Source organism: Methanocalculus natronophilus, from assembly GCF_038751955.1.
GTDB lineage: Archaea > Halobacteriota > Methanomicrobia > Methanomicrobiales > Methanocorpusculaceae > Methanocalculus > Methanocalculus natronophilus.
The window spans coordinates 75,971-131,433 of sequence record NZ_JBCEXH010000001.1 but is presented as its reverse complement, the minus strand read 5'-3'; the positions used below and the strand labels follow the sequence as shown (position 1 = coordinate 131,433).

Here is a 55,463-nt window from a genome sequence, read left to right as displayed (position 1 = left end):
CCGCGTACGACTGCTTTGAGAACAGCGCTGCTCGTCGGCCCGAAATACTCGGGATGCAGGAGATAGATCTCTACCAGGCGGTGAAGAAAATCAGCTGCCTCGAAACCGCGGCATGTGGCAAGTGTCCTGGCAAGCGCGATCATCTGGTGCGTATCGTCTGTGTACTCGCCTTTTCGGGTCGAGAAAGGGCCCCCAGAAGCCATTCTTTCAGGTATTTGTGCGACAAAATCGCTTCCTTCAAAGGGCGCACCCATTGCGTCCCCAATTGCCGAGCCAATGATTGTACCGGGTATGCGCGTGAATTGGAATATAAAGATCGCCAATAAATTATATCATGATACTCATTAGAGAGTCTTCTGTCAAAGGTGATAGGGTGCAGAAAGAAGAACTTATACATCTCCATATGCTTATGGTCACCGTAAAAAAATATTACGAGACCGTAACCGGTGACGCTGTTTCAACAAACAAATACGACTCTCTCCTCATCTCTCCCGTTCATATCCACAAAAACAAAAACTCCCACAAAGAGGCTCTTCTTACATTGGCTGATGAGATTGTTGAGAGACTTCATTCACACTCCGGACAATTATCCCCGGAATACCAGGGAAAAACCTCTTTTCCCATCGCGGTAAAACCCTGACCCTTACATGGACGAATACACTGCTTACCGGGAAATAATTTCCCGGCTCTCTTCTACTGATTCTCCCGAAGATATCCAGAAGATCAAGCAGGCTGTCTGTCGCCGCTACAGGCTTGCGGTCTTTCCGAAAAACTCTGCTATTCTGGCATGTGCAGAACCCCATGAGCGTGAGCAGCTTCGCAATATCCTTGTCGTCAAGCCAACCCGAACGCTCTCCGGGGTGGCACCCGTTGCGGTGATGACCTCTCCGCACCCCTGCCCGCATGGCATCTGCCTGCCCTGCCCGGGAGGCCCGGATCATCCGTTTGCCTCCCCGCAGAGCTATACGGGTGAAGAGCCTGCGGCACTCCGGGGGCGGGAGCATGGGTATGATCCCTATGCCCAGGTACAGGCACGCCTCTTTCAGTTTTATGAACTGGGCCATCATGTCGATAAGGCCGAGCTGATCGTGATGGGTGGAACGATCACTGCCCGTGATCCTGCATACCAGGAGTGGGTTGTTACCTCCTCTCTCTGTGCCATGAACGACTTTCCGGATCAGGGAAAAAAAGATTGCAGCTTCCTGGAAGCTGCAGCGGCAAACGAGTCCTCCCGTGTCCGCTGTATCGGGATAACATTTGAGACACGCCCGGACTGGTGCAGGAGAGAACATATCGAACGGATGCTCTCCCTTGGCGTCACAAAGGTTGAGCTTGGGATCCAGCATCTAAACGATAGTATACTCGACTATAACCGGCGTGGCCATTCTGTTGCCGATACCATAGCGGCAAACTGCCTTGCACGGGACGCCGGCCTCAAAATCGGGTTCCACATGATGCCAAACCTTCCGGGAAGCGATAGAAAGACCGATGAAGAGGTATTTCGGACGCTCTTCTCGGATCCGTCCTTTCAACCTGATTTTCTGAAGATCTATCCAACGCTTGTCACCCCGGGTTCAGAGATCGAAGATCTCTACAACCGTGGGGAGTACAGGCCATATACTGAGGAGGAGCTGATCTCCCAGGTTGCCTATGCAAAAGCGCAGCTCCCGGAATATACCCGGCTTCAGCGTGTCCAGCGTGAATTTCCGGCACGGCTGATTGTTGCCGGGTCACGGCATGGAAACTTCCGGCAGCTGGCGCAGGCGCACCTGGAGAGCCTTGGAAGGCGATGCCGGTGCATCAGGTGCAGGGAGATTGGGCGGAGTCCGGATCCCGGTGAGGGTGAGATACGGGTTGTATCCTATGATGCCTGCGGGGGCACTGAGTTCTTTATCCAGGCAGAAGCGGGGGACTCCCTGATCGGGTTTGTCCGTCTCCGGTTCCCGGGGTCGGTCTTCTCACCGGAACTGGATGGTGCTGCTCTCATCCGTGAGCTGCATGTCTATGGCCAGATTGTGCCGCTTGAGCAGGAACCTCATGGAGCCGAGATGCAGCACCGCTCCTATGGGAGGATGCTTCTCAGGAGAGCAGAGGAGATCGCGTCTGAAGCCGGGTATGACAGGATTGCGGTGATGAGCGGCATCGGTGTCCGCCCCTATTACCGTAAGCAGGGATATCTGCGAGCAGGTCCATATATGGTGAAACAACTCTCATGAAGCCCGCAACAATAGAGTTTCTCAGGAACCGGTTCTCTGATTACTATTCCGGGAGAATCAGGATGACAGCACCTCTCCGCGTACCGGAGGCGCTCGACTCACGGGAGTGGGGTTTCATGTTCTTTGGAACAAAAAGCACACCTGGTATGCGGCGCCATCTTTCTTTTCCAGGCCCGGAGGATCTCTACTCGTACCTCCGGTCGATGACACCCGCCCATGTCTTCTATTCGACTGCCTATTATGAACACCCGGCTGCACCGACAATGGAGGAGAAGGGATGGAGCGGTGCGGATCTCATCTTCGATCTTGATGCCGATCATATCATGCGCGGACCCTATGACCAGATGCTTGCACGTGTCAAGACAGAACTTCTGAAACTCATCTCCATGCTCAGCAATGAATGCGGAATCGATGCAAACCGTGAACTGTCGGTGGTCTTCTCAGGAGGAAGGGGGTATCATATTCATCTCCATTCGCTTGCGATGCGGTCATGGAAGAGTGCTGAGCGGCGGGAACTGGCAGATTATGTCTGTGGGACAGGCCTCTTTCTGCCGGCTGTCCTTGCAGATGCAAAACGGCCTGATCGCGGCTGGAGGCTCAGGGCAAAAAATGCGCTCCGTGCAACACTGACCCACCTCCAGTCCCTTCCCCGTGATGACCAGGCACGTCTCATCTCCTCTGTTGCGGGGGTCTCAAAGGATGGTGCGGAAAAATTCATAAAACGGCTTCCCGGTCTTATCCAGTCGCTTGAGTACGGTGAGTTTGGATCCTGCATTCATGATCCGGTCATTCTCTCAATGGCTTCTGACCAGGACAGCCTCCTTTCCCAGGAGATTGCAGACCGCGCAGCGCTTGCGGATGAGCCGGTGACAACCGATATCAAACGGCTTATCCGCCACCCGTCATCTCTCCACGGGGGAAGCGGGCTCCGGGTGACGCCGCTTGCAGTCCGTGAGATCGATGAGTTTGATCCCCTCATCGATGCCGTTGTCTTCTCTGATCGTCCCGTCCGTATCGAATCATCTTTTGAGACATCAATGCCAATGCTTGGGAGTAGTTATACGATATCAAAAGGTACAAACACTGTTCCCGAGGCACTTGCGGTCTTTCTCTGCGGCCGCGGGATAGCAGAGCTGGTGGGGGATGGAAATTGAGTATAACCTTTGATCGGATCCGATCCATTCTCTTTGAGGAGAGGGCAAGCGGGACGCTGACTGAGATCCCACCGGATCTCTACCGGAAGGTGCATGATGAGATTGAACGGATGTACCGTGAACTCTATGATTCCGGTGATCCCCTCTCGGACCGGTCACAGGATATGATCCGGCAGATAGAGAGTTTCAAATCATATATTCAGGAGATCTTTGTAATCAGAACCGGCAGGATCATTGAGCTTGCAATGGCAAAGGGCAATGGCGACACAATCGATCGCGAGGTGAAGCGGATGATGGTTCCCGAGGAGCAGGCTCTCTTTGATGCCGTCTCCGGTGCCGTCTCGACAGCAAGAGGAAGCCTGATCGATCAGCGGACACGAACAGAAAAACTGGTCTTCGAAACCCCATCTGAAGACCGGGTGGAGGCTGCAGACGATGATTCGTCGCATGGCCTGATGGCTATCCGGCTCATGGAAGCAGTCGAGCCGTTCATGGGATATGATGGCAGGACATATATGCTTGAGAACGAGGATGTCGTCTTTATCCCATCCCCCAATGCGAAGGTCCTCTGTGACCGCAACATAGCCTTAAATATAAGGATTCGCAAATAAATATGGTATTCGGGTTCCGGAAAAAGAGGAATTTTTCATGAAAAGACCAGGCAAATTTAATACATATTGTCCGTTCTGCAGGACACACACAGAACATGAGATCGAGAAAGTGAAGAAGGGTAAAACCACGGGTCTTCACTGGATCGACCGGCAGAAGGCACGCAGGTCAACTGTTGGGAATATGGGCAAGTTCAACAAGGTTCCTGGTGGCGACAAGCCAACCAAGAAGATCAATGTCAGGTACCGTTGCGGCACATGCAAGAAAGCCCACCTCCGAAAGGGGTACCGCATCGCCAAGTTCGAACTGACGGAGTGAGTGATAGAATGGTTCAGTTAAACCGTGAAACCCGGAGCAGGTTTGTCAGGGTAAAATGCCCTGACTGCGAGAATGAACAGGTAGTCTTTGAGAAAGCAAGCACTGCTGTTGACTGTATCGTCTGCGGGCATGTCCTGGCAGAAACAACCGGCGGCAAAGCACTGATAAAGGCTGAGATCGTAACTGCATTTGAGTGAGTATCTGATGAGTGAGAGGAACTGGCCCGAGGATGGAGAACTGGTCGTCTGCACAGTTGTTGATGTCAAGGACTTTGCAGCGTTTGTGACCCTGGACGAATATGGTGCACGTCCGGGTCTCATCCCGATCTCCGAGATTGCGCGTGGATGGATAAAATATATCCGTGACTATATCCGTGAAGGACAGAAAGTTGTCTGTAAGGTCCTTCACGTCGATACTTCCCGTGGGCATATCGACCTCTCATTAAAGGATGTAAACGATCACCAGCGTCGCGAGAAGATCCAGGAGTGGAAGAACGAGCAGAAGGCCCAGAAATGGATAGGGTTTGCGAGTGAGGCTTCCGGTGTCGATCCCGCACGGATCACCGAGATACTTCACTCTGAATATGCCATGCTCTATCCGTTCTTTGAGGATCTTGTCGTGATGGGCGATGAGATAACAAGCCGCTTCGATCTGCCCGAATCTGCTGTAAAGGCGCTGGTTGAGGTTGCACATGATAATGTCAAGGTCCAGAAGGTGATGATCTCAGGCATCATCGATATGATGTCAGACAAGCCCGATGGGGTCAACGTCATCAGGCGCGCACTCAGGAGTGCTGAGACAAAACTGCCTGGTGTTGAGGTTGAAATCACCTACCTTGGTGCTCCACGGTACCAGATCAAGGTCACCGCTCCTGATTACAAGGTGGCCGAGAAGGCGATCGAGAAGGTTGCTGCAAATACCATTGGTGTTGTCGAGCGGGCAGGCGGAACCGGAAAGCTGATCCGGAAACAGAAATAATCCGGTATTTATGAAAGGCCGGATACGGGAGTGCCCGGTGGATGGCACTATCACTCTTTCAGATCAATGCAGCGTCTGCGGAGGCTCAACACGGAGTGTCCATCCCCCACGTTTCTCACCACAGGATCGGTACGGCCGATACAGGAGGATGATGAAGGAATGGATCCGGTAATGGTAACACTTACAGTAGATGATCCTGAGAAGTATGCAGCCCCGATCCTGATCGAAGGGCTGCCGGGAGTTGGTCATGTTGGCAAGCTTGTCGCTGATCATATTGTTGATGAGCTTGAAGGCGAGTACCTGGGCGAGATCGTCTCGTATCACTTCCCTCCACAGGTCTTTGTGGATAATGAGGGTGTTGCCAGGCTCCCAAAGAACGAACTCTACCATGTGGCAACAGATCCTCCGGTTCTTCTGCTGACAGGAGACTGCCAGAGCACCTCTCCTGAAGGCCACTATATCCTCACTGAGACGTACCTCGATCTTGCAGAACGGTTTGGGGTGAAGCGGATCTATACTCTCGGGGGCTATGGTGTCGGGAGGCTTGTTGAGGAGCCACGGGTGCTCTGTGCCGCAGGTTCACCCGGCCTTCTGGAAGAGGCCGAGAATGCAGGCGCGGTCTTCATCCGTGATGAACCTCCAGGCGGGATCATCGGTGCTGCCGGTCTCCTTCTTGGCCTTGGTTCACGCCGGGGCATGGAAGGAATCGCTCTTCTTGGCGAGACCTCCGGATACCTTGTTGATCCAATCAGTGCAGGCTCTGTTCTCACCGTGCTCTCGCAGCTCCTCGGGCTGGAGATTGATCCCTCACGGCTCCAGGAGACGGCTGAAGAGCTTGAGGGCGCGCTTGAGAAGCTGAAAGAGTCCGAAGAGGTCCGTGAGCAGGAAGATCTCTCCTATATCGGATAGGTATGATCAAAACTGCTGCGGATCTCCATATTCATTCCTGTTTTTCGATGGCAACCTCAAAGGATATGGTTCCTGACCGTATCCTCTCCGGCTGCCTGACCAAGGGTATCGGCGTTATCGGGAGTGGTGATGCGCTGCACCCGAAATGGCGGAGTATGTGGGAGGATACAGCTGCTGATATCGTTGTTGTCCCGACAGCAGAAGTTGAGGATCTGAATCGTGTCCATCATCTCATCATGGCAGAGACATTTGATTCTTTCCAGGTGATGCAGGAGCTGCTCACGCCGTACTGCTCCCACCTTGAGACTGCAGGCAGGCCGCATGTCAGGCTGCATGGTGAGGAGATTGCAAAAATCGTCCATGAGGCTGGCGGGGTGATCGGCCCTGCACACGCCTTCACACCCTGGCGTTCTGTCTATTCTGCCTGGTCTTCGCTTGCTGACTGTTATGGTGACGAAGAGGTCTTTTTTCTTGAACTGGGGCTCTCAGCAGACAGCCGTGATGGTGCCGGGATCAGCGAGCTTACCGGCATCCCGTTTCTGACAAACTCCGATGCCCACAGCCCGGTGCCGGAGAAGCTTGGACGCGAATGTACGGTGCTTGATCTTGGAGATCGAACAGTCGCTTCGGTCTTTTCCGCTGTCAGGAATATGCAGATACTGATGAATATCGGCTTTTTCCCCGAAGAAGGGAAGTACAACCGGACTGCCTGCACCCGGTGCTATTCACAGTTTACGCTTGAGGAGGCAGCTCGCCTGAAATGGAAATGTCCGCATGATCGGGGGCGGATCAAGAAAGGCGTCTCGGACCGCGCCCGCGAACTCTCAGGCAGCGAGGTGACAGAGAGGCCGCCGTATATCCATATCATCCCGCTTGCCGAGATCATCGCAAACCGGCTCGGCACCAGCTCTCCACGGACGAAGAGATGCCGCGCTCTCTATGATGAGCTGATTGAAACGTTTGGCAATGAACTCTCAATCCTGCTTGATCTGCCTGTTGCAGAGATCCGGGATGTGCATCCGGGTGTTGGAGATGCAGTCGCCGCCTTCCGTGAGGGAACGGTAGTCCTGCATCCGGGCGGCGGCGGAAAGTACGGAACCTTCTCATTCTGATCTGTTTGTTCCGGCAAACCGAAGAAGCGCATCTGCAAACTGTTGTGTGAAATAGACGTGGGTGTATCCGGCGATTGTGTTCCCCTCTATGATACCGTCTTTTCCATCCATAATACCTTTGCCTCGTCTGAGGGAGAAGGCATACCGGCAGTCGGTATCCGGGGTGATGGCAGAGTAGTGGAACTCATGGCCACGGAAGTTGAGGCTTCCGGGGAGACGTGATGCGTCGCCGGTGACGGTTCCGTCGACATATCCGAGTGCCTGGAACCGGCTCTTCATCAGAGCATCAGCAGAAATGGCACCGACACCAGCCGACGTTCTCTCATGTGTCTGAAGCGAACGGGAGAGGTAGATGAGCCCTCCGCACTCCCCAAATATTGGAAGTCCATTATCAGCGGCCCTTCTGATCTGGTGCCTGCACGGACTCTTCTCAAGTGCTTCCGCATACAGTTCGGGGTAGCCGCCGCCGAGGTAGAGTGCATCGACATCCGGAAGCGGATCAGTCATGGGTGAGAAGAAGGTGAGATCTGCTCCCGCTCTCCTCAGTTTTGTGAGGTTCTCTGCATAATAAAAACAGAATGCTGCATCCATTGCAACACCGATCCGAACCCTCGTGTTCGCATTGCTCACATCGTCAACCTGCTGCAGGAGCGGGGGAGCTGCGGATGCTGCCCGGATGATCTCCTCCAGATCACAGCACTCTTCCACCACAGTCCTGCTGGCACGCATACCCTCGCCTTCACCAGCCATTGTGAGGCCGAGGTGGCGGCTCTTCACCTGCAGGTCATCCCGCCGGGGAATCCAGCCAAGTGTCTGCAGGTCCTGATCAGTGCCAATCATCCTGCGGTGGCGATCAGATCCGCCCCGGTTGTAGATGACGCCTGCAAAGGGGACATCCGGATCATAGGCCGTGTACCCAAGGATCAATGCGTGGACGCTCCGGCTCATCCCTTTCACATCACAGGCAAGGATAACCGGGGAGGAGAGGATTTTTGCGACATCGGCAGTGCTTGATTCTGCTGTCCCGTCGACCCCGTCAAAGAGCCCCATCACCCCTTCGATGACGGCGATATCTGCTCCCTCAGATGCCGAGACGAAGGTGCGGAGAACCTCATCCCTCCCCATCATGAAAGGGTCAAGGTTCCGTGAACCCCGGCCGCAGATCTCGGTATGGTGGGTCGGGTCAATGAAGTCGGGCCCGACCTTGAAGGGCTGGACAGTCAGCCCACGGGCGGCAAGCGCTCCCATCAGCCCGGTTGCAATCGTTGTCTTGCCGCATCCGCTGTGGGTGCCTGCGATTATGATTCGTGGGATTCGTATCTCTCTCTTTGGCATGCAATATCTCCTTTATGTGACCAGAATGGCATTTTGAACCTGATCGTCTGCCTGATGCAGATTTATAACACCTAATGGTATGTGTATCTCCAACTCACATTACTCTTTTTTGATCCTGTTCACTTTTGATCCCGCGCACATATAATTCAGTATTCAAAGTTTGCCAGCAGGTTCAGAAGCTCCTCTTCGGTTCGCTGATGCCTCTTCAATGTAATTGCCCCCCCGTTTGCCATAAGTGATGTATCAAAGGCGCCGGGAGCATCATGTGCCGCAAGCGGAGGATGATCAGAGCAGCAATACCCGTAACACTCCATGATCCTGAAGAGCTTGTAGACTTCCGGTGCTTCGAGGTTGTTCTTCTTCAAAAGATCCCCGTCAGAGAAGATGCTGTTTGGCTTGCCATCTGCAACGATTGTGGTATTCAAAACCACCACCCGGTCAGCCATCTGCGAGACGGCATTCACATCATGCATGGCAACGATGGTGGTGATACCCTTCTCCTGGTTCAGCCGGTTAATCAGCTGGATCAGGAGTGCACGGTTTTTTGGGTCTAGGTTTGCAGTCGGTTCATCCAGAATCAGTATCCTCGGCTCCATTGAGAGGACAGCGGCAAGGGCAGCACGCTTCTTCTCGCCATAGCTCATATGGTGGGGGACACGGTCTTCAAACCCGGTGAGCCCGACTGTCTCAAGGGCTTCACGAACCCGCCTGTCCACGTCCTCACGTGAGAGTCCCATGTTGGTTGGGCCAAATGCCACATCATCGTAGAGCGTGGGCATGAAGAGCTGGTCGTCGGGATCCTGGAAGACGACGCCGACCTTCTGTATCCGCTCCTCAATCTTCATGTGGCGGACATTCTGCCCGAAGATATGCACATTATCTTCCATGCTCTTGATAGAGCCGTTTAAGTGGAGGAAGAGGGTGGTCTTCCCGGCACCGTTCTGCCCGATGATGGCAAGCCGCTCTCCCTCATGGACAGTGAGTGAGATCTCCTTCAGGGAGACGGTGCCGTCCGGGTAGTGATGGTGTAAGTTCTCTATTGTCACGGCTTCCTTCATGTGATCACCAGTGGATAAATCAGGAGTCCTCCTGCAATGGATATGAGGATCAGACACATAAAACAATCAGATCTCCTGATTGCAAACGGTGCGAAACTCATTGGCCTGCCCTGGTAGCCTTTTGCCTGCATCCCAAGGAAGACTCGCTCAGCCCGCTCGTAGCTCTTCACAAGGAGCATACCGACGAGATTGCCGATGATTGACAGCCCGTACCGATTCAGCCTGAATGAATAGCCTTTTGCCCGCATTGCACTCCAGATGCTGAGGAACTCATCCATCATGACATAGATGTAGCGGTACGTGAAGAAGAGCATCTGGATGAGTATCCCCGGCACCTTCAGGAGGGAGAGTGCTTTGAGGGTGGTATCAAACCGCTGTGTGCCAAGGAGCGTCAGGACAAGAGTGATTGCAGCAACTGATCTGAGCGTGATCAGGAGCGCAAAGAAGAAACCCTCTTCTGAGAAGATGACCGGGCCTGCCTGCCAGAGGGGAGTGCCGGGCACGGTGAGGGGCATCAGGATCAGGATGGGAAGGATAAATACCAGGATGACTTTTGAGCGCCTGACGACGAAGGCGAGCGGGAGCCGGGAGATGATCAGGATTGTGATTGCGATGAGCAGGGCCAGAAGCGCAAGGTGGAGCGTCTCGACAAAGACTGCAGAGAAGATAAGGATGGTGAAGGAGATCACCTTGCACCGTGGCTCAAGCCGGTGAATCGCAGAATTCAGATTGGCATATTTGTCGATATCAGGGTAATCCATATATCTCCTGTATTCTGCCTGCCCGGCACCTCACTCCTGTTTTTCTCTCTGCAACTTCCGTGCCGAATAGATCATGGCAAGGCCCGCAAGCCCGGTCAGGTAGCCAAACCCGGCTATGATTCGTGCTGCAAGCGGGAGTTCCGGGTCTGTTCCGGTTGTCATGCCTGTTTCGAGATCCAGGGTCATTGTTGCCCGGTGACCGGTATCCTGGGCGATGATTGTGTACTCTGTCACTCTCCATTTGGGTTCAAAAGCAAAAAAGCCATTCTCATCAGCGGTCTCCTGCAGGTAGATCGCTTCTTCACCATCAGTTATTGCATAGATGGTGATCTCTGCACCTGCCATGGGTGTACCCCCTTCATACCATGCCCTGACCAGCACTTCATCATACTGATCACCGGTCATAAACGCACCAACATATGCCCTGTGGGCTGTTACCGGTGCGATGAGTGCAGATACAAGCAGGATGGCTATCAGGCCAGTCAGTACTATACGGGTAGTTCTCTTCATTTCTTCTCTCCTCTCAGTTGAAAAGGCAATAATTCAGGTTTGACACGTGCGAGATATCCAATCACCGCACCGGTGACAATCGCTTCTATGATGATGATCGGGATATGTGCAACAGCAAGGACGCCAGCGACGGCACGAAACTCTGAACCGGAGATGACGAGGATCAAAACCAGGATACACATCGTCAGGAATACACCAAGTCCGCCGGATATCCCTCCGATAAGGGGGAGGGAAACCTGCCGCCCTGCGGCAGTGAGGAATGCCAGGTAGCAGAGAAGAGCAGGAATTCCGATCATCATGGCATTGATGCCGAGGACGGTTATACCGCCGTGCTGGAAGAGCAGTGCCTGCAGCGTCAGGCCGATGAAGAGCGCGATGTAGCTGAGTGGCCCAAGTACAATTCCCACAAGGCCATTTAAGATAAGATGGGCGCTTGATGGGGGGATGTCGATGTGAATGAGCGAGGCGACAAAGAATGCTCCGGTCATCACCGAGAGCTTTGGTATCTCAGCTGCGATATCGCCATGTCGTGATGCCCACTTAAGTGTGGCGGCAAGCAGGATGATGGTGATGATCCAGCCTGCTACAACCACCGGCATGGGAAGAACCCCGTCAGATATGTGCATGGTCTCTGGCTCCCTTGATGTTGCTATGGAATGAATATGAGTCTCTCTTATCTGGATTCCATCTCTAAAATGGATTGTGAGGTGATCTCCCGGGTGGAGATCTGCTTACTGCCTCCGTATGGCATACACAACAGCCATGATCCCCGCAAGTGCGGCAAGTGCAGAGAACCCGGGGCTCTCAGCAGGCGCAGATGGTGCCTGTGGTGACGCAGCATCGTCAAGTGCTGCTTCAAGCGCATCTATATGCCTCAGCAGATGCCGTGCATCGCGTTCAGCCTTATGTGCAGCATCATGGATTGCGTCTGCATGCTGGATATGCGATTCTAAAACATTATACTCGAGTTCATGGATGTTGTCATGCTGGGAATCGAGTAATTCGGTGTATTCAGCAATCTCCTCTCTCATATCTGCGAGAATTAAGTTGATTGCGGCCCGGTTTGCAATGGGTTCTGCACCAAGGATTTCAAGCTCTGCTGCATCCTCCTGCAGGTGTTCTGCGATATGCTCAAGCTCGTGGGCTGCCATGTGAACCAGGTGAGCGAGATCCCGGATCTCTTCAGAGACTGTCTCATCTCTATAGATCGCCTGTGATTCATCATGGATGACTTCTGCAAGATCAAAGAGATCATCTGCATGTTCGATGATCTCGGCAATCTCGTCTTCGACAGCATCCTGGTGTGCCGATGCCGGCATAAAAAGGAATGCAAGGATACATACGACTGAAATACAGGCAATACTGATTTGTTTCATTGTGTTCATGATAATACCTCAATTGATCGCAGGCGATCCAGTAAAAATATATTGTGTAAATGTAAAAGAATTTTCGTTTTGATCCGGCATATGTCCCTATGCTGGTTCCATCAGGTCGCCTGAGTATCACCTGGCAGACGGGAGGGAAAAAGAGCAGCATATGAAAAAGATGGGGGTATGTCTCTCTGCAAATACCAGGAATCGATGCCCCATACTACTCCCGACACCACACCGGGGGCATATCTCTTCTGGATCGCTATTCTCCGGGTCTTGTCTCACTCCCGGTGTTCTTTCTGCATCTTCTGTGCCGAATAGATCATGGCAATCCCCGCAAGCCCGGCCAGGTAGCCAAACCCTGCAATAATACGTGCCGCAACCGGGAGTTCTGTGCCTGGTCCGGCAGTTATGCCGGATGCGAGATCAAGGGTCATTGTTGCCCGGTGACCGGTATGTTCAGCGATGATTGTGTACTCTGTCACTCTCCACTCGGGATCAAACGCATAGAACCCCTGCTCATCAGCGGTATCCTGGATGTAGATCTCTTCAGTGCCATCCCTGATGGCATAAATGGTGATCTCAGCACCTGCCATGGGCGAGCCTCCTTCATACCATGCCCTGACCAGAACCTCATCATACTGATCACCGGTCAGAAATGCACCGACATATGCCCTGTGCGCTGTTACCGGTGCGATGAGTGCAGATGCAAGGAGCAGAACCATCAGGCCTGCCAGGAGTAATCGGGTGTTTCTCTTCATTTTTTCTCTCCCTTCAGGTGTATGGGTAGTAATTCAGGTTTCACGCGTACCAGGTATCCAACTATCACTCCTGTTATGATCGCTTCGGTGATGATAATCGGGATATGCGCAATCGCGAGGAGACCTGCAACTGCCCGAAATTCGCTCCCTGAGATGACAAGGGTTGCAACCAGGAGGCAGACACTTGCAGAAACGGCAAACCCGCCACAGATCCCGCCAATGAGCGTGAGCGGCAGTCCGCGTCCAGAAGCGATCAGGAAGCTGAGATAGCAGATGAGGGCGGGGACACCCAGTATCAGGGCATTGACACCGATGACGGTGATACCTCCATGCTGGAAGAGCAGCGCCTGGAGCGTGAGGCCGATGAAGATGCCAATATAGGAGAGCGGACCAAGCACAATACCGACAAGCCCGTTTAGGATAAGGTGGGCGCTGGACGGTGGTATGTCGATATGGATGAGCGAGGCAACAAAGAACGCACCCACCATCACAGACAGTTTTGGGATCTGTTGCGTCAGATCATCCTGCCTGCCCGCCCAGCGATAGGTTATTGCAAGCAGGAGAATGGTGATAATCCATCCGGCTGCAACCACCGGCATGGGAAGAATGCCATCAGATATATGAACCATATCAGTCACCCCCTCATAAGCCAGTCAATACCATTGTAGAGCCGTATCCTGCTTCAAAACGATCAGAATAAAAGATGGGAGAATCAATCTCCCGGTGTTCTCATTCACCTGCGTGCCGCATAGATCACGACCATCAGCCCGCCCAGGGCTGCAAGGACCCCGAATCCCGGACTCTCTGCAGGAGCTGCAGGAGCTGCTGCCATATCAGGGTCTTCAACCATCACATTGATCTCAGCAGACTCCCAGACAACATCGTCGTCCCGCTGCAGCATGAAGACAAGGGCCGTTCTCCCATCCTGTTGTCCACGGACATGGACATGATCGCCATGGCTGAGGAGTTCGACGATACCGGTTGGTGCACCATCTGCCAGTCGCACATTGAAGATATATGCTCCCGTGAATACTCCCCTGTCGGGATCATAAAAGATATCTTCTTCCATCAGCGGGACCGTCTCTCCATCTGCGGCTGTAAATTCTGCTCCAAGTGAGATGTGCTTGCCCTTCGTAACAACAGGGAGCCTGCCGTGCCAGTGATCAAAATGATGATCAGCTGTCACTTCCCTGACACTCCTGTCGATGATCTTCAGATCAGCGATCTGTATCGTCCCATCTCCAACAATCTCGGTTGGCGTATCATCCTTCCGTACATTGACTCCGATTGAGGGGGACTCCCAGACTACCTCATCACCCTCCTGGAGCAGGAACACGATCTCTGTCTCTCCTGCCTGCTGGCCACGGACATGGACATGATCGCCATGGCTGAGGAGCTCGACGATGCCTGTTGGTGCACCATCGGCGAGGCGGACATTGAAGATATAATCACCGGTAAAGGTGCCCCTGCCGGTATCATAGAATGTATCCTCGTCCATGAGTGGGATGCTCTCTCCATCTGCTCCGGTGAATACTGCCCCAAGCGAGATGTGCTTACCCTGGATAACGACCGGGAGCCTGCCGTGCCAGTGATCAATATGATAATCAGCTGTCACTTCCCCGACACTCCTGTCAATGATATCAAGGCTCTCAACATCCACCTGGTCTGCAGCTGCCGGCATACAGAATAGTGTCACAACCAGGATGGCCGTGATACAGGTTAAGAAAAACTGTCTATACGTAATCATTAGTACAATCTCCTATGAATATAGTTATACTATCCCGGTAAGATGGACTGATATAAATATATTGTCTTATGAGTTCAGAACAATCCGTTCTATGGTAGTAAAAAAAGACTATCTCACTCTGCCCGCCCGGGCAGAACGATACAGCAGAAGAGTTTTGAATCGGGAACAGGGGGTTTCTCCGGCGTTCCCGTGATGATCCGCTCATCCGGTTCCCCAAGGTCCTGGCAGATAGAGATCACACACTCCATCCCCCGGAGTGCCTCTGCAAGTGCGTGCACCGGGAATTTCGGATCAGCGATGATGAAGACGGGCCGGTTCCTTCTGCAATCAATGACAACATCACCGATTGCCTTGTTGTGATCTCTTCCATGGGCGTCCACCACCGAGACGGTGCTCCAGGGAACTCCAATCCGTGCAAAGGCGACCTGGAGGCTTGATATCCCGCAGATGATCTCAGCGCCGGGGTGTCCGAGTCCCGCAAGGAGGGGATCGCCTGTGGAGAGGATCACTGCATCATCGGGGAGGTCTGCAATGGCTGTATAATCTTTGATCGTCCTGACGGTGCAGTCAGGGCTGATATGCTGCCGTACCCGCTCTATTGCCCTTCTGGATCCATAGATCAGCTTCGCTCTCCGGATTGCTACGATCCCCTCTTCGGTCAGCATCCCGCTCCCGCATCCGACACCAACCACCTTCATCCTGAATCACCCATGATCTCCCCGTCCCGGTTCACGATCACAACCCTCACACCCTGAGGAACACTCTCTCCCAGTACCTTCTTCATCGTTGTGATCCCCTGCGGTATCGCAAGATACTCCTCCACGGTCTGGTACCCGGTGCCATCGAGGATATCGGGCCTGAGGTATTTCAGCACAAGTCCGGGCAGCCCGCAGAGGATCACCACTCCGTCTGCTGCCTGGAGTGCCTGCCGGATCTTTGATCCGGCCAGTACCACTTCATACTCAGGGAAGAGGAGGCGGGAGATCCGAAGACCAATTCTGCCGGTTGTGATCACCACCCGATCAGCCGCACGCACCCGCTCCTCCATTGAGGATTCGAGATGATCATCCCATGGCTCGACAAAACCGGTTGTGCCGAGGAGCGATATCCCGCCAAAAACCCCGATCTTCGGGTTTAAGGTATCAGCCCCCGCCTCCTCCCCTCCGGCGACGGTGAGGGTGACGTGAGCACCCGCAAGCCCTGTATCCCGGACCGCCTCGGTGATTGCATGCAGGATACAGTCGCGTGCCGGGGGGGAGATCGCCGGCTCACCCTCCAGGTACCGGGGTGTGTCACGGGTAAACCTCCCGATCCCCTCTCCTGCATGCAGTACAATCTCCGGGGAGGGGGCAGCTGCTGCCTTGAAGAGGAGCCCGGCTGTCCGGTCATCGGGGTAGTCGCCCGGGTCCTTGACCAGAGACCCTTCTCCATTCTCACCAGCAGCATCCACCAGTACGCGGATCCCGCAGGGGAGGAGGAGATCCACCCCGGATACCGGCTGCCTGAGCGAAAGAACAGCTGCTTTTGCCGCTGCTGCTGCCGTTGCCCCTGTCGTGATGCCCCGCCTGAGTATCCCGCCGGATGCGGTCAGAACCGCTCTTCCCTCTTGAACAGCGGTGATATCGCCCTGCTCACCGGCACGCCTGACCCATTCCTCTGGATAGGAGAACCCTGTCACCGGATCGATCATAGGCTACTCTTGCGACATCGTGATGATCTCATTCATGCTTGCAACAGCAATCGGAGTACCGCCACGGGTGCCGAGATTGGAGACCGACGGAACCGGTTTTGTCCTGAGCAGCTCCTTTGATTCGGCAGCATTCACAAACCCGACCGGGGTTCCGATCACAAGGGCAGGCACGATCCCCTCATCGATATACCGGCAGATGGCCAGCAGGGCAGACGGCGCATTCCCGATGACCACAATCGATCCGGCGAGCTGCTCTTTGAGCGCCAGAAACCCGGCAGACGTCCGGGTGATCCCCTCAGCTGCTGCAATATCCGCACCATAATCGAGTGCGCATTCGACACTGCATGAGTGGCCTTTCTTCAGGATGCCGACCTGCACCATCCTGATGTCCGTGTAGATGGTGGCACCCCCTTTGATCGCAGCGATACCTGCTGCTATCGGGTCATGCGTAAAACGCATCAGATCCGCCATTGCAAAATCCCCGACTGCAACCGAACACCGCTGGCGGATCCCATCCTCCGGTGTTGCATCACCTATCGTCTCCCTGGCAAGCTTTCTGCTTGTCTCTGCAATGGCATACCCTTCGCGGGTATCCGCACCGAGATCAATATACATATTTTCTATGGTATCCCCGCGGGGTGATAATTCCTCTGACATCGTCTCCCACCTTCCAGATCCGGGTCTCTTCTCCTCCGATGATCACAATCGAATGCATATCCACGAGGCTGCAGTCTGCCTTCAGCTCCTCAAGCGTCATGATATGCCGCTCTTCATTGGGACGGTATGCGTTCTTCACAACCCCGACAGGTGTTGTCCCTATCCTGTGTTTTGATGCTATGAGCAGTGCTGCATCCAGGTTATGCGGCCGTCCCCTGCTGCGGGGATTATAGATTGCGACAGGGACGCCCATTGCAAAAGCATGGTCGAGCCGGCTCTCGATCACCTCCCATGGGGTGAGGAGGTTCGAGAGCGAAATGGTCACATAATCTCCTGAAAGCGGTGATCCCAGCCGGGATGCAGCAGCAGTTGCTGCAGTAACCCCTGGGATCACCTCGACTGGAACTGGTGATCCTGTTCTGTCAGCAACTTCAATGACGATACTCGCCATCCCGTAGACGCCCGCGTCCCCGCCAGATACCATCGCCACATGCTTGTCTAGGGCAAGCTCAAGTGCCAGCTGCGCCCGGTTGACCTCCTCGCCCATCCTGCTTTTTATCACCTCTTTTCCGGCGATGAGATGCTGGATCAGCTCGATATAGGTATCATTGCCGATGATACAGTCTGCTTTTGCTATCGCTTTCAGTGCTGCAGGTGTCAGCTGCCGGGTGTTGCCCGGTCCGGTGCTGACGATGCAGAGGCGTCCTTGTTGATTATCTTCCGATTGCAATGGTCACCCTTCCGTAGGTTGTTTTCTTCATGACAAGTCTCCCGATCTCTGCCATGGCAAGTGCACAGGGCTCTGCCACCCCGGACAGCCCGATGAGGTCTGCCCGTGATGGTGATGGCCCGGCGATGCTGTTTATGGTATGGTCTTCCAGGTACATGAGGACACCCCCAAGCATTGAGATCCCCTGTGCGAGCCCGGAGTCTCTCCTCTTCTGTGCCGTGGTCACATATGCACCCACCTCGCCCAAACGGATGCCTGCATCATCAAGTGCAGCTTCGACTGCCTCTTTCACCTCTTCCGGGCGTATGCCAAGCCTGCATCCGATTCCAACCATATAGGGTTTCTCCTGGATCAGCACCGATACACCGGGACCGGCAACAACAATACCGGGCTCTGGTATCTCATAGACCGGGACATCACCATCAAGGAACGCGGCATTCACCCTCCGGGTTGAGATACGGTTGGCGATGCGGTGCGCACCAGATGACGCGATTCCCTCGACCGAGGGGCGGCCATGAGCCTCGGTTGCGGTTGAGATGACCGGGGCGATCCCGATCTCGCCGAGGCGGAATGCGAGATCATTTGCACCATGATGGCCTCCGAGGATCGGGACTGCATATGCAAGCCCGGGTGTTACGACGACCACTGCCGGATCATGCCACTTGTCGGTGAGGAGGGGTGCAGCTGATCTGATGGCAATTCCTGCTGACATCAGGGCAATGATTCCCTCATACTCCTTAAAAGCCCTCTGGAATATGCCGTCCTGATACTCCAGGGTATCTGCTCCAATCGCCCCTGCTATCGTCTCTGCATCGGGCATGAATCTTGGGAGGGTGATGACACAGCATTTCATGAGTAGAGGTGCGAATGGGTAAAGCCACTCTCTATCCCAAGAACCGCCTTCCCTATGATGATCAGGGCTGTTTTTGTGATCCCGGCAGCTTCTGCCTTATCAGCGATATCGGCAACTGTCCCTTTGACCACGATCTCATCATCCCATGTCGCGTGGTAGACGACTGCTGCCGGAGTCTCTGGCAAACACTCGACCGAATCCATGATCTCCCTGAGTTTTTCTGTACCAAGGAAGATGACCAGGGTCTCACCAGTGCGGGAAAACTGAGCGATCTTATCTTTATCCAGGGTTGCTCCGGCGGGACGGGTGATGATGACACTCTCAGATACCCCGCGTAGCGTCAGCTGTGTCTTCAGGGCGGCTGCTGCCCCGAAGAGCGAGGAGACGCCGGGTACAATCTCAGCAGAAATACCATCCTTTGCAAGAACCGCCATCTGCTCAACGATTGCACCATAGAGGGCAGGATCCCCTGAATGCAGGCGGACAACCAGTTTGTCTTCCTGCAGGCCATCCCGGATTGCAGAGCAGATCTCAGGTAGATTCATCTTTATGGAATCAAGCTTCACGGCTGCGCCCGAGGCGTGTACAAGCTCGGGATTTACAAGCGATCCTGCGTAGATGAGAATATCGGCTTTCTTCAGAAGTTCCATTCCCCTGACTGTGATCAGGCCTGGATCTCCGCACCCGGCACCAACAATATAAAATGTTTTCATCTTACCTCCTCGCATACATTATGCTGAAATAACTGCTCGTCGGGGGAAGGGAATCCCCGGAAAAGACTGCCATCCCTTCCATATACATCCGCTCAACAAGCATAAATTCGGAGTATCCCTCTCGTTTCAGGTGTTCTGCCTCCTCTTGTGGTTTCCGGACCTTCAGCCTGATCAGGACATCTGGTTCAGATCCATCAGAAACCGCGAAACTCTTCTGGATGGGGATGCCAGCGATGGAAGGAAACGCCGTGATGGAGCTGATCCCGGGAACCGAATCGATCTGAATGTCGGGATAGTCCCTCTTCAGGATCGCTGTGACGCGGGAGAAGGTGGAGAAGAAGTTCGGATCCCCGATGATCCCAAAGACTGCCCTTCCATGAAGTGCAGACGGTGCAATTGCACCTGCATTTGCCTCCATGCATTCCTCGATATATGCCTCATCATGCGTCATGGGGAAGTCGAGCGTCACCGCATCGGTTCTGTAGGGGGAGACGAGCGTATATGCCATCTCACCAGGAACGAAGACGGTGTCAGCCTCGCGGAGGAGACGGACGGCTTTCAATGTGAGCAGCTCCGGATCCCCGGGTCCAAGGCCGACTGCAGTCAGCATCAGCGGCACCTTCCTGTAATGATATAAATTGGGTTTATGGGCTTGAAGATCGTCTTTCCATTGAGATCATGGGCCCGTGAAACCTGGAGATGAACGGCTTCTGAGAATATGCCAAGCCTCTTCATCGTGGAGATTGCAAGCACTGCGGTTTCAAGGAGCACGGCATTGACAACTATTGAGCGGACTCTCCGTTCAACCAGGGCCAAAAGCACGGTTTCAAGATCCTGTGTGCCGCCGATAAATGCAACATCGATTATCTCATCCTCATCGAGATCCTCGAGAAATTCCGTTGCATTTCCCAATACCAAAGTGATATTGCTGCATCCGCCCGTCAGAATGGCATTTTGTGCAACCCTGATCGCCTCTTCGCGGATGTCAATTGCGTATACATGCTCTGCCCGCTCTGCAAGCGCAATACTCACGGTACCGGTTCCACAACCGATATCAACTGCGATATCGCTCTTCTGCACACCCAGCTTATCCACTGCGACCGCACAGATTTCCGGCTGTGTCGGGCCGCCTTTCAGCTCACTTGTCGTCATGGTACATCATCAGGCCGGTCTGGTTCTCCCTGCTGTTCAAAAATATTAGCTGGATTTCTTAATAGTTCTTGGGTATCTCTCCCAAAGCCGGCAAATCTCCAGGAATGAAATGAGCACTGCTGCATCTGCTGCCGATCCGGGTTACAAAACAATATCATTAAACCTTTATCTGATCCAATATTCTGGCAATGCTGACAATACGACGGGATATCTGCGGATATTGCGGAGCATGTGTATCCGTATGTCCGGAAGGTGCCCTTGAGCTGATCGACGCCTATCTTGAGGTTGATTCTGCCTGCATTGAATGTGGCATCTGTGAGAGGGTATGTCCGCTTGGTGCTCTGGAGGTTGCAGAGGAATGAAGCGGAAGTACGATATGCTGGTTGTCGGCGGGGGTCCGGGGGGTGCATTAGCCGCAGAGACTGCTGCTAAACAAGGCCTTTCGGTCTGCCTCGTCGAGAAGAGACCCGCCATCGGTGTTCCTGTCCGTTGCGCTGAGGGTATCGGAAAAGAACTCCTGAATGATTTTCTTCCCCCTGATCCGAAATGGATCTCCTCGGATATCGAAAAGGCAAAGCTTGTTGCTCCGGATGGGTTCTCGATGCTCCTTGAGCCGAGCATGTCCGGGAATGAAGTCGGCTATGTCCTTGACCGGAAAGTCTTTGATCGCGAACTTATCTGGAAAGCTGCCGAGGCGGGTGCGGAAATATACATGAAGGCACGGGCATCTGCTCCGATCATGAAAGATGGTGCGGTTGGCGGCGCGGTTGTTGAGCAGCATGGCAAAATATATGATGTCGAAGCCGATGTTGTTGTTGCAGCAGACGGGGTCGAATCAAAGTTTGCAAAATGGGCAGGGATTGATACAACTGTTCCCCTCAACGAGATTGAGACCTGTGCACAGTACCTGATGACAGGTATTGATATCGACGCTGCCACGACATCGTTTTATCTTGGAAATGAGGTTGCTCCTGCCGGGTATGCCTGGATCTTTCCAAAAGGTGACGGGACAGCAAATGTCGGTCTTGGTATTGGTGGCGGAAAGAGCGGGGATGGCCACCGTGCAAAGGACTATCTCGACCGCTTTGTCTCCAAAAACTTCCCGGATGGGAAAACAATCGAACTGGTCATCGGTGGTGTCTCGGTCTGCAGGCCGCTTGCCAGCACGGTTGCAGATAATATGCTCATCGTCGGCGATGCGGCCAGGGTGTCAGATCCAATCACCGGTGGCGGCATCTACAATGCGATGTATACCGGACGGCTTGCTGCAGAAACTGCGTTATCAGCGCTTGAAAATGGCGATACGAGCAAAGCTGCACTCATGCCGTATGATACGGAGTGGCGGGAATCAAAGATGGGGAAAACACTTGAGCGCAATTATGCGGTCAAGGAGGTCTTTGTCAAACTCAGTGATGAGAAGCTGAATGCGATTGTTCATTCGGTGGCAAAAATCCATCTCGCTGAATTCAGCACGCTATCCCTTATCAAAGAGCTTATCAAAGCCAACCCCTCTCTTATCTTTGATCTCAGGCATCTCAAGGCATTTCTCTGAACGAAAGGGATGGGATGAAGATCCCTCACGTTCATCCTTTTCTGAACTGGTTGTTTAAGTAGCGGAGAATCTTCATCTCGGCATCCTTCTTTGAGAAGACTGTGATGGTATCCTCAGGAAGTATCACCGTGTCGCCCCGTGGGATGATGAGCTCCCCGCCACGGTGAATCGCAATAAAAATGTAGTCTTTTACTTCAAATTCGTGGATCGGCCGGTCAGCACCAGAAGAGCCTGCATCCACTGTAATCTCAAAGATGCCGCCGCCGGGGATTGAGGCGAGAGCCTGGGTATTTGGGTTCTCGGCCCAGGTATAGAGCGATCGTGCCACGATCTCGTCGGGGTTTTCGCTTATCCGGACACCAACCTCCTTGAAGAGTTCGGAATGCTCTGTCTGGTTGACGATAGAGACGACATTTGAAACAGCATACCGTTTTGCAAGCCAGCATGTCATCAGGTTAGCTGCATCATCGCTTGTGGTGGCGACAAGCGCGTCGGCACGATCAATCCCGGCATCCTCGAGAATTGTTTTATCAGTGGCATTCCCGGTGATGGCGAGGAGATCGTACTCTTCAAGAATATCTGCACAACGCTCTTCATTTTTATCTATAACCACAACGCTGTCACCGTTATCCCCGGCAGTCGCCGCCAGGCTTCTCCCGATCCCGCCAAGTCCCACCACGATGATGTACATATACGGATTTACCAATGCAGGTATTGAAATACCTTGCGGAGTGATCTCTTATTTGCATGTTCTATGGTGTGGATGAGGCAGGAAAAGGTGCAGTCCTTGGGCCGATGGTGACAGCAGCAGTCGGGATTTTGGATCTCTCCCTCCTTCTGGATACTGGTGTGCGGGACTCAAAAACCCTTTCACGAGAGAGACGTGAAGAGATGTTTCTCCTTCTCGAGGATGTCTGCTGCTATCATGCGGTTGTTCTACAACCCCATGAGATCGACTCCCTTCTTGCACGCGAATCAATGAACATGGTTGTTGCCCGGGCACATGCAGCCTCTCTTGACGGACTCCCCCACCCTGAGAACCCGACCTCCTCATCTGCATACCTTGATGCATGCGATGTCAATGCAGAGAGATTTGGCAGGACGGTGTCGCAGCTGCTGAAAACGCCCTGTGCTGTGATATCTGAACACCGGGCAGATAGCGCTCACAGGATTGTTGCTGCTGCGAGCATCATCGCAAAAGTGCTTCGTGACCGTGCAATAGACGAACTATCAGAGGAATATGGCGATATCGGGAGCGGGTACCCTTCAGATACGTTGACAATACACTTTTTGAAGGAATATATCCGTGAACACGGCGTTGCCCCGCCCTGTTCACGATCACGCTGGAAGACGGTATCTGCTCTCCTCTCGAACCGGAATCAGTCGAACCTTTTCGACTTTTGAACCGGTACCTGAACCAACATTGTCAGCATTTGCCGGGAAACCCTCCCGGATCAGGCAGGAAGGTACCCGGGCATCACTGTTATGAAGTGATACAACAAATACTATATGAATGGAATGGTACTATCCGGTTCTTCTTGCCATCGGAATCTATGCTTTAGCTGCGGCTGTAATCAGGAGAAACGGGTTATTCCCAGAGAACGTTTCGTTCTTTGGTCCAATCATGGCTATCAGGACCGAGAATGTCCGTTTTTTTGACCACTTCAAATCATTGAGCGGGTTTTTCAGGGTATATGGGACAATCGGCGTCCTGATGGTCGTCTTCATCTCGGGACTGATGACCTATCTTCTGATCAGAACAACAGAGATCACCCTGCTCACCCAGCCTGAACCAACAGACTTTCAGAAGCCGCAGAATATCCTGCTTATCCCCGGCGTGAATGAATTTATACCATCAAGCTTTGCTGTCTGGACAGCACTTGTCCTGACGATTGCAATCCATGAGTTTGGTCATGGTATCCTCTGCAGAATAGAGGGGATTGCAGTGAAAAGCACCGGATTATTGCTTGCCGTCATTCCGATTGGAGCATTTGTCGAGCCAGATGAAGAGGATCTCGACAGGACGCATGGAATGGCGAAGATGCGTATGTTTGGTGCAGGCATAGCAAACAATCTCACAATTGGTCTTGCCTGTTTCATTGCCCTCGTACTGCTTCTTGGGATGGTTGCGCCTTCACCGGTGCCGGTCGTGACCGGCGTCTATCAGGACTACCCTGCATGGGAAGCAGACCTTCCCTATCCATCCATCATCACGATGGTGGATGGCACACCTGTTGCTTCACGGGATGAGGTGACGGCTTTACTTGCAGGGACTGCTCCCGGCGACTCGATCACGCTTGTGGTTGAGAAAGACAATACATTGATTGAACGAACCCTGACCCTCTCCGAGTGGCCTGATGAGCTTGCCACGGGAGATGAGATCAGTTCAGGGTTCATGGGTGTCTCCTACTATGACAGTGAACGGGTCGTCATGGTCTTTGAGAACCTGGCCTCGCCGGAAGGGATGCTCTACCTGCTTATTGCACCGCTCAATATTGTTCCCGGAGCTGAATTCCTCAGGGTGATACCCTATGAGACTGTCGAGAGTACGTATCTTCAGGTTCCCTTTGACGGGTTCTGGCCGGTTATCCATCTCCTCTTCTGGCTTGGATGGATCAATATCATGGTTGGTATCTTCAATGCCCTCCCGATGCTCCCCCTGGATGGCGGCCATATTCTCAGGGAAGGATTAACCCGCTTCCTGGATAAGCTTGGGCTTGTGAAGTATGTTGACAGGATTGTCGTCTCTGTATCGTGGGCAGTCCTCTTTATGCTCCTCTCCCCGCTCATCCTCCCCTATCTCTTCCATCTCTGAATGGAGCTGATACCCTTCTCTATTTTTTTACGCCCGGCCTGACCATCGGTATGGCGTTGCAGCCTTCCATCTCTCCAAAACAGAAGATGAAACGGTCACGTATCGTCTCAGGCATCTTTCTCTCTTCTATCCTTTGAAAACCAAGGGACGTATAGAATGTGATTAGGGGAAGCGTCGAGTGGATGTATATCGTCTCCGCACCGCAGGCGTCAAGAAGAGCCTGGACAGCCATACGGGCATATCCTTTTCCCCGGTGCTTCTCCGGGGTAAAGACACAGTCCATCTCAAGACCCGCCGGATGGCGGGTGCAGCGTGCCGTTGCTTGGAGTTCTGTATCATTGAATATACCAAAAATCCGCTCGTTCTTTGGATCTGCCTTCTGGCCACGATATTCCAGCCAGAGGGTTTCAGCAAGGTGGAAATCCTCTGGTTTCAGTTCACGAATCGTCGCTGTCATTGATGAAAGTACCCCCTCTCGTATGTGGAACTGAAGGGTTCTATTGGAGAAAGAGATTGTGGTCGTCTGTAGAAAAAACGCTCATGATGCCAATACGGGCAACAGGTATGCAGGATGGACTTGATCGGGTGTAAAAAGGAAAATAGGAAAAAAAGTGTATGAATCACTCCAGCTTATCTTTTGACATTATCTTCATGTCTGCTGTGTCAACTGTGGATTCGATATCTTTGACGATCTCTTTTGCCGTACTGACAACCTCGCCACCACTTGGCATTTCACCGAGTATATCCTCAGAGAGTTCCATCAGGTCTTTTGTATCAACATCCGAGAAGTCCTCTGTTGCACCAAGGAACTGTGCACTCTGCTTGATGAGGCTTGATATTTCAAATGGCAGGACAATCTTGGTTGCCTCGCCTTCACTCATCTTCTTGAGTGTTTCAAGCGAGAGGACGGTGATTGCACGCTTGTCAAGCGGCCGGGATCCAAGAGCCAGTATCCGAAGGCCCTGGGCTTCTCCCTGGGACATCAGGATCTTCCCCTGCCTCTCTCCTTCTGCCCTGAGAATCTTACTCTGCCGCTCTCCCTCAGCCTCAAGGATCATACTCTGGCGGACACCTTCTGCCTGAAGGATTGCAGCGCGCTTCTCTCCGTCAGCCCTGAGGATTGCGGCACGCCGCTCACGCTCGGCTGACGTCTGCTCGGTCATCGCCTGCTTGACTGCACCGATTGGATCGACCTCCTTAATCTCGACACGCTCAACCTTGACGCCCCACTGGTCGGTTTCGCGGTCAAGCATGTCACGGAGTTTTGTGTTGATCAGGTCACGGTTATACAGAACCTCATCAAGCTCCATATCGCCGATGATACCACGAAGACTCGTCTGTGCGAGTGCCACAGTTGCAGACTTGTATGCAGAGACCTCAAAATATGCCTTCTCCGGGTCCATTACCCTGACATAGATGATGGCATCAACATTTGTTGGCGAGTTGTCTTTGGTGATCACTTCCTGTGACGGGACATCGATCACCTGTGTCCGGAGATCCATCTTGATCACTTCGGTGATGAATGGGACAATCCACCTGAAGCCGGGATTCATCCGTCCTGTATATGTTCCAAGACGGATGGTAAGCCCCTGCTGGTATGGCTGAACAATGACAACACCACGGGCAAAAATGAAAACGATAACCAGAATAAGGGTAAAGGTAACCAGATTGTCTACAAGAACCATAGAATTTATACCTCCTCTACAATGATATGCACTCCCGCAGCATCCACGATTGTGACGGTGGTGCCCGGAGCGATGGTGCCGTCTGCTGATTTTGCACTCCACTCAACACCTGAGACAGAAACCTTCCCTGTCAGATCGTCAGATCTGACTTCCCGAACAACTCTGCCGGTTTTTCCAATTAAAGAATCCCTGCTCATTGTTGTTGGAAGCTGTTCAGGGGAGAGGCGACGGTACAGCAATACTGAGAGGCTTGCAGCAATCAGGGCCGAAGCAACACCTATTACCATCCCCCAGACACTGCCGAAGACATCAATGCCCATCATAAACATGATTCCAAGAACAATCATCGTTGTTCCCGGGACCGCAGCAAAAAAGCCCGGATTAATGGCTTCATACAGGATCAGCAGTGCGCCAATGACAATCAGGGCATAGTACAGGTTTGTCTCAAGCACCATATACTTAGATAGAATTGAGTGGGGATAATCCTTACCCACCAGGTTTCATCTGAGGAGCTTTGCGATCTTTACACCTTTTGGAACATCAAGATCGCGGGCAATCGGATCACACTTCACCATCATCAGGCAGGCAACCGGGGGAAGGCCGGTATAGTGTGACAGCGACTCGTAATTTGCAAGTCCCTTTGAGATGACCAGGGTCGCAGACTTCAGGGCCTCTGCGAGATCGGGTGGTATCAGATCGAGATTGACGCCGAGCTCTGCTCCCCCGCCGGTTGTCGTCAGGTGGTCTGCAACCTCCTCGATTCCGGCATCACGGGCCTCTTTGAGCGTTGCGTCATTTAACATCGGGCTCTCCTTCACGGCAACCGTCACATATGCCCCGAGGTTCTTCAGCTCCTCGATCAGGATTCTGTCAAAGAGTATCTCCCCGGTGTTATCGGTGAAGTAGACGACACGGCGGGCGAGGCTCTCTATCCCTGCTGTATCATCATGATAGAGTCCTGTCTCGAATTCATCCCTGAAATACCCGACAAAATCTTCTGCTACCGAATGTCCTGCTACCCCGTAATCTATTGCGTTGCCGATTGTGGCGGCGATAACAGCCGAATGAAAATCATTGATCAACGGCATAACCTTTGTCTGGACATCACGTGCAGTCAGGGTGTCGTTGTATTTGAGTGACCGGTATGGATCATCTGATCCGACTATCCTGTAACAGCACCGGTGAACGGCACTTGCGATAACAGGTGCCGGGACATCGTCATCAAAGAGATCTGTCAGGAGCTGCCTGGCTGCTTCAATGGCTTCATCAATAAGCCTCTGATCCCCGGTTACGAGCTCCGCTTCAAACCGGACACGGGAAAGGAGACAATCCTGACATTCATTGGTGATTCTCATATGATCTACCTTTTCACAAAGAAAGAGTTGAATGGGGCCACTGCGATTTGAACGCAGGTCAGAAGACCCCCAGTCTCCTAGGATGGCCAGGCTACCCTATGGCCCCAGCCTTAGTTTATTCGATAGTATTCCTTATCTAGTTTGCTTTTTGCTGGTGATGGCGTCATGGAGCCTGCGCTGGATGCTCCTGAAACAAACGGGGCTGCCACATTCCCAGGGAGAAATGGGAAAATGTATTTATACAGACAATCAATCAACAACTGATCAACTCTGAAATTTCACTCCTGTCAATTCAACTCTGTCATGGTACTCCACCATCCGGGGATTAACTGGAAGAAGATTCAGATCAAAACTGCCAGGAAACGACTAGTAACAGATGCCTGAAAAGGTCTGGAGAATATGGGATATGACAGCATCAGGTTCGCTTAAAGAGAAAGTGCGTCAGTTTATCGATGAAATCAGGGCAGTTCCCGGTGTCGGTGAGTGCGCACTTGTCTCAAATGATGGAATACTTATTGGAAAAACATTTGAAGACTCATTAGCTGCCCAGTCGTTTGGGGCAATGTGTGCCACGCTGTATGCCTCATCAGAAGCCGCCTCATCTGTTGTGAATATTGAATCTCCGGCATATGTGATGGTCAGGGGGAGCCGCCAGTCCATACTTGTTGTTGGAGCAGGACCGAGACTTCTGATTGCAGGAATCGTTGATGAAGAAGCCGATATGACTGATATTTCTTCCAGACTTCAGGAGATTGGAGAGCGTATCGGAGGAGCTCTCTGATGACAGCAACAGTTCTTGTGGTAGATGACAATCCGGGGATAGTCGAAGTCTTTGTAACCATGTTAAAGCGTGGTGGCTATACGACATATTCGGCAGGCAGCGGTGAGGAAGGCCTTGCTCTTCTTGAAGATATCACACCTGATCTGATCCTCCTCGATATCATGATGGAGCCGATGGATGGATGGGAAGCACTTGAACAGATCAAATTCAATCCAAAGACCCGTGATATACCTGTTTTGATGCTGACCGCAAAACAGCTCACGCCCGATGAGGCAAAAGAGTATGGGATGTATATCGAGGATTATATCATCAAGCCGTTCACGCATAGCGAACTCTATGATGCAATTGAACATGTACTGAAGCGGAAGCGTGAGATCGAGGAGGCGGTGGAGCTTGCCTCGGAACGCGGCGCAAACTCTGTGCTTGTCGCAGAATATGCGCGCCTCGTCAAGAGTGTTGATGTGAATAAGCGGCTCATCAGGATACTTGAGACCACTTACTCCCTCAGGGACAAAAGAGACGGGAGCTTTGAAAAGATAGAAAATGCGATTCAAAGTATGAAGAAGGGCCTTGGCATTCAGGAATCACGCCTGGAACAGCTCCGCACCCAGCTTGGGCTTTGATACGTCCTCTCTTTCACCCTCCATGCTGTTTTTTACCTTTTTTCCCAGCTCATCGTGCGGTGTTTTCCAACTCGCTTTTTCCGGCAACATAGATTGCCAGTGTCAGCACTGCAATCATTCCAATGATCCAGATCATCTCGGATGCCTGAATATCCTCTGCTGTCAGAATCAGGACTTTCCTCACCATTGCTGTCAGACCGGCTATTAAAATGGGCCGTACCATGATCCTGCTGGTCCGTAAGTACCCGATGACCGTCTCCAGAACCTCAACAACAATGATCGTCAGGAGCAGTACATGCAGCACGTCCATAATCCCGCTGATTAAATCCGGTTCAGAGAAGAGGTGCAATATCAGGTAGACTGCATCAAAAAATGTCAGAAAGGCGATTACTATCAGCAGCAGTGCGATGAGTGCATAAATGAGAAGTGTGCAGCGTGAGATGATACCCATGACCGTTTTCATCATGGGGCTTGGATGACTGTGGTGATCCATCATCTCTTCAACCGCTTTTGAGAAGTATATACCTTTTCACATTGTATCCCAAAAAGGATGCCGGTATATTGTCATGAGTGAATCAACTTCAGACGGTGATCCCATGGCGGGCATGATGATGCGGGGTGAAAAGGGGGTGTGTTCTCTATCAAAATGGTAAGCTATTTAAGTCCGTCCTGCATTTTAATAATGCTAGGTTTCGTAGGCCGATGGGTCCGTAGCTCAGTTAGGTAGAGCGCCTGGCTTTTAACCAGGTGGCCGGGGGTTCAAATCCCTCCGGGCCCGTTTCCACGGTCGAAACTGTGGTTTTCCCAAACGATGAGATCTCTGAACAGCATCCTATTCAACACTATTTAAAAGAGGCAATTATTGATGGGCACCAGGTTAGATGTTCTGATGCATGATATGGTGCCAAAGCATCAGATCATGGACGATGAAGGTTTGCGGACCCTCCTTTCTGACTATACGATCACAATGGAGCAGTTGCCAAAAATATATCATGACGACCCCCTTGTTAAAGCTATCGAAGCGGTTCCAGGCAACGTCATCCGCATTACCCGTAAAAGCCATACTGCAGGCGAAGCAGATGCGTTTCGCCTTGTCGTGAGAAGACCTAAGAAATAAATCGGAGATGATCCATCTGATTGATCGTAGCGTATTATCGCAGGCATATTTTTCAAAAGACCATGTTGCACGTCACCAGTTCGAATCCTTCAACAACTTTTTAGAATTCAACCTTCAAAAGGTCGTCAACGAGCAGCGCGTCATAGAGACGGATATTGAACACAGGGGTAAGAATTCAGAACCTGTCTGGGTTGAACTCGGAAAAATCAGGGTTGAGAAGCCGATTGTCCGCGAAGCAGACGGATCCCAGAGTGAGCTTTTTCCCACTGAATCGCGTCTTCGAAACCTCAATTACACCGCGCCGATGATCCTGGAGATGACACTCTGCCAGGGCGACGTCCGGTATGATCCGATTGAGACGACGATTGGGCAACTGCCAATTATGATCGGCTCAGCCGCCTGCAACCTCCACGGCCTCTCCGATGAGGAGCGCGTGACGCGGGGCGAGGACCGCCTCGATTCAGGCGGTTACTTCATCGTGAACGGAACCGAGCGCGTGCTGATGACTCTTGAGGATCTTGCATCCAACAAGATCATGACCGAATATACCGAACGGTATAACGAGCAGATCCATGTCTCAAAGGTCTTTTCGCAGTACCGGGGATACCGGGCCCTTGTTGTTGTTGAGAAGAATAAGAAGAATCTTCTTGACGTATCGTTTCCATCTGTCGCTGGCAACCTGAGATTTTCTGACCTGATGCGTGCACTCGGGCTTGAGACTGACTCTGATATTGTCACAGCAGTCTCTCTTGATGAGGATATTCTCACCTACATGATGCAGAATCTGGAAGCTGCTGAATGCAGCACAGTTGATGAAGGCGTGATGTATGTCGGGAAGAAGCTTGCACCGAACCAGACAAAAGAGTACCAGAGAAAACGGGCCGAGTTTGTGCTTGATAACTATCTCCTCCCCCACCTGAACTATCTCATCTCTCCTTCTGTAAAAGAAGGGGATCCGGGCTATGAAGAGATGGTTGTGAGTGTCCGCCTTGCCAAGGCGCATTTCCTCGGCCGCATGGCTGAAGCCTGTTTCCACCTTGCCTTGAAGAAACGACGAATCGATGACAAGGATCACTACTCAAACAAGAGGCTGAAACTTGCGGGTGACCTGATGGAGGATCTCTTCAGGATCTCCCTCAATCGTCTTACACGGGATGTCAAGTACCAGCTCGAACGTGCCAGCATGCGTCACCGTGACCTCTCTATCCAGACTGCTGTCAGGGCTGATGTCCTGACTGAGCGGCTTCTCCACCCTCTTGCAACAGGCAACTGGGTTGGCGGGCGAACCGGTGTCTCGCAGCTTCTTGACCGGGTTGATCATATGTCGGTTATATCTCATCTGAGGAGGGTGATATCCCCGTTATCCAGGTCACAACCCCACTTCGAGGCGCGTGATCTGCACCCGACCCAGTGGGGAAGGATCTGCCCGTCAGAGACCCCTGAGGGTCCAAACTGTGGTCTTGTGAAGAACTTTGCCCAGCTTGTTGAGGTGAGTAAAGGAATCGACGATGACGAGGAGGTTAAAAACATACTCTTCGGCATCGGTGTGGAACCGCTCAGGGGTGAACTGCGATGATCGCAAAAAGCCGTATCTTCGTTGACGGAGCCCTCATCGGCGTCACTGACGATCCATTGGCTCTTACCGAGCGGATCCGCGCTCTCAGGCAGCGGGGCGAACTGTCGCCGGAGATCAATGTCTCCTACAAGGAATACAGCAACGAAGTTGTCATCAATACTGACCGCGGACGTGCACGCAGGCCGCTTGTGGTCCTTAAAAGTGGTCAGACTCTCATAACTGACGATGATCTCACCCGGGTTAAAAGCGGTGAATATACATTTCATGATCTCGTTGTTCAGGGAAAGGTTGTGTATGTTGATGCAGAGGAAGAGGATGATCTCTATATTGCCATCTCAGAGGAGGAGATCACTCCTGAACATACCCATCTGGAGCTTGATCCCCAGCTGATCCTTGGTATCGGATCTGCGCATGTCCCGTTCCCGGAACATAATGCATCTCCACGTGTCACGATGGGGGCAGGCATGGTCAAACAGGCACTCGGCTTTGCCCAGGCCAATATGAAACTCAGGCCTGATACCCGCGGCCATATGCTCCATTACGGGCAGAAGCCGCTTGTGAAAACCCAGGCAGCTGAACTGATCGGATCCGAAGAGCGGCCGCAGGGGTACAACCTGGTTGTTGCCATCCTCAGTTATGAAGGATACAATATCGAGGATGCACTCATCTTCAATAAGGCCTCCATTGAACGGGGACTTGGCAGATCGCACTTCTTCAGAACCTATGAAGGTGAGGAACGCCGGTACCCGGGAGGCCAGATCGACAGGATCGAGATTCCCGATGAGGAAGTATCCGGCTCGCATGGTGAGGAGGCATACCGGAACCTTGATTCCGATGGCATCATCACCCCTGAAACGATTGTATCTGAGAAGTCTGTCCTTATCGGGAAGACTTCGCCCCCACGGTTCCTTGAAGAGCCGACAGCTGAACTGATCGCCGTTGAGAAGCGGCGTGATACATCAGTGACGATGCGGAGCAATGAACACGGTATTGTAGATACCGTCATCCTGACCGAAGGAGAGAACTCGTCCCGCCTGGTCAAGGTCAGAACCCGTGACCTGAGAGTGCCTGAGATTGGTGACAAGTTTGCATCACGCCATGGACAGAAAGGGATTATCGGCCTGATTGCCCCCCAGGAGAACCTGCCATTCACCGCAGAAGGCATAACTCCGGATCTCGTCATCAACCCCCATGCGATCCCGTCCCGTATGACCATCGGCCATATGATCGAGATGATCGGCGGGAAGGTCGGGAGCCTTCAGGGGCGGCGAATTGATGCCACCCCGTTCCGTGGAGAGAAGGAGTTTGCCCTGAGAGAAGAACTTCAGGAGCTTGGATTCTCCCATACCGGAAGAGAGGCGATGTATGATGGGATCACCGGCAGGCGGTTTGCCGCTGATATCTATATCGGTGTGATCTATTACCAGAAGCTCTACCACATGGTCTCAACAAAGATGCATGCCAGGTCCCGCGGACCTGTCCAGGTGCTGACGCGTCAGCCGACTGAGGGACGTGCCAGGGAAGGTGGTCTCCGGTTCGGTGAGATGGAGCGTGACGTCATGATCGGTCACGGTGCGGCAATGGCCTTAAAAGAGCGTCTTCTTGATGAATCTGACGCTGTGAAGGAGTGGGTCTGTGCACAGTGCGGTATGATTGCGATGTACGATGCAAAGAGGAAAGTGACGTCCTGTCTTGCCTGTGATGCCGAGACCGACATCTACGAGGTGGAGATGAGCTATGCCTTCAAGCTCCTGCTGGATGAGATGATCAGCATGGGTATTGCCCCACGGCTGAAGCTTGAGGATATTGTCTGAGGTGACCATACAATGCCAAGTCCAAAACGAATAGGAAAATTAGATTTTGGCCTTCTTTCACCGAAAGATGTCAGAAAAATGAGTGTATGCAAGGTCATCTGGCCGGACACCTATGATGATGACGGCTTCCCCTACAGCAAGGGCCTGATGGATCCAAGCCTTGGTGTCATCGATCCCGGTCTCAGGTGCAGAACCTGCGGACAGAAGTCCGGTGACTGCCCCGGCCACTTCGGCCATATCGATCTGGCCAAGCCGGTCATTCACGTTGGATACACCCGGCTTGTCAGGAAGCTTCTCCGTGTCACCTGCCGTGGCTGCGGACGGCTTCTTCTTGAACCAAATGAGATAGACAAATTCACTGCCCTTGGCGAAGATCCCTTTTCTGCCGAGATCGTCTCTGAGAAGGATATCAAGAAAGAGCGGATATGCCCGCATTGTGAGGAGCAGCAGCTGAAAGTGAACTTCGAGAAGCCGACCACCTTCATGGAGATGTGGGTGGAGGATGGACGGAAGATCGAGCATAAGCTGACTCCTGCGGATATCCGTGCACGGCTTGAGCGGATTCCCGATTCGGATCTCAGGATTCTTGGGATCGATGCGACGGTTGCCCGCCCTGAATGGACGATTCTGACGGTTCTTTCTGTTCCGCCGGTTACGATGCGCCCATCGATCATCCTTGAGAACGGACAGCGGTCTGAAGATGATCTCACCCACAAGCTTGTTGATATCATCAGGATCAACCAGCGTTTCAAGGAGAACCAGGATGCCGGGGCTCCCCAGCTGATCATCGAGGATCTCTGGGAACTGCTCCAGTACCATGTGACGACCTATATGGATAACGAGGTGGCAGGATGCCCGCCTGCCCGCCACCGCTCAGGCCGTCCGCTGAAGACCCTCTCGCAGAGGCTGAAAGGAAAAGACGGCCGTTTCAGGGGTTCGCTCTCAGGAAAACGTGTCAACTTCTCGGCCCGAACAGTCATCTCGCCGGATCCGAACCTCTCAGTCTCGGAGGTTGGTATCCCTCTTGCAATCGCAAACGAGATGTCGGTGCCGATCAGGGTGACACGGGAGAATATCGAGGAGCTCCGTTCCATGGTCCTTGTGGGTCCGGACCGCCCGACGCTTCGTGATCCCTGCGGTGCAAACTACGCCATCCGCCCGGACAACCGGAGACTCCGTCTCCATGGTGGATCCGGTCTCCTTGATAACCGGGAGATGGTCGCTTCAATGATCGAGGTCGGCTGGACTGTGGATCGGCAGCTCCGTGATGGTGACATCGTTCTCTTTAACCGTCAGCCGTCGCTGCACCGGATGAGCATTATGTCCCACCGGATAAAGCTGATGGGTGAACGGACATTCAGGCTGAATCCGGCTGTATGTCCCCCATACAATGCAGACTTTGACGGGGACGAGATGAACCTGCATGTGCCCCAGACTGAAGAGGCACGTGCCGAGGCAGCACTTCTGACAGCTGTCCAGGAGAATATTCTCTCTCCCCGATTCGGCGGACCGATCATCGGGGGTATCCACGATCATATCTCGGGCATTTTCCTGCTCTCACACCAGCTCCGCTGGCTCACAAAAGCCGAAACGCTCTATCTTTTGAAGCATGCTGAGATAGAATTTCTCCCAAAACCCGGAAAAATTGAGGATGGTGTGCCGTACTGGAGCAATAAGCAGGTCTTCTCACAGATCCTTCCGCGTGGCCTGAATATGGTCTACCGGGCCACATCCTGTACAAACTGCCCGGAGTGTAAAAAGGAGCTCTGTGAACGTGATGGATACGTCAGGATTATCGATGGAGATCTGATATCCGGGACTATTGACAAGAAATCTGTCGGTGCGTTTGAGGGTGCGATCATGAACCGCATCATCCGGCAGCAGGGTCTTGGACGTGCCCGCCAGTATATCGACGATATGACGAAACTCTCGATCCGGAGTATTATGTTCCTTGGATTCTCCTTTGGGATTGATGATGAGGATCTCAGCAGAACAGAATATGGCCAGATCCGCGATCTGCTTGATGAGGCAGAGATGGATGTGGAGAAGCGGATCCGGATCTATCAGAATGGTCAGCTTGAGCCAATGCCTGGAAGAACTGCTGAAGAGACGCTCGAGATGCAGATTATGCAGGTGCTTGGAAAAGCAAGGGATCGGACCGGTGACATCGCCGGCCGTCACCTTGGTCTGAGCAACTCTGCGGTTGTCATGGCAGTCTCCGGTGCCCGTGGGTCGATGCTGAACCTGACCCAGATGGCAGGGTGTATCGGCCAGCAGTCGGTTCGTGGAGAGCGTATTGTTCGTGGCTATGAGGGAAGGACACTTCCCCACTTCCAGAAGTATGACCAGGGTGCTGCAGCGCATGGTTTCATCAGGAACTCATATAAGAGCGGGATCTCGCCAACCGAGTTCTTCTTCCACGCTATCGGTGGCCGTGAAGGTCTTGTCGATACAGCTGTCAGGACGTCGCAGAGCGGGTATCTCCAGCGGAGACTGATCAATGCGCTCCAGGATCTGAAGGTCGCCTATGACGGTACAGTCAGGACAACAGGAGGCAGAATTATCCAGTTCAAGTATGGTGAGGATGGAACAGATCCCACAAAGAGTGCATTCGGAGACCCGGTTGACGTCAAAGGAATTGTCGAGAGCGTCCTCAAGGAGGAGGTCTGAGTTATGTCTGAAGACTATATCGCGAAGCTCTCAGAGTATACGCTCCCGGAGACGATCCACACGCTTATCTCTGACTGGGTTTCCGAAAGGGAGGTTGAAGGAGAGGTCTTTGAGAGGATCATGGGCAGGATTACCAGGATTGATGATGCCAGGCTGCCTGTCAGGACACATGATCAGCTGATCTCTCTTCTCCTGAAGAAAGAAGAGAAAGGCTCCCCTGTCACCGATGAACAGTTTGATGAGATACTGGGCCGTGTTGTCCGCGAGTACCAGCAGACCAGGGTTGAACCCTGCGAGGCGGTTGGTATCATCGCAGCACAGTCAATAGGTGAACCAGGTACCCAGATGACGATGCGTACCTTCCACTATGCAGGTGTGGCAGAGATCAATGTTACGCTTGGTCTGCCCCGTCTCATTGAAATTATGGATGCCAGGCGCGAGCCCTCGACTCCGGCAATGACGATCTACCTGGAAGAGGGGTACCGTGAAAACCGTGACCGTGCACGTGAGGTTTCATGGGATGTTGAGGCCTCGCCACTCCATGAGTTTGGTGATATTACCACTGATATGGAAAATATGCGGGTTGTTGTCACCCTCAATAAAGCGGTCTGTGATAAGCGGAGGATCAAACCCAGTGAGATTCTTGAGCGCGCTCCTGCGAAGATCCGCGAACGAAGACACTACCGTGATTTTGAGTTTGAGGTGAATGAGCCCGAAGGCATCATCCGCTTCCTTCCCAAAGACCAGGAGAGCTATCAGAACCTCTTCCAGCTCGTAGAACATGTCAGAAATGTGATCGTCCAGGGTATCGATGATATCCGGCGTGTTGTGGTCAGGAAAGAGTCCGGAGAGTATATCCTATATACTGAGGGGTCTAACCTAAAAGACGTATTCGAGGTCGAGGGTGTGGATACCACACGTACCCGCACAAATAATATCAACGAGATCTCGCACATCCTCGGTATCGAGGCTGCCAGGAATGCCATCATCTATGAGGCAAACCACACACTCCGTGAACAGGGTATCAATGTCGATGTCCGTCATATCATGCTTGTTGCGGATATGATGTGCATGGAGGGTGAAGTCAAGCAGATTGGCCGCCACGGTATCGCAGGCGAGAAAGAGAGTGTCTTATCACGTGCAGCATTCGAAGTGACGGTGAATCACCTCCTCGATGCCTCGATCGCACATGAGCATGATGAACTCTGTGGTGTGACAGAGAACGTCATTGTCGGCCAGCCCATACAGCTTGGAACAGGAGATGTCAGGCTGGTTGTCAAACCAATGAAACAGATCACCCGATCAGGTGAAAACTAATGGATTTCAATACATCATTACGCAGAGCAATGAAGACCGGATCGGTCACGCTCGGTCAGAACAGTACAGAGGCCTGCATAAAAGAATCAACAGCACGCCTTGTCATCATTGCAAAGAACTGCCCCGAAGAATTTAAAAAATTCGTCGACGAACAGGAAAACCTCGCGGTCTACCATTACAATGGCTCAGGCCGTCAACTCGGTAAGGAGTGCGGTAAAGACTTCATCGTCAGTGCGCTTGCCGTCCTTGAAGCTGGTGAATCTGATATTCTAAATCTGCAGAGAGCCTGAATTATGTCAGAAATAACCTTGGATGAGGACTGCATGCGGCTGATCTCTCAGTTTGAGAGTCTTACCGGTGCGGGTGCACGCGACTGTGTCATTGACGCCCGTCATGACCGGGTGATCTTTATCATCAATCCCGGAGAAATGGGCCTTGCAATCGGGAAGAAGGGCGCAAGCATCAGGAAGGCATCAGAAGCACTTGATCGCCGTGTCGAGGTCGTCGAATACTCTGACGATCTCATCCAGTTTATCAGGAACTGTTTCCTCCCGGCGCAGGTCATGTCGATAGAGATTGAAGGCGAGGATGATTCCCGTGTTGCCCAGATCGAGGTTCGTGAGGATGATCGCGGGCTTGCCATCGGTAAGGAAGGCAAGAACATTCTGAAAGCAAAACAGCTCCTTCGGAGACAGTTTGACATCGGTGATGTTGAAATTCTCCAGGAATAATTTTTTTTTTGGATTCACCGGGTTCCCGGTAATTGGATTGTATCACAAAGGTTACACGTGATATCATGCAGCAGGATACGTTTCAGGAGATCACTACCGACTGCCTGCCGCTGGATGGAGAGAAGAGCCATCGGGAACAACGGAGTATTCCAGGTGAAACAGTTGTTGCCCTCTTTGTCAATGGCCGTCATGCGGCAACAACCCTGCTCTCTCCCGGCTCTCTTGAAGAGTATACGACTGGCTATCTCTTTGCTGAAGAGATCATCAGAAGACCGGAAGATATCGAGTCCATCCGGATAGAAGAGAACCGGATCAGTGTCCTGACAAAGAATCCTTTCAGGATAACCGGGAGGAGGCGTACGATCCTTGCCGGATGCGGGGGGAGCACCTCGTATATTGATACGGCATCCCTCCCCTCAATAGAGAGCGACTACCGGGTTTCCTCGTCTCTCCTCACCTCTCTCAGCAGTCAGACGTGCTCACCTGAGCATGGTATTGAGACTGCGGTGCTTGCAGGTAATGATGGTATCATCGCCTGGTATGCTGATATTGACTGTACATCTGCTGTGGATCGGGCTATTGGATCCGCACTTTTAAAACAGACTGATTTTTCGAGGACATGCCTGGTCATCTCGGGCCTTGTGACCTCTGAGATGGTGCGGCGGTGTCTCCTTGCCGGGATACCGGTGATCGGATCAATTCGGGCTGCAACGACACTTGCAGTCAGGATTGCAGCAGAGCAGCACCTCTCTGTTGCCGGTTTTCTTACAGATGACAATCTCTGTCTCTTCACGCATCCTGAGCGGATCAGAGGCTCCGGGTAATGTCTGCTACTGCGGCTACCAGGAGATCGATCTCTTCTTTTGCTGTATATAACCCGATGCTCGCCCTGATTGTTCCATCCTGAAGCTGCAGGTATTCCATCAGGGGCTGACAGCAGTGATGGCCGGATCTGACAAAGATATCGAAGTCCTCATCAAGTCTCTCTGCTGCCTCATGGGGATGGAGTCCGGAGATTGTAAAGGAGACAACGCCAATCCGTGAAGCCGGATCATCTGCTGCATAGAGATCAACACCTTCAATCGCTCGGAGTCCCCTGATCAGATCGCTCGTGAGTCTCTCTTCATGGTCACGTACCCGGCTCATCCCGATATCCTCCAGGTACCTGGCTGCTCTGCCAAGACCGATTCCACCGGAGATGTTTGGGGTGCCTGCTTCAAACTGCTCATATCCGGGAGCAGGGAGATGGCTGTCTGCACGGACCTCCTGGATCATCCCTCCACCAACCATCATCGGGGAAATAGACGGATCCTTCATCCAGAGCACACCTGTTCCTGTCGGACCAAGCATCTTATGGCCTGAGAAACAGCAGAAATCACACCCGATCTCCCTGACATTCACCGGGATGTGCGGAATGGTTTGTGCTGCATCAATGAGGAGGAGTGCATCATATTCCTTGCAGAGAGCGGCTATCTCTGCAACCGGTGTGAGTATGCCAATAGCATTTGATGCATGGGTGACAGCGACAAGCCGTGCACCGCCTTTCAGCTCCTCTTCAAGGGCATTGAGATCGAGTGCATATTCTTCTGTTATTCCGATCACCCGGAGTTCAACCCCCCGCTCTCCCAGCGCTCTCCAGGGGAGGAGGTTTGAGTGGTGTTCGAGGATGGTTGTGATCACCCGGTCGCCCCGCTCCCATGGAAGGCCATGGGCGACCATGTTGATCGATTCGGTGGTGTTCTTTGTGAAGACGGTTGTGCCTGCCTCTCCCCCGATGAACCTGCCGACAATTTCATGCGCATGCCAGTACCGCTGGGATGCGATCCTGGTCAGCCGGTGGATGCCGCGGCCGACGTTTGCCCGGTAGTTGTGCTCAAACTCAGTAAACGTCTCAACCACCTGATCCGGAGAGAAGCTGGTTGCTGCGGAATCCAGGTAGATGCCTTCCTGGAGGATGGGAAAGTCCCGCCTGATCGTCACAATGGGGTATGTGTCTCCCGATGCTGCATTCGCCTCATCCGGGGTTTCTGGTTTCACGCCTGAAATCACAGGCTCTCCTTCTTTTAGTGTATAGTCGTTGTTGACCGGGATTCCATGCTCCCTGCAGAGTTCGCGCATTTTCGGGGGAAGCGCCTTCCATCGCCAGAGTCCCCAGGCATGGTACGCTTTGGGCAGGCCTTTTGAATCTGCCCAATCCCTGAGGAAAGCATCCCACCGTGCTGCGAGAGCCGGGTGGGTGCTTCTGAGGAGATCATATTCGCTCTCAAGCATCGCAGGGCAGAGATAGCAGCCGATCCGCTCAAATCCCATATCATAGAGGGGGTTTATCTCCACCTCCTGCCACCAGAGATAGAGATACACCTCAAAAGCCCGCCAGTTCCTGATGGGGGAGATATTCAGCTGGAGGGGGTTTGCCGGGTTCTGGCTGGCTTCTTCAAGATCTGCCCGGTTCCATGATTCATACCATCTGTTTCCCTGGAATGTGACAACAGGGCCGATCCTGGAGAGATATATCCTGAGCGGCTGCAGCTTGAGGAGCTTGCAGCACCAGCGATGGTCTTTGCCAGGCGGTCCGGCCTTTTTCACTGCTCCATAAAAGTCACCGGCTTCTCTGATGATCTCAATGTTTTGGGATTCAATATATGCAATCGTCTCAGGCAGCTCGATCCCGGTATCGAGAAAGAAGGCATCGGTGACACCGGCTTTTCGTGCAAGATGGAGAACTGCTGCACTGTCTTTTCCGCCTGAGAACGAGACGTTTGCTGTTGGCCGGTCGTTTGCATGCTTTTTGATGACACGGATGGCGTCCCGCTCAAGAAGCCTGAGGTGGTAGAGGTTCTGATCTATTGCTCTCTTCCAGTCCGGGTTTGGGAATGATCCGGGATCCACCTGTGCAAGCTCTTTCACCCGGATTGAGCCATCCCGCACCACGCCTGTTCCATATTTCTTTCTGTAACTCACAATGACGGTGCCATCAGGCACAGGTGATCTGAGGGGGAAGCGTTTCCCACCGATACGGACCTTCTTCCCATCGCCAAGGTGTTCGTCAAGGTTGACGATGCCATTTGTTGCATATACAAGCAGATATGGGAGGGATTCTGGTGCAATATCAAGTGAGTACTGCCGGGAGATGGGATCGAAACTGAGCCAGCCGAAGCGGCTGCCATTCATGATAATGAGATCAGATCGATCCCTGCCGCCGGTCTTGTTCAGGAGGATGATATCTGGGAGTGGAATGGCTCCAAACTGTTCAAAGAGCAGTCTTCCAATGAGATCACGGTCTGCACGGAGAGCCGGCCGCAGGTCATAGGGTTCAAGGAGCGGGATGCCTCTTCCCTCTGCTCCACATCCGCACCGCCTCCCGATCAGCGGAAGATTGCAGGTATCGCACCAGTAGAGTGTCTCTTTGACAGCTGGCGTACGCATGGTGTATCCTATAGGTGGCTGAAGGCTATTGAAAGATATGGTGGGGGTTGTTTTTTTTTGTGTCTGGTGTCACCACGCCTGTACGGGTGAACTCACCCCTTCTCCCGGACTGGAATCTGAATCTCTGTCAGGAGGGATTCCGGAGGGGTGTTGCCCGGATCATTGAGATATACCTCCCGGCCAGGCCCTGGTACCGTAAACTGATTTGCTTCTGCATAGGAGAGAAGATACGACCACCCTTCCGGGAGGTTCTGGTATGATCCCTGGTGGATGGCGGTGAGATATAATCCTCCATCAAGAGTTCTCGTTGACAGTTTCGTTCTTCCGGTAATTGGCAGTGCCACTTCAATATCCGCATCGGTTTCCCGATACTCGCAGTCATGATAGATTATCATCAATGTTCCGACAGCCAAAACGCCATTTTGTGAGTCTACAAGTCTGAAAAGTTCTTCAATGAGCCGTGGAATCGTCTCTTCATATATGCCCGTGTCTCGTTTTGTGATCACTCTGAGTGGCGCAATCTCCTTCGTGACTGGATCTGTTAATGTCATGTCATTCAACTCCGGTTGGGAGGCATACCTGAGTAGGTGCTGCCTGCCTTGTTGTAACCGTCTGACTTCTGATTGTATCTCTTCAGATCGCTGCAATGACATCTTCTTCACAGCTTCGCTGTCACCTCTCCCTTGCGCCTCCAGAATCGCCCAGGTCGCCTCAAGCGTGAATCCAAGAGAAACAAGATTTCGTATATGGATTCCCCTTTCAATCTGCTCTTTTGCGTAGTACCGGTACCCGGTTGCCAGATCCCGAATCTGCGGAATGAGCAACCCCCGCTCATCATAGATCCTGAGGGCTTTTTGGGAGAGATGCGTTATCCATGAGAATGTACCAATCGATATCCTCTCAGAAGTCATGGGTCTGGTATAGGGGTATTCATGGAAGCTATATCTGATGCCGCAGTCTTCCCCGGGATAAGGTGCGGATCAGATGAGCACTCTCCGATCTGCCTGTCCGATACTCCCCTTCGTTTCCGGTGTTTTTTCAGAGCGATATTCGGTGAACTGCTTCAGAGAGACGGTTAAATCCCGGGTAAAGGCGAAATACCCGATCTGGGTGGTTCTGCAGAGGTTCATCGCCATATCCATCAGGCCGCGGGGATCAGGTCTTGATTCGCCAAGCCAGATATGGAAGATGTTGCCTCCATCAACAATCGGGAAGAAGACATGCTCTATCTCCATCCGTTTGGTGAGGGGAACAGGTGCAGCCGGGGTGACGTGAATTCCGTTTGTATAGTAAACTGGGAGATCGAGGGTCTTTTTTGCACGTTCAAGCAGGTTTTTGGAGTCTCCCTTGACGACATTCAGGACAAACGGGCGGAACTCTTCATCGAGGAGATCAGAGACCGCAAACCGCTGGCCAGTCGTCTCTGCCGGAGTCCGTGCCAGCGCAAGCGTCATGCCATGTTTCTGTGAGAGTTTCTTTGCATACTGCTCCATCTCGGTCATGGTCCTGACAGCAAACCGGAAGGCTTCGGGTGTCTCGTGGAGCTGGGATCCGAGATGGTGCTGCACCATCTCGTTGACACCGACGATACCGATTGTGTAGACCAGGCCATCGAGATCGACCGCAACTGATCCCCTCTCCAGGGTTTCGGGGTCTTTTGGCCTCTGCATCGCAAATGGCATGCGTCCGTTTGCCCGGACATGCTCCATCCATCTCCGCTTGATCTTGAAGATCGAGACCGCAGACTCCATCATGGCACGGAGTTCGGCAAAGAGCTTCCCGTCATCATGGTCAGCCCGGTACGCTGCACGCGGGCAGTTGACCGAGATCACCTGCCATGATCCCATGGAAAAATGCTTTCCATCCTTGAAATTGAGCTTGTCCTCGAATGTGTTGTCATTCTCAGCAGTGGTTGAGAACTGGTATGCACAGCACTGGTAACAGGAGATCCCCTCTCCCGCCCCACGGTAGGCGGGGAGCTGGTTGTCATAGTAGGGTGTGCCGAACTTCGATGCAAGTTCAAACGTCATCAGGTAGAGATCCCGGTACGAGGGGAGATCGGGATGCTTTCTGTTGAACTCCTCATCTTCCTCCATGAAGTCGGGTTCGATACTGATCTCGGGCTTAGGGAAATTGAAGGGTTTGCCCCAGTAATCGCCCTCAAGCATGACTTCCATCAAGGTTGCGAAGAGAAGCCTGACCTCACGTTCAAACTCCCCATATGTCCGGAGGGGTGCCTGTCTGCCGTTCCATACCTTCCCTTTGAAGACAATTGGCTTATCTCTCCAGAGTTTTGGAACGCCGGGTGAGAGCTGGACCGAGGAGAAGACGACCTGGCCGCCACGCGCAACCATCATCTGGGTCATCTCGTAGACAAACATCTGCATCAGCTGCTTGATCTCGCCTGCATCCATGCCCTCGACATAGGGTGCAAGGAAGGTGAGGAAGTTGTAGTATCCCTGTCCCCCGGCAAAGTTCGTCTGGGCAGATCCAAGCGCCTTGACGGCATGCAGGACAGCCACCTCGGCACGCTTTGCCGGTCCGGCCACACTTGCTTTTGTCCCGCTTCCATCGGGCATCAGGCCGTAGTAGAAGAAATAACGGAGATCCCAGTCCTGGCAAAATGGGCGTGTTCCAAAGTATTCCAGGTCATGGATATGCATGTCGCCTGTCAGGTGGAGGTCTGCAAGTTCAGGGGGTAGCTGCAGAAGATACTGTTCCTTGCTGATCTTGTCTGCCTTCTTTTTATGGGATGTCTCGGCATTTTCCTGGAGGTTTGAGTTGTCTTTTGCCTCAAACCCTCTCCCGACGTCGATCAGGTGCGCGTCATAGACGGGGGTTCCAACCCTGGTGCAGACATTCCTGTAGTCGACGAGCCCCTCATCAAGGAGGGTCATATTCGTAATCTCGCGGATGAGCGGGCCGGAGAGGAAGGTGAGGCCGAGCTTTTTAATTCTGTTCTCCACATTCTGCGCTATATGCTCGGCAAGCTCCTGTTCACCTCCTTCTCGTCCATAAAATGTTTCAACAAGGCGGGTTTCATTGAGTATCTGCTGGACAATCTTCTGTTTGTCCCACTCCAGCATGTGGCCAAAGGATGTCCGGACCTTTGGCATTGCAGGCTGGAATGCGCCATCAAGTGTCGATTGCCGTGTCTCTTTCATGCAGCTCTCACCGTCTGCATTCATCGGCAATCGAGGGCGATACGTCTCCGTCTGAAAATAATTCCTTTGATGTGAGGTACCTGTCACCTATCTGGAGGACGGGTGCTTCCATGACAAAAACGCCATTCATGCGGAGATCAGTCAGCACCTCCGGATCATCAAGGGCCCGTTCACGGTAGGGAATGGTGTTATTCTGGAGGTATTGTTTGAGGATTTCGCAGTTCGGACAGACTTCAAGTGAATAAACAATTATGGTATCGATACTGGTCATAAGAAATTCCCCGGATATGTTGATCTATAGATTAGGATAAGATACACCTTTTGCTTTTGTATCATGTACCCGGGTTAAATATTAACCATCATAAAGGCGAATAGTTGGTTCATTCTATGGTGCGGGCATTTGTGGCAATTGATCTGACAGAAGAGATTCGGAACGCATTTTTGGAGCTGCAGGAACCTCTGCGCGGGATCCGGGGCGGGCTCAGGGTTGTTGATCCGGCTCTTCTTCATATGACGCTGAAATTTCTCGGGGATGTTTCGGAAGAGGCTGTACCGCGCATAGTTTCTGCACTACAAACAGTCAGTTTTTCGCCATATGAAATTCATATCGGGAGAATCTCATCCAATTCCAGACACCGGCCGCGGGTTATCTGGGCTGACGTTGATGATGATGGCAGGAGCGCGGAACTTGCAGGGGTCATTGAGGAGACACTTGAGCCTCTTGGGTTTGCCCGTGAAAAACGCCCCTTTCGTCCACATATAACCGTTGCACGGGTGAAGACATTCCATCCTGCCATCCCGTCTGTCCTTGAATCACTCTCCTCGTGGGAGGCTGGCAGCATGGAGGTATCCCGGTTTTTCCTGAAGAAGAGTACGCTGACGCCGGAGGGGCCGATCTACGAGACCATGGCGGAGGTTCTGGTATGAGGAGGGACGAGATTGAAGAGGATGTGCTCTCCCGCATTACCCCGACACCAGAGGAGGCGGCGCACCTGAAGACGATGGCGGATCGGATACTTGCCTATCTCATGGAGAAGCATGCCCGTCCCGCCATGGTCGTTGGTTCGGTTGCCCGCGGGACTTTTGTCAGGGGAGACCGGGATCTTGACATCTTCATGTTGTTTCCACCGGACCTCTCAAGAGATGAACTTGCCCGGAAGGGGATCGCGGTTGCCCGTGACCTGGTGGAACACTTCGGTGGCAGTGCGGTTGAGAAGTACGCGGAACACCCCTACCTGAATGCCCGGATCCACGATCTTGACCTGGATCTTGTCCCCTGCTACCACGTGGCATCGGCTCGTGAGATCATCAGTGCCGTCGACAGGACACCGTTTCATACACGGTATATTATCCCGAGAATTCCGCCATTTATCAGGGATGCTCTCCTGATGAAGCAGTTCGCAAAAGCAGGCGGCGTGTATGGATCAGATCATATGACCGAGGGGTTCTCCGGGTATCTCTGTGAGCTTCTGGTTCTCTCGTATGGGGGCTTCTCCCCCCTGATCGAGGCAGCGGCAGGGTGGCGGCCCGGCACACTGATCGATCCCGAACACCACCGGGCGCGATCCTTTGAAGAGCCGCTTGTTGTTGTGGATCCAACTGATCCAAACAGGAATGTCGCAGCTGCCCTGTCGCTTGACCAGATGTCTGCGTTCATCGAGCTTGCACGGATATACCGGAAACACCCATCCCCCCTCTTCTTTGAGATCAGGCCTCCTGTCCGCTTCTCAAAAAAACAGGTAGCGGATGCGATAGCCGAGCGTGGAACTGCTGTCTATGGGATTTCGCTTTCCACACCCGCGTATGTGCCGGATACGGTTGTGCCACAACTCAGGAAAAGTACTGCTGCAATCGCTCTAGTCCTGGAACGAGCTGGGTTTTCCGTTAACCGGACCGACTGCTTCATGGGAGAGGAAACATCACTTCTCCTCTTTGAGCTCAACAATGATACCGCCCCACCGGTTCTCAGGCATACCGGGCCTCCTGTATCAAGCGGCGTCAACGCAGAGCGTTTTGTCAGGAAATATCTTGGATGCCCTTCGTTTTCTGGTCCGTTCATTGAGGACGGGCGGTATATCGTTGAGATCCAGAGGTCCTTTACAGACGCTTTTGCTCTCCTCTCTTCTGAGGCGGTTCTTGGAGCTGCCCTTGGAAAGCATGTCAAAAAGTCGATGAAGCAGGGCTGGAGTGTACAGTCGGGCTCCGAATGCTGGCGTGAGGAGCTATCGGCTTTTTTTGCAGCCTTCTTTGAGCGTTCAAGCCCTGCTGTCCGGATACTCAGGCTGGGTGGGGAGTAGAGAACAATAGTCTTATGTTTGCCAAAACCAATTCTTTTTTATGGGCCTCCCAGGTTCCCCGGATACCTCCATCTCTCTCCTCTATGTCGATGATGAACCTGCCCTCCTTGAGATAGCACGGCTCTATCTGGAAAAGAGTGATCAATTCTCTGTTACTACCTGCGAATCCGCAACAGACGCACTCAATCTGCTCTCCACAACGTCCTTTGATGCCATCATCTCTGACTACCAGATGCCGGAGATGGATGGCATCCGGTTTCTCACCCGTCTCCGGGAGAATGGCGTTGATATCCCTTTTATTATCTTCACCGGGAAAGGGCGGGAAGAGGTCGTCATCCAGGCACTGAATGAGGGTGCGGATTTCTACCTCCAGAAGGGAGGGGATCCGAAGGCACAGTTTGCTGAACTTGTAAACAAGGTCAGGTATGCAGTCTCGAAACGAAGGAGCGAAGAGGCGCTGCGTGAGAGTGAGGAGCGCTACCGGACTGTTGTCGAGGTGCAGGATGAGTTCATCTGCCGTTTCCTCCCAGACGGTACGCATATCTTTGCAAATGATGCATACTGCAGGTACTTTGGATTTGATTGCAACGGGATCGTCGGCAGGAAGTTTCTCCCTCCGATTCACCCGGAGGACAGGGAGAAGGTGTCCCGCCTGTATGGGTCCCTCACCCCGGATCAACCCTCCGGTTCAATGAAGCAGCGCATCCTGGGTCAGGATGGCCGGGTGCTCTGGCAGCGGCTGCATACAACCGCCTTCTTTGATAATCATGGTCATCCCTGCGAATATCAGACTGTTGGCCATGATATCACCGATCTGATGGAGCGTGACGCTGAACTCCGGAGGGTCAATGATGAGTTCTCTGCTGCGAATGAACAGCTCACGGCTGCTGAAGAGGAGCTCAGGCACCAGGTGGAAGAGCTTGCCGCAGCACGGCAGGAGATTGAGGCAAACAGTGAGCAGCTGCACCTTGCCATGGATGCAGGTGAACACGGGTTCTGGGACTGGGATCTCACAACAAATAATGCATATTTCAGTCCCCGGTACTACACGATGCTCGGGTATGAACCTGATGAGTTCCCGGCCGGATTCGACTCCTGGCTCTCTCTCCTCCACCCTGAGGATGCCGGGACAGTTGTACCCCACATCGAAGCGTCCGTCCGGGAGATGCAGCCGTTTGAAGAGGAGTTCCGTATGCGGTGCAAAGACGGCAGCTGGAGATGGATCTCCGGCCGCGGGAAAGCCTACCGATCAGCATCCCGAGGCGGTCCGTCACGCGCACTCGGTGTCCATGTCGATATTGATGACCGGAAGCGTGCCGAACTTGAACTCAGGAAGAAGAATGAGGAGCTTGCTGCTACAAATTCACGTCTTGCAGAGTCCCGGCAGGAGATCCAGCGACTCTTCTCAACCATGCTTGATGGTTTTGCCCATCATGAGATTATCTGCGATGAGAATGGCAGACCGGTGGATTACCGGTTCCTCGCTGTCAATCCTGCCTTTGAACGGATGACAGGGCTGAAGAGCGGAGATATCATCGGAAAGACCGTTCGGGAGGTTCTTCCGCAGACCGAAGCCTACTGGATCGAAACATTTGGCAGGGTTGCCCTTTTTGGAGAAGAGATCACCTTTGAACAGTACGCATCCGAACAGGACAGCTATTTCCTTGTGAATGCCTTCTCTCCCGCAAAGAACCAGTTTGCTTGTAGCTTCATGGATATCACTGACAGGGTTGCCGCTCTTGAGGCAGAAAAGGATGCCAGGCAGGCACTTTCCGTTGCCAATGAACAACTCGCTGCAGCAGAAGAAGAGCTCCGTTCCCAGTATGAAGAGCTGAGTGTCGCCGAAGAGGAGCTGCGTTCGCAGCTGGATGAGATGACTGCACTGCAGAAGGCATTGCAGCGGAGCGAAGCCGGGTTCCGGACACTCGCTGAAACGGCCCCGGTTGGTATAGCGCTTCTGGGTGCAGATGGACGCCCCGTCTATTTCAGCCCGAAGTTTGTGGAGCTATTCGGATACACTCACAACGATCTGGTTACCGTTGATGACTGGTTTACGTCTGCCTATCCTGAAGCATCTCTCCGGGAGCTGGCAAGAAAGGACTGGAACGATGCGCTTGACCAGGCAAAATGCAATGGATCAGAGACCAGAACACTTGAATATCCGGTCCGTTGTAAAGACGGGGGAATCCGCCAGATCGAGTTTCGTGCAGCGCGTGCCGGTGAACAGACTGTTGTGCTGTTTGCGGATGTGACAGAGAGGAAGGCTGCAGAAGATGCTCTCCTTGCATCGAGGCGGGAGCTGAATCTTATTCTTGATACAATGCCTGTTGGTGTTACCTATATTGATCCGGATTATCGTATCAGGTATTCAAATCATCAATCGGCTCTCTCTTCCGATAAGCAGCCGCATGAGGTTACCGGGCTCCATTGCTATCTGGTCCGGCATGGCAGGTCCACCAGGTGTGACGATTGCATCATAGAAAAGGCGATGGAAACCGGCCAGGTTGAGGAGGGCTTCCGTCTTCTGCCTGGTGGAAAGGTGTTCCACCTGAAAGGCTGCCCGGTCTATGATGCTGGAGGGAACCTGACCGGTGCAATTGAGTTTGGGATGGATGTCACCGAGCAGCAGCGGATCGAAGATACCCTCAGGGAGAGCGAGGAGAAGTACCGGACACTCTTTGCTATCATGGAGCCGGGTGTCTTCTATCAGCAGGCTGATGGTTCACTTGTCGATGCGAATCCATCTGCACTGAAGATGCTTGGCATCTCAAGAGAGGAGCTTCTTGATCGGGACTCCAATCATCCGGCCTGGAACATTATCAGGGAAGATGGCTCTCGTCTTGCCCCTGAAGAACACCCGTCCATGGTTGCATTACGCACAGGAAAGCCGGTTCGCGATACTGTTGTTGGCATCCATAATGCCGTGTCTGATCAGTACGTCTGGGTGTCTGTGGATGCGATCCCGCTCAGGAGGCCGGATAGTGCCGATCCATACCAGGTATTTGTCACGATGAATGATATCACCGGGCGGAAGCAGACCGAAGACTCGCTCCGGGAGAGTGAGGAGAAGTACCGTATCATCGCGGAGAATACCGCAGATAATATCTGGATTTATGATATGGACTTCCAGTTGCAGTATATCAGCCCGTCTGTAGTGAACCTCAAAGGTTTCACTGTCGAAGAGTCGCTTGGCCAGAGTGTCTTGGATATGATGACCCCGGAGTCGTATGCGGCTCTTCTTGCACGCCTCAACGAGGAGATGGCACGTGAGGGAAGAGCTGACCCTGACAGAACCGTATGGTTTGAGACAGAAGAATATGCAAAAGACGGATCAGTCCTCAAAATAGAAAATTCCGCCCGGCTTCTCCGGGACAAAGAGGGCAGGCCGGTTGCTATTCTCGGCATCTCCCGTGATATCACCGGGCGGAAAAAGGTGGAAGACGCTCTCAGACAGGCAAACAAGCAGCTGAAGATCCTCTCCGGTATCACCAGGCATGATATCAACAACAAGATCTCTGTCGTTCTTGGGTATATTGAATTAGCACGGGCCAGAACTGATGATCCCGACCTGAATCACTATCTCAACGAGATGGGATCAGCAATAGATACAGTCCACTCCCAGATCGATTTCACCCGTATATACCAGGATCTCGGCTCAACCGATCCACAATGGCAGCACCTGGACCAGCTTATCCGGGATCTTTTGATTCCAAAGGAGATCACTTTTTTTAATCATACCGAACCGGTGCGCATCTATGCCGACCCGTTATTAAAGAAAGTCTTCTCCACACTCCTCGACAACTCGCTCCGGCATGGCAGGAACCTGCAGACGATAACAGTCAGAACCATAGAATCCGATGGAGGGAGAGCACCCGGAAAGGGGCTTTGGATCATCTGGGAGGATGATGGGGGAGGCATCCCTCCTGACGAGAAGGAGAAGATCTTTCAGAGGGGATATGGGAAGAATACCGGTCTTGGTCTCTTCCTTGCACGCGAGGTGCTTGCATTTACCGGTATTGATATCCGTGAAACAGGGGAATACGGGGTGGGGGCACGATTTGAGATCTTTGTTCCTGAGCCCGACTGGAAGCGTGATCAGGAGTTCCCGGAATAATGCAGCAGTGTGGCAGGCAGGGAGCGACACAACATCGTATAGAGATCCGGGGATGTGGGCCGAACGTTCTGGATACCATGAGCGCAGTTAACGGGCATATCGGCTGCATGCCGGATCAGCCTGCCCCCATCTCAGCCTGACACCAGAATCAATTGGATAGTGCCAAACCTCATATACTGGAAAAGTGCAGTATCATGCATGCCTGAAGTGCCGCGGGACGGGATCGGGAGACGGGTGTTCCAGCTGAAGCAGCAGAGGAGTGTCGAACAGGCAATTGCCATTATCCGGACTACACTTGGGGAAAAATGGATGGGTTTTTCTGAAGATGATGTCAATGCCCTGCGGATGATCTTAGAGGAACTCTGGTTACAGACGCCACGGAGCACCTGGAAAAACTACTCCTTCTCACGCCTGACATATACGGATATCCAGACGATCACAAGGATTGGACATTCACGGATGCGGGATTTGATGTCGAAGAAGGAGGCAACAAACCAGCTCAATCAGATATTCCAAACTATTGCTTCTGGATTCTGAATTTTTTACATCATCGGCATTTCTCGTGCCGACTGGTAAACCTTTTTTTTGAGCAGCGTGCTGATCTGCGTCACAAGCAGCGAGCCACACCCGCTTGAGGTAAAAAACCAACCACGATCTATTTCCCCACTCCTTGTGACATGCCCCCCTGATGTTCAGGCTGAATAATGCCAATCAACGTCTGAATTGTCTTACGCATGTTATTTTAAACCATATTAAGTGGTATTTTCAAAAAAGACCTGAATTGAACTCCTTTTTTCGCGCGCAACCCGGTTTATGAAGCAAAACATACCGGATCAGATCATATGCAGATTTGTATCAGATACGGGTGTGATTTGGGAAAAGAATAATGTATATACATAAGCAGGTCCTGATTTGCCTGCAATAACTGACGATATCTATAAATATCCAAGTGACAATTACACGTGTGAATTCCAATGGTTTACACCATATGTAATGGGGGTGCAAGTCATGCAAACGTCATCCGGTTCAGCCCGTGCGAGCAGTATCATCGATGGACTGAAGAGCCAGGCACTTGCTCGGTGCCAGGAACGGATAGACAGAGCTGCCGCACGATCAAAAGGCAGGAAGCGTGCCAGCCCGGCAGTCCCCTGCCGGGGCGTCACCTCGATGCTCAGGCATCATCATGGACTCTGATAAACAGGTGAATGGTGGGATATGGTTTCAGATCAGTCAGTTTTGCAGGCAATCCGGAGAAAAGAACTCGAGGTAAACGTCCGGATCGAGGAGGCCAGATCCGCTGCCAATACAATACTGGAAGAGGCCCAAAACGAGGCAGCAGCAATACTACAACGATATGATGCAGAAGGTGAAGAAGAAGGGAAAATAATTTTTGAACAGGAACTTGAAGCGATAGATAAGGAAATTGCCCGCCTTGAAGAGCAGAAGAAAGAAGAAGAAGAGCATATCAGGCAAAAATTTGAAAAAAAGGTTCCTGAAGCGGTTGATACAGTTGTACGATATATAGGATTTGGGTGATACACAGATGCTCCAGAGAATGGTAAAGGTTCAGGTCATTGGTCCAAAGAAGCACCTGAATCAGATCGTTGATACACTGTATCAGGCAGGTACCATTCATCTTGAGGATGCATCGCGGGATCATGAGCCCGGAGGCATTATTCTTCAGAAAATTGAACCTGAGGAAGCTGATACATTAGCTGCTCTGATCTCTAAGATAGAAGGAATCCAGCATATTCTCCCAAAAGTTTCTGTCGATACAAAGCAAGAAGAGGCTATCATCTCTGATCTTGGCCAGCAGGGCCAGGAAGCCATAATAAAACGGGCCCAGGAGGTGATCAGAACCCTTGAGCCGACCACCAAAGAGCTCATCTCAAAGAAGACCGATCTCGAATTCACCATAGAAAACCTCTCCCGTTACCAGGATGTCATTGAAAAGATCCTTCCGATTGAAGAGCAGATTCCTGCACTTGAAGGCTTTGAGATCACCATCATTTTAATCCAGCGGGAGTTTGAAGGGCTGCTGGACTTAATCAGGGACAGGCTCACCTCAATTACAAAAAACCAGTGTGAACTGATATCCGCCTCTGTGGATGAAGAGAATATCGCCACAGTCGTCATCTTTAACAGGCAATATGCAGGTGAGGTTCACTCCTTCCTCTATTCACAGAATGTAAACGAACTCAGGCTTCCTCCCGAATACCTCAACCGCCCCTTAAAGGATATCCTTGTTCTGAACCGGGAGAGAAAGGAGGAAGCGGTTGCTCTGGTCGAACAGATAGATTCCGATCTCAGGGAACTTGCCATAACCTGGTATATGGAAATCTCCGCCCTCAGGCGTCTCTTAACCGACCGGTACGAGGAGCTGAAGGTCTACAACAAATTCGGTCAGACAGATTATACTTTTATTGTCCTTGGGTGGATTCCGAAAAAACTGCTCGAACCCACAAAGATGAAACTCAGGGACGCCTATGGCGATCTTGTCGTTGTGAACGAACTGGAGCCCACACCGGAAATGATGGATGATGCTCCGACTTTCTATGATAATCCTGCGATTGTCAAGCCATTTGAGTACCTGCTCAGCTTCATCTCCCACCCGAAGTACCGCGAGATCGATCCCTCTCCGATCTTTGCCATCTTCTTTCCGATATTCTTTGGACTGATAGTCGGCGACATCGGGTATGGTTTTGTGATCCTTGGCATTGCACTCCTGCTGAAGAAGACATTCAGTGAACAGTTCGACTGGATCCGTCCCCTTATGAACCTGATGATTATCGCCTCCCTGCCAACCATCCTCTTTGGATTTGTATTTGGGAAATTCTTTGGCGACCTTGGGAACAGGCTTGATATCATTCAGCCGATGACCATTATGGGTATCTACTGGGATCGGTTCGATGCGATGATCCCGATGCTCATTCTGGTCATTGCAATCGGTGTATTCCATATCATTCTTGGACTGAGCCTTGGTATCATCAACCAGTATACCAAGATGCAGTGTGCAAAATATGCATGCGACTGCAGGAAACACATCTGTGAAAAAGCCGGGATGATCATGGCTATCCTCAGTGTTCTTGTCCTGGCAGGTGCCCTGACACTGTTTATCCCTGAGGTCCTGATGTATGCCGGCATCGTGATGCTGGTTATTGCCCTTGCCCTGATCATCTATGGGGGAGGGCTCATCGCAAGCATGGAGATCATCAGTTTATTTGGTAATATTGTCTCCTATGCACGTATTATGGCAATAGGGATCTCCTGCATGGTTCTCGGTGTGGTTGCAAACGAGCTTGGCGGCATGATAGGAGTTGCCGTGATAGGGATTGCTGTTGCAACGGTCATTCATATGATCAATATCATACTGAAGATGTTTACGGGATCTCTGCACTCATTCAGGTTGCAAATCGTTGAGTTTGGCCCAAAATTCACTGAAGGCGGAGGCAAACTCTATAAACCATTTCGAAGGGGTGATCGGGGTTGATTCCATGAAATGAATGGCCGATTCTGTAATTTCAATTGATTTACGAGCACCGTTTCGGACATCCCGTTACGGGGGTGTTCCTGTCACTGTACCGGTGTGGAAGAGCGGATCCGGGATCGACCCTGACGTGAAAATGGTGCAGAAGAGGCAGTATCGCTTGAAGAACAAATTGCCATTTAGGCGTAACTAACAGGTAATGAGTACTATGGAGTGGGGTATACCAATCGGTGCCGGCATTGCTTTTGGGCTTGGCGCACTTGGAGCTGGAATTGCGATGTCGAGAATTGGATCTGCCGGAGCCGG

Annotated in this window: 60 protein-coding genes and 2 tRNA genes (2 of these 62 running past the window's edge); 33 read left to right on the top strand and 29 right to left on the bottom strand. The window is 52.5% G+C overall.

All coding sequences use genetic code 11. The features are described from left to right. Window positions 1-323, bottom strand: partial view of an ADP-ribosylglycohydrolase family protein gene (locus ABCO64_RS00645; protein WP_343089164.1) — the 5' end (the start) only. It extends 556 nt beyond the left edge of the window; the window shows 323 of its 879 coding nt (coding positions 1-323); it begins with the start codon at window positions 321-323; its stop codon lies off the left edge, out of view. A 50-nt stretch (window positions 324-373) separates the two neighbouring features. Between ABCO64_RS00645 and ABCO64_RS00640 the strand changes: the two genes are divergently transcribed. From ABCO64_RS00640 to ABCO64_RS00595, 10 genes are read left to right on the top strand one after another with little or no spacing between them, the layout of a single operon-like run. Then, entirely contained in the window at window positions 374-640 is a 267-nt protein-coding gene (locus tag ABCO64_RS00640; RefSeq protein WP_292616769.1) for a UPF0058 family protein, read from the top strand. A 7-nt stretch (window positions 641-647) separates the two neighbouring features. Then, window positions 648-2,216, top strand: a complete 1,569-nt coding sequence (locus tag ABCO64_RS00635) for a tRNA uridine(34) 5-carboxymethylaminomethyl modification radical SAM/GNAT enzyme Elp3 (protein ID WP_253458528.1) — start codon at window positions 648-650, stop codon at window positions 2,214-2,216. Then, on the top strand, window positions 2,213-3,370 hold the full coding sequence (locus tag ABCO64_RS00630) for a DNA primase small subunit domain-containing protein (RefSeq protein ID WP_253458525.1): 1,158 nt from the start codon (window positions 2,213-2,215) through the stop codon (window positions 3,368-3,370). Before ABCO64_RS00635 ends, ABCO64_RS00630 begins: the two co-directional genes overlap by 4 nt. Beyond that, on the top strand, window positions 3,367-3,981 hold the full coding sequence (locus ABCO64_RS00625) for a hypothetical protein (protein ID WP_253458522.1): 615 nt from the start codon (window positions 3,367-3,369) through the stop codon (window positions 3,979-3,981). The genes ABCO64_RS00630 and ABCO64_RS00625 overlap by 4 nt, the downstream gene beginning before the upstream one ends. Window positions 3,982-4,018: 37 nt before the next feature. After that, on the top strand, window positions 4,019-4,297 hold the full coding sequence (locus ABCO64_RS00620; RefSeq protein WP_253458519.1) for a 50S ribosomal protein L44e: 279 nt from the start codon (window positions 4,019-4,021) through the stop codon (window positions 4,295-4,297). 8 nt (window positions 4,298-4,305) lie between these two features. Then, window positions 4,306-4,494, top strand: coding sequence for a 30S ribosomal protein S27e (locus ABCO64_RS00615; RefSeq protein ID WP_253458516.1), 189 nt, complete (start codon window positions 4,306-4,308; stop codon window positions 4,492-4,494). Between the two features lie 7 nt (window positions 4,495-4,501). Further along, entirely contained in the window at window positions 4,502-5,275 is a 774-nt protein-coding gene (locus tag ABCO64_RS00610) for a translation initiation factor IF-2 subunit alpha (RefSeq protein WP_253458515.1), read from the top strand. A gap of 10 nt (window positions 5,276-5,285) precedes the next feature. Then, window positions 5,286-5,447: an RNA-protein complex protein Nop10 gene (locus tag ABCO64_RS00605; RefSeq protein ID WP_253458511.1), complete on the top strand. Its 162-nt coding sequence runs from the start codon at window positions 5,286-5,288 to the stop codon at window positions 5,445-5,447. After that, complete coding sequence (locus ABCO64_RS00600; RefSeq protein ID WP_253458508.1) at window positions 5,435-6,184, top strand: proteasome assembly chaperone family protein; 750 nt, start codon at window positions 5,435-5,437, stop codon at window positions 6,182-6,184. The genes ABCO64_RS00605 and ABCO64_RS00600 overlap by 13 nt, the downstream gene beginning before the upstream one ends. A gap of 2 nt (window positions 6,185-6,186) precedes the next feature. Beyond that, a complete protein-coding gene (locus ABCO64_RS00595; protein ID WP_256472492.1) occupies window positions 6,187-7,296 on the top strand; it encodes an endonuclease Q family protein in 1,110 nt (369 codons plus the stop codon). Here the strand turns inward: ABCO64_RS00595 and ABCO64_RS00590 are convergent. The 17 genes from ABCO64_RS00590 to ABCO64_RS00510 form a co-directional block, all read right to left on the bottom strand. Then, window positions 7,288-8,631, bottom strand: coding sequence for a cobyrinic acid a,c-diamide synthase CobB (locus ABCO64_RS00590; protein ID WP_253458505.1), 1,344 nt, complete (start codon window positions 8,629-8,631; stop codon window positions 7,288-7,290). The genes ABCO64_RS00595 and ABCO64_RS00590 overlap by 9 nt on opposite strands. Before the next feature lie 146 nt (window positions 8,632-8,777). Beyond that, window positions 8,778-9,689: an energy-coupling factor ABC transporter ATP-binding protein gene (locus ABCO64_RS00585; RefSeq protein ID WP_253458502.1), complete on the bottom strand. Its 912-nt coding sequence runs from the start codon at window positions 9,687-9,689 to the stop codon at window positions 8,778-8,780. Beyond that, the gene (gene cbiQ / locus ABCO64_RS00580) at window positions 9,686-10,450 is read right to left on the bottom strand and encodes a cobalt ECF transporter T component CbiQ (protein ID WP_253458500.1); all 765 of its coding nucleotides are present in this window, start codon (window positions 10,448-10,450) and stop codon (window positions 9,686-9,688) included. The genes ABCO64_RS00585 and cbiQ overlap by 4 nt, the downstream gene beginning before the upstream one ends. A gap of 30 nt (window positions 10,451-10,480) precedes the next feature. Further along, entirely contained in the window at window positions 10,481-10,960 is a 480-nt protein-coding gene (locus ABCO64_RS00575) for a transthyretin-like family protein (RefSeq protein ID WP_253458498.1), read from the bottom strand. Beyond that, the gene (gene cbiM / locus ABCO64_RS00570) at window positions 10,957-11,586 is read right to left on the bottom strand and encodes a cobalt transporter CbiM (RefSeq protein WP_253458496.1); all 630 of its coding nucleotides are present in this window, start codon (window positions 11,584-11,586) and stop codon (window positions 10,957-10,959) included. The genes ABCO64_RS00575 and cbiM (ABCO64_RS00570) overlap by 4 nt, the downstream gene beginning before the upstream one ends. Window positions 11,587-11,691: 105 nt before the next feature. Then, window positions 11,692-12,345 (bottom strand): PGF-CTERM sorting domain-containing protein, encoded by a 654-nt coding sequence (locus ABCO64_RS00565; RefSeq protein ID WP_253458494.1) that lies wholly within the window; start codon window positions 12,343-12,345, stop codon window positions 11,692-11,694. 266 nt (window positions 12,346-12,611) lie between these two features. Further along, window positions 12,612-13,091: a hypothetical protein gene (locus ABCO64_RS00560; RefSeq protein WP_253458493.1), complete on the bottom strand. Its 480-nt coding sequence runs from the start codon at window positions 13,089-13,091 to the stop codon at window positions 12,612-12,614. After that, the gene (gene cbiM / locus ABCO64_RS00555; protein WP_253458492.1) at window positions 13,088-13,720 is read right to left on the bottom strand and encodes a cobalt transporter CbiM; all 633 of its coding nucleotides are present in this window, start codon (window positions 13,718-13,720) and stop codon (window positions 13,088-13,090) included. The genes ABCO64_RS00560 and cbiM (ABCO64_RS00555) overlap by 4 nt, the downstream gene beginning before the upstream one ends. Window positions 13,721-13,824: 104 nt before the next feature. Further along, window positions 13,825-14,838, bottom strand: coding sequence for a PGF-CTERM sorting domain-containing protein (locus ABCO64_RS00550; protein ID WP_253458491.1), 1,014 nt, complete (start codon window positions 14,836-14,838; stop codon window positions 13,825-13,827). 113 nt (window positions 14,839-14,951) lie between these two features. Further along, window positions 14,952-15,536: a cobalt-precorrin-7 (C(5))-methyltransferase gene (locus ABCO64_RS00545; RefSeq protein ID WP_253458489.1), complete on the bottom strand. Its 585-nt coding sequence runs from the start codon at window positions 15,534-15,536 to the stop codon at window positions 14,952-14,954. Beyond that, window positions 15,533-16,528 (bottom strand): cobalt-precorrin-5B (C(1))-methyltransferase, encoded by a 996-nt coding sequence (locus ABCO64_RS00540; protein WP_253458486.1) that lies wholly within the window; start codon window positions 16,526-16,528, stop codon window positions 15,533-15,535. The genes ABCO64_RS00545 and ABCO64_RS00540 overlap by 4 nt, the downstream gene beginning before the upstream one ends. A 3-nt stretch (window positions 16,529-16,531) precedes the next feature. Then, window positions 16,532-17,143 carry a precorrin-8X methylmutase gene (locus tag ABCO64_RS00535; RefSeq protein ID WP_253458483.1) on the bottom strand — a complete coding sequence of 204 codons (612 nt, stop codon included), beginning with the start codon at window positions 17,141-17,143 and terminating at the stop codon, window positions 16,532-16,534. Beyond that, window positions 17,133-17,915: a precorrin-3B C(17)-methyltransferase gene (gene cobJ / locus ABCO64_RS00530; RefSeq protein WP_253458480.1), complete on the bottom strand. Its 783-nt coding sequence runs from the start codon at window positions 17,913-17,915 to the stop codon at window positions 17,133-17,135. The genes ABCO64_RS00535 and cobJ overlap by 11 nt, the downstream gene beginning before the upstream one ends. Then, complete coding sequence (gene cbiG / locus ABCO64_RS00525) at window positions 17,899-18,735, bottom strand: cobalt-precorrin 5A hydrolase (protein ID WP_253458477.1); 837 nt, start codon at window positions 18,733-18,735, stop codon at window positions 17,899-17,901. Before cbiG ends, cobJ begins: the two co-directional genes overlap by 17 nt. Window positions 18,736-18,764: 29 nt before the next feature. Continuing rightward, the gene (locus ABCO64_RS00520) at window positions 18,765-19,481 is read right to left on the bottom strand and encodes a cobalt-precorrin-4/precorrin-4 C(11)-methyltransferase (protein WP_253458474.1); all 717 of its coding nucleotides are present in this window, start codon (window positions 19,479-19,481) and stop codon (window positions 18,765-18,767) included. Window position 19,482: 1 nt separating this feature from the next. Then, the gene (locus tag ABCO64_RS00515) at window positions 19,483-20,091 is read right to left on the bottom strand and encodes a cobalt-factor II C(20)-methyltransferase (RefSeq protein WP_253458471.1); all 609 of its coding nucleotides are present in this window, start codon (window positions 20,089-20,091) and stop codon (window positions 19,483-19,485) included. Then, entirely contained in the window at window positions 20,091-20,633 is a 543-nt protein-coding gene (locus ABCO64_RS00510) for a bifunctional cobalt-precorrin-7 (C(5))-methyltransferase/cobalt-precorrin-6B (C(15))-methyltransferase (RefSeq protein WP_253458468.1), read from the bottom strand. The genes ABCO64_RS00515 and ABCO64_RS00510 overlap by 1 nt, the downstream gene beginning before the upstream one ends. A 188-nt stretch (window positions 20,634-20,821) precedes the next feature. On the opposite strand from ABCO64_RS00510, the gene ABCO64_RS00505 reads away from it, so the two are divergent. Further along, entirely contained in the window at window positions 20,822-20,995 is a 174-nt protein-coding gene (locus ABCO64_RS00505) for a 4Fe-4S binding protein (protein ID WP_253458465.1), read from the top strand. Continuing rightward, entirely contained in the window at window positions 20,992-22,185 is a 1,194-nt protein-coding gene (locus tag ABCO64_RS00500) for an NAD(P)/FAD-dependent oxidoreductase (protein ID WP_253458462.1), read from the top strand. Before ABCO64_RS00505 ends, ABCO64_RS00500 begins: the two co-directional genes overlap by 4 nt. A 31-nt stretch (window positions 22,186-22,216) precedes the next feature. On the opposite strand, the gene ABCO64_RS00495 is transcribed toward ABCO64_RS00500, so the two are convergent. Beyond that, complete coding sequence (locus ABCO64_RS00495; protein WP_253458459.1) at window positions 22,217-22,876, bottom strand: potassium channel family protein; 660 nt, start codon at window positions 22,874-22,876, stop codon at window positions 22,217-22,219. A gap of 56 nt (window positions 22,877-22,932) precedes the next feature. On the opposite strand from ABCO64_RS00495, the gene rnhB reads away from it, so the two are divergent. Both rnhB and ABCO64_RS00485 read left to right on the top strand, forming a co-directional pair. Then, window positions 22,933-23,589: a ribonuclease HII gene (gene rnhB, locus ABCO64_RS00490; protein ID WP_253458456.1), complete on the top strand. Its 657-nt coding sequence runs from the start codon at window positions 22,933-22,935 to the stop codon at window positions 23,587-23,589. 109 nt (window positions 23,590-23,698) lie between these two features. Further along, the gene (locus tag ABCO64_RS00485; protein ID WP_253458454.1) at window positions 23,699-25,000 is read left to right on the top strand and encodes a site-2 protease family protein; all 1,302 of its coding nucleotides are present in this window, start codon (window positions 23,699-23,701) and stop codon (window positions 24,998-25,000) included. A gap of 19 nt (window positions 25,001-25,019) precedes the next feature. Here the strand turns inward: ABCO64_RS00485 and ABCO64_RS00480 are convergent, their stop codons facing one another. The 5 genes from ABCO64_RS00480 to ABCO64_RS00460 all read right to left on the bottom strand — a co-directional run bounded on the left by ABCO64_RS00480 (window position 25,020) and on the right by ABCO64_RS00460 (window position 28,146). Next, window positions 25,020-25,457: a GNAT family N-acetyltransferase gene (locus ABCO64_RS00480; protein ID WP_253458451.1), complete on the bottom strand. Its 438-nt coding sequence runs from the start codon at window positions 25,455-25,457 to the stop codon at window positions 25,020-25,022. 163 nt (window positions 25,458-25,620) lie between these two features. Continuing rightward, window positions 25,621-26,685 carry an SPFH domain-containing protein gene (locus ABCO64_RS00475; protein ID WP_292615722.1) on the bottom strand — a complete coding sequence of 355 codons (1,065 nt, stop codon included), beginning with the start codon at window positions 26,683-26,685 and terminating at the stop codon, window positions 25,621-25,623. Between the two features lie 5 nt (window positions 26,686-26,690). After that, the gene (locus ABCO64_RS00470; RefSeq protein ID WP_253458446.1) at window positions 26,691-27,140 is read right to left on the bottom strand and encodes an NfeD family protein; all 450 of its coding nucleotides are present in this window, start codon (window positions 27,138-27,140) and stop codon (window positions 26,691-26,693) included. Window positions 27,141-27,185: 45 nt separating this feature from the next. Continuing rightward, window positions 27,186-28,040 carry a damage-control phosphatase ARMT1 family protein gene (locus ABCO64_RS00465; protein ID WP_253458443.1) on the bottom strand — a complete coding sequence of 285 codons (855 nt, stop codon included), beginning with the start codon at window positions 28,038-28,040 and terminating at the stop codon, window positions 27,186-27,188. Window positions 28,041-28,072: 32 nt separating this feature from the next. Continuing rightward, window positions 28,073-28,146 (bottom strand) — tRNA-Pro (locus ABCO64_RS00460). Between the two features lie 300 nt (window positions 28,147-28,446). Between ABCO64_RS00460 and ABCO64_RS00455 the strand changes: the two genes are divergently transcribed. Together ABCO64_RS00455 and ABCO64_RS00450 are read left to right on the top strand one after the other, a co-directional pair. Next, a complete protein-coding gene (locus ABCO64_RS00455; protein WP_253458440.1) occupies window positions 28,447-28,821 on the top strand; it encodes a roadblock/LC7 domain-containing protein in 375 nt (124 codons plus the stop codon). After that, window positions 28,821-29,444 (top strand): response regulator, encoded by a 624-nt coding sequence (locus ABCO64_RS00450; RefSeq protein WP_343089163.1) that lies wholly within the window; start codon window positions 28,821-28,823, stop codon window positions 29,442-29,444. Before ABCO64_RS00455 ends, ABCO64_RS00450 begins: the two co-directional genes overlap by 1 nt. A gap of 49 nt (window positions 29,445-29,493) precedes the next feature. On the opposite strand, the gene ABCO64_RS00445 is transcribed toward ABCO64_RS00450, so the two are convergent. Further along, window positions 29,494-29,910, bottom strand: a complete 417-nt coding sequence (locus ABCO64_RS00445; RefSeq protein WP_292615728.1) for a phosphate-starvation-inducible PsiE family protein — start codon at window positions 29,908-29,910, stop codon at window positions 29,494-29,496. Window positions 29,911-30,148: 238 nt separating this feature from the next. Here ABCO64_RS00445 and ABCO64_RS00440 point away from each other — a divergent pair. The 9 genes from ABCO64_RS00440 to ABCO64_RS00400 all read left to right on the top strand — a co-directional run bounded on the left by ABCO64_RS00440 (window position 30,149) and on the right by ABCO64_RS00400 (window position 39,493). Continuing rightward, window positions 30,149-30,222: transfer RNA gene (locus ABCO64_RS00440), tRNA-Lys, on the top strand. A gap of 87 nt (window positions 30,223-30,309) precedes the next feature. Continuing rightward, the gene (locus ABCO64_RS00435) at window positions 30,310-30,561 is read left to right on the top strand and encodes a DNA-directed RNA polymerase subunit H (protein ID WP_253458432.1); all 252 of its coding nucleotides are present in this window, start codon (window positions 30,310-30,312) and stop codon (window positions 30,559-30,561) included. A gap of 7 nt (window positions 30,562-30,568) precedes the next feature. Next, entirely contained in the window at window positions 30,569-32,137 is a 1,569-nt protein-coding gene (locus ABCO64_RS00430) for a DNA-directed RNA polymerase subunit B'' (RefSeq protein WP_253458430.1), read from the top strand. Then, complete coding sequence (rpoB, locus tag ABCO64_RS00425) at window positions 32,137-33,951, top strand: DNA-directed RNA polymerase subunit B (RefSeq protein WP_253458600.1); 1,815 nt, start codon at window positions 32,137-32,139, stop codon at window positions 33,949-33,951. The genes ABCO64_RS00430 and rpoB overlap by 1 nt, the downstream gene beginning before the upstream one ends. Before the next feature lie 12 nt (window positions 33,952-33,963). Beyond that, window positions 33,964-36,621, top strand: coding sequence for a DNA-directed RNA polymerase subunit A' (locus ABCO64_RS00420; protein ID WP_253458427.1), 2,658 nt, complete (start codon window positions 33,964-33,966; stop codon window positions 36,619-36,621). Between the two features lie 3 nt (window positions 36,622-36,624). Continuing rightward, window positions 36,625-37,938 (top strand): DNA-directed RNA polymerase subunit A'', encoded by a 1,314-nt coding sequence (gene rpoA2, locus ABCO64_RS00415; RefSeq protein ID WP_371922857.1) that lies wholly within the window; start codon window positions 36,625-36,627, stop codon window positions 37,936-37,938. After that, the gene (locus tag ABCO64_RS00410; protein WP_253458424.1) at window positions 37,938-38,228 is read left to right on the top strand and encodes a 50S ribosomal protein L30e; all 291 of its coding nucleotides are present in this window, start codon (window positions 37,938-37,940) and stop codon (window positions 38,226-38,228) included. The genes rpoA2 and ABCO64_RS00410 overlap by 1 nt, the downstream gene beginning before the upstream one ends. A gap of 3 nt (window positions 38,229-38,231) precedes the next feature. Then, window positions 38,232-38,669: a NusA-like transcription termination signal-binding factor gene (locus ABCO64_RS00405; protein ID WP_253458421.1), complete on the top strand. Its 438-nt coding sequence runs from the start codon at window positions 38,232-38,234 to the stop codon at window positions 38,667-38,669. Window positions 38,670-38,701: 32 nt separating this feature from the next. Then, on the top strand, window positions 38,702-39,493 hold the full coding sequence (locus ABCO64_RS00400; protein WP_292615732.1) for a formate dehydrogenase accessory sulfurtransferase FdhD: 792 nt from the start codon (window positions 38,702-38,704) through the stop codon (window positions 39,491-39,493). Here the strand turns inward: ABCO64_RS00400 and ABCO64_RS00395 are convergent. From ABCO64_RS00395 to ABCO64_RS00380, 4 genes are all read right to left on the bottom strand, one after another. After that, window positions 39,477-42,095 carry an aminotransferase class V-fold PLP-dependent enzyme gene (locus ABCO64_RS00395; RefSeq protein WP_253458414.1) on the bottom strand — a complete coding sequence of 873 codons (2,619 nt, stop codon included), beginning with the start codon at window positions 42,093-42,095 and terminating at the stop codon, window positions 39,477-39,479. The genes ABCO64_RS00400 and ABCO64_RS00395 overlap by 17 nt on opposite strands. A 92-nt stretch (window positions 42,096-42,187) precedes the next feature. Further along, on the bottom strand, window positions 42,188-43,006 hold the full coding sequence (locus ABCO64_RS00390) for a MerR family transcriptional regulator (RefSeq protein ID WP_253458411.1): 819 nt from the start codon (window positions 43,004-43,006) through the stop codon (window positions 42,188-42,190). Window positions 43,007-43,075: 69 nt separating this feature from the next. After that, the gene (nrdD, locus tag ABCO64_RS00385) at window positions 43,076-45,259 is read right to left on the bottom strand and encodes an anaerobic ribonucleoside-triphosphate reductase (RefSeq protein ID WP_253458408.1); all 2,184 of its coding nucleotides are present in this window, start codon (window positions 45,257-45,259) and stop codon (window positions 43,076-43,078) included. A 7-nt stretch (window positions 45,260-45,266) separates the two neighbouring features. Continuing rightward, window positions 45,267-45,530 (bottom strand): glutaredoxin family protein, encoded by a 264-nt coding sequence (locus ABCO64_RS00380; RefSeq protein ID WP_253458405.1) that lies wholly within the window; start codon window positions 45,528-45,530, stop codon window positions 45,267-45,269. A gap of 116 nt (window positions 45,531-45,646) precedes the next feature. On the opposite strand from ABCO64_RS00380, the gene thpR reads away from it, so the two are divergent. The 8 genes from thpR to ABCO64_RS00340 all read left to right on the top strand — a co-directional run. Beyond that, a complete protein-coding gene (thpR, locus tag ABCO64_RS00375) occupies window positions 45,647-46,186 on the top strand; it encodes an RNA 2',3'-cyclic phosphodiesterase (protein ID WP_253458403.1) in 540 nt (179 codons plus the stop codon). Further along, the gene (gene cca, locus ABCO64_RS00370; protein ID WP_253458401.1) at window positions 46,183-47,556 is read left to right on the top strand and encodes a CCA tRNA nucleotidyltransferase; all 1,374 of its coding nucleotides are present in this window, start codon (window positions 46,183-46,185) and stop codon (window positions 47,554-47,556) included. The genes thpR and cca overlap by 4 nt, the downstream gene beginning before the upstream one ends. A gap of 40 nt (window positions 47,557-47,596) precedes the next feature. Further along, a complete protein-coding gene (locus tag ABCO64_RS00365; protein ID WP_253458399.1) occupies window positions 47,597-51,670 on the top strand; it encodes a PAS domain S-box protein in 4,074 nt (1,357 codons plus the stop codon). A 198-nt stretch (window positions 51,671-51,868) separates the two neighbouring features. Then, window positions 51,869-52,207, top strand: a complete 339-nt coding sequence (locus tag ABCO64_RS00360) for a hypothetical protein (RefSeq protein ID WP_343089162.1) — start codon at window positions 51,869-51,871, stop codon at window positions 52,205-52,207. A 471-nt stretch (window positions 52,208-52,678) separates the two neighbouring features. Continuing rightward, a complete protein-coding gene (locus tag ABCO64_RS00355) occupies window positions 52,679-52,864 on the top strand; it encodes a hypothetical protein (protein WP_253458395.1) in 186 nt (61 codons plus the stop codon). Between the two features lie 21 nt (window positions 52,865-52,885). Then, window positions 52,886-53,206 carry a V-type ATPase subunit subunit G family protein gene (locus ABCO64_RS00350; protein WP_253458393.1) on the top strand — a complete coding sequence of 107 codons (321 nt, stop codon included), beginning with the start codon at window positions 52,886-52,888 and terminating at the stop codon, window positions 53,204-53,206. A gap of 7 nt (window positions 53,207-53,213) precedes the next feature. After that, complete coding sequence (locus ABCO64_RS00345; protein ID WP_253458391.1) at window positions 53,214-55,160, top strand: V-type ATP synthase subunit I; 1,947 nt, start codon at window positions 53,214-53,216, stop codon at window positions 55,158-55,160. Between the two features lie 205 nt (window positions 55,161-55,365). Continuing rightward, a protein-coding gene (locus ABCO64_RS00340) for an ATPase (protein ID WP_253458389.1) crosses the window boundary here: on the top strand, window positions 55,366-55,463 show its 5' portion. It continues 112 nt past the right edge of the window; 98 of the gene's 210 nt are visible here — the first part of the coding sequence; the start codon lies at window positions 55,366-55,368; its stop codon lies beyond the right edge, outside the window.

What these genes read in the sequence shown, in the direction of transcription:
- ABCO64_RS00405 (WP_253458421.1), top strand. Translation starts at nt 38,232, where the DNA reads ATGTCAGAAATAACCTTGGATGAGGACTGCATGCGGCTGATCTCTCAG.
- ABCO64_RS00520 (WP_253458474.1), bottom strand. Translation starts at nt 19,481, where the DNA reads ATGAAAACATTTTATATTGTTGGTGCCGGGTGCGGAGATCCAGGCCTG.
- ABCO64_RS00560 (WP_253458493.1), bottom strand. Translation starts at nt 13,091, where the DNA reads ATGAAGAGAAACACCCGATTACTCCTGGCAGGCCTGATGGTTCTGCTC.
- ABCO64_RS00575 (WP_253458498.1), bottom strand. Translation starts at nt 10,960, where the DNA reads ATGAAGAGAACTACCCGTATAGTACTGACTGGCCTGATAGCCATCCTG.
- ABCO64_RS00485 (WP_253458454.1), top strand. Translation starts at nt 23,699, where the DNA reads ATGGAATGGTACTATCCGGTTCTTCTTGCCATCGGAATCTATGCTTTA.
- ABCO64_RS00600 (WP_253458508.1), top strand. Translation starts at nt 5,435, where the DNA reads ATGGATCCGGTAATGGTAACACTTACAGTAGATGATCCTGAGAAGTAT.
- cca (WP_253458401.1), top strand. Translation starts at nt 46,183, where the DNA reads ATGAGGAGGGACGAGATTGAAGAGGATGTGCTCTCCCGCATTACCCCG.
- ABCO64_RS00360 (WP_343089162.1), top strand. Translation starts at nt 51,869, where the DNA reads ATGCCTGAAGTGCCGCGGGACGGGATCGGGAGACGGGTGTTCCAGCTG.
- ABCO64_RS00620 (WP_253458519.1), top strand. Translation starts at nt 4,019, where the DNA reads ATGAAAAGACCAGGCAAATTTAATACATATTGTCCGTTCTGCAGGACA.
- ABCO64_RS00390 (WP_253458411.1), bottom strand. Translation starts at nt 43,006, where the DNA reads ATGACTTCTGAGAGGATATCGATTGGTACATTCTCATGGATAACGCAT.
- ABCO64_RS00420 (WP_253458427.1), top strand. Translation starts at nt 33,964, where the DNA reads ATGCCAAGTCCAAAACGAATAGGAAAATTAGATTTTGGCCTTCTTTCA.
- ABCO64_RS00455 (WP_253458440.1), top strand. Translation starts at nt 28,447, where the DNA reads ATGACAGCATCAGGTTCGCTTAAAGAGAAAGTGCGTCAGTTTATCGAT.
- cbiG (WP_253458477.1), bottom strand. Translation starts at nt 18,735, where the DNA reads ATGCCCGATGCAGAGACGATAGCAGGGGCGATTGGAGCAGATACCCTG.
- ABCO64_RS00590 (WP_253458505.1), bottom strand. Translation starts at nt 8,631, where the DNA reads ATGCCAAAGAGAGAGATACGAATCCCACGAATCATAATCGCAGGCACC.
- rpoA2 (WP_371922857.1), top strand. Translation starts at nt 36,625, where the DNA reads ATGTCTGAAGACTATATCGCGAAGCTCTCAGAGTATACGCTCCCGGAG.
- ABCO64_RS00630 (WP_253458525.1), top strand. Translation starts at nt 2,213, where the DNA reads ATGAAGCCCGCAACAATAGAGTTTCTCAGGAACCGGTTCTCTGATTAC.
- ABCO64_RS00445 (WP_292615728.1), bottom strand. Translation starts at nt 29,910, where the DNA reads ATGATGAAAACGGTCATGGGTATCATCTCACGCTGCACACTTCTCATT.
- ABCO64_RS00410 (WP_253458424.1), top strand. Translation starts at nt 37,938, where the DNA reads ATGGATTTCAATACATCATTACGCAGAGCAATGAAGACCGGATCGGTC.
- ABCO64_RS00435 (WP_253458432.1), top strand. Translation starts at nt 30,310, where the DNA reads ATGGGCACCAGGTTAGATGTTCTGATGCATGATATGGTGCCAAAGCAT.
- ABCO64_RS00595 (WP_256472492.1), top strand. Translation starts at nt 6,187, where the DNA reads ATGATCAAAACTGCTGCGGATCTCCATATTCATTCCTGTTTTTCGATG.
- ABCO64_RS00510 (WP_253458468.1), bottom strand. Translation starts at nt 20,633, where the DNA reads ATGACGACAAGTGAGCTGAAAGGCGGCCCGACACAGCCGGAAATCTGT.
- ABCO64_RS00565 (WP_253458494.1), bottom strand. Translation starts at nt 12,345, where the DNA reads ATGAACACAATGAAACAAATCAGTATTGCCTGTATTTCAGTCGTATGT.
- ABCO64_RS00505 (WP_253458465.1), top strand. Translation starts at nt 20,822, where the DNA reads ATGCTGACAATACGACGGGATATCTGCGGATATTGCGGAGCATGTGTA.
- ABCO64_RS00515 (WP_253458471.1), bottom strand. Translation starts at nt 20,091, where the DNA reads ATGCTGACTGCAGTCGGCCTTGGACCCGGGGATCCGGAGCTGCTCACA.
- cbiM (WP_253458496.1), bottom strand. Translation starts at nt 11,586, where the DNA reads ATGCACATATCTGACGGGGTTCTTCCCATGCCGGTGGTTGTAGCAGGC.
- ABCO64_RS00395 (WP_253458414.1), bottom strand. Translation starts at nt 42,095, where the DNA reads ATGCGTACGCCAGCTGTCAAAGAGACACTCTACTGGTGCGATACCTGC.
- ABCO64_RS00635 (WP_253458528.1), top strand. Translation starts at nt 648, where the DNA reads ATGGACGAATACACTGCTTACCGGGAAATAATTTCCCGGCTCTCTTCT.
- rnhB (WP_253458456.1), top strand. Translation starts at nt 22,933, where the DNA reads ATGTTCTATGGTGTGGATGAGGCAGGAAAAGGTGCAGTCCTTGGGCCG.
- ABCO64_RS00610 (WP_253458515.1), top strand. Translation starts at nt 4,502, where the DNA reads ATGAGTGAGAGGAACTGGCCCGAGGATGGAGAACTGGTCGTCTGCACA.
- ABCO64_RS00545 (WP_253458489.1), bottom strand. Translation starts at nt 15,536, where the DNA reads ATGAAGGTGGTTGGTGTCGGATGCGGGAGCGGGATGCTGACCGAAGAG.
- ABCO64_RS00380 (WP_253458405.1), bottom strand. Translation starts at nt 45,530, where the DNA reads ATGACCAGTATCGATACCATAATTGTTTATTCACTTGAAGTCTGTCCG.
- ABCO64_RS00605 (WP_253458511.1), top strand. Translation starts at nt 5,286, where the DNA reads ATGAAAGGCCGGATACGGGAGTGCCCGGTGGATGGCACTATCACTCTT.
- ABCO64_RS00470 (WP_253458446.1), bottom strand. Translation starts at nt 27,140, where the DNA reads ATGGTGCTTGAGACAAACCTGTACTATGCCCTGATTGTCATTGGCGCA.
- ABCO64_RS00535 (WP_253458483.1), bottom strand. Translation starts at nt 17,143, where the DNA reads ATGTATATTGATCTCGGTGCGGATACCCGCGAAGGGTATGCCATTGCA.
- ABCO64_RS00500 (WP_253458462.1), top strand. Translation starts at nt 20,992, where the DNA reads ATGAAGCGGAAGTACGATATGCTGGTTGTCGGCGGGGGTCCGGGGGGT.
- nrdD (WP_253458408.1), bottom strand. Translation starts at nt 45,259, where the DNA reads ATGAAAGAGACACGGCAATCGACACTTGATGGCGCATTCCAGCCTGCA.
- ABCO64_RS00430 (WP_253458430.1), top strand. Translation starts at nt 30,569, where the DNA reads ATGATCCATCTGATTGATCGTAGCGTATTATCGCAGGCATATTTTTCA.
- ABCO64_RS00350 (WP_253458393.1), top strand. Translation starts at nt 52,886, where the DNA reads ATGGTTTCAGATCAGTCAGTTTTGCAGGCAATCCGGAGAAAAGAACTC.
- ABCO64_RS00465 (WP_253458443.1), bottom strand. Translation starts at nt 28,040, where the DNA reads ATGAGAATCACCAATGAATGTCAGGATTGTCTCCTTTCCCGTGTCCGG.
- ABCO64_RS00475 (WP_292615722.1), bottom strand. Translation starts at nt 26,685, where the DNA reads ATGGTTCTTGTAGACAATCTGGTTACCTTTACCCTTATTCTGGTTATC.
- cbiM (WP_253458492.1), bottom strand. Translation starts at nt 13,720, where the DNA reads ATGGTTCATATATCTGATGGCATTCTTCCCATGCCGGTGGTTGCAGCC.
- cbiQ (WP_253458500.1), bottom strand. Translation starts at nt 10,450, where the DNA reads ATGGATTACCCTGATATCGACAAATATGCCAATCTGAATTCTGCGATT.
- ABCO64_RS00365 (WP_253458399.1), top strand. Translation starts at nt 47,597, where the DNA reads ATGGGCCTCCCAGGTTCCCCGGATACCTCCATCTCTCTCCTCTATGTC.
- ABCO64_RS00355 (WP_253458395.1), top strand. Translation starts at nt 52,679, where the DNA reads ATGCAAACGTCATCCGGTTCAGCCCGTGCGAGCAGTATCATCGATGGA.
- ABCO64_RS00585 (WP_253458502.1), bottom strand. Translation starts at nt 9,689, where the DNA reads ATGAAGGAAGCCGTGACAATAGAGAACTTACACCATCACTACCCGGAC.
- thpR (WP_253458403.1), top strand. Translation starts at nt 45,647, where the DNA reads ATGGTGCGGGCATTTGTGGCAATTGATCTGACAGAAGAGATTCGGAAC.
- ABCO64_RS00615 (WP_253458516.1), top strand. Translation starts at nt 4,306, where the DNA reads ATGGTTCAGTTAAACCGTGAAACCCGGAGCAGGTTTGTCAGGGTAAAA.
- ABCO64_RS00550 (WP_253458491.1), bottom strand. Translation starts at nt 14,838, where the DNA reads ATGATTACGTATAGACAGTTTTTCTTAACCTGTATCACGGCCATCCTG.
- ABCO64_RS00345 (WP_253458391.1), top strand. Translation starts at nt 53,214, where the DNA reads ATGCTCCAGAGAATGGTAAAGGTTCAGGTCATTGGTCCAAAGAAGCAC.
- ABCO64_RS00495 (WP_253458459.1), bottom strand. Translation starts at nt 22,876, where the DNA reads ATGTACATCATCGTGGTGGGACTTGGCGGGATCGGGAGAAGCCTGGCG.
- ABCO64_RS00480 (WP_253458451.1), bottom strand. Translation starts at nt 25,457, where the DNA reads ATGACAGCGACGATTCGTGAACTGAAACCAGAGGATTTCCACCTTGCT.
- ABCO64_RS00540 (WP_253458486.1), bottom strand. Translation starts at nt 16,528, where the DNA reads ATGATCGATCCGGTGACAGGGTTCTCCTATCCAGAGGAATGGGTCAGG.
- ABCO64_RS00450 (WP_343089163.1), top strand. Translation starts at nt 28,821, where the DNA reads ATGACAGCAACAGTTCTTGTGGTAGATGACAATCCGGGGATAGTCGAA.